Genomic DNA, 56681 nt, shown 5'->3' with positions numbered 1-56681 from the left:
TTGGAGCGGGCGCTTAATGGGCAGGTGGTCTCCGGCGACCGATGGGAGATCACCCTGGACCGGAAACCCCTGCCGTTGTCCTCCTCGGGCCGGGTGCTGATCAACAAGCACGCGGCGCAGCTGCACGAGCAAGGCGCGTGCGACTTCGTGGTCTACCTGACCGACATCCCGCAATACGTCGAGGGCCGTCCGGTGCGCATGATCGTCAGCGCCAAGTACCGGGTGGCGACCATCGTGGTGCCGATGCTCGGGCTGGCCCGGACCCGGACCGTCGTGCGGTGGGTGCTGCAGGCGGTGAACGAGCTGTTCGCCGGCGAGCAAACCCTCGAACCGTCGGTGCGTTTGCCCCGCAGGTTGCTGTCGTTGACCGGCAGCGTGGTGCACGAGCAGGAGCCGGATGACCGGTTCTCCACGGTGGAGGGACTGACCGGCAGGCTGCTGCTGATGATCGGGCTGGTCCGGGTCAACCGTCCGTGGCGGCTGATCCCCCGGCTGTCCTCGGCCATTGCCGGCGCCGCTGCGACCGGGGCGTTCGGCGTGTTCTACACCAGTATCTGGCAGATGGCCGACTATCTCTCCAATGCCCGTTTGGCGTTGATCAGCCTCACCTCCATTGCGATCCTGACCATGTGGCTGGTGTGGCACAACAACCTCTGGGAACGACCGCGCGGGACCCGGCGCCGCGAAAGACTTGTGCTCTACAACCTGGCGACCTTGATCACCGTGGCGCTGGCGGCCGCCGTCATGTACCTGCTGCTCTTCGTGATCCTGTTCATCGGAGCGGTGGTGGTCATCGACGTGGAATTCCTCTCCGACCAGCTCGGCCATCAGGCCGGGCCCGACGAGTACCTGAACCTGATCTGGCTGGCGGCCTCGCTCGGGACCCTGGGCAGTGCCATCGGCTCCAGTTTCGATGATGAGCAATCGGTACGCCAGGCGACGTTCAGCCAGCGCGAATACGAACGACGGAACCTGAAGGACTGGTCAGCGGAGTCGCGGCATCAGGACGGCTCCTGACTCCGGGGGCAGAAGCAGCCCGGACCACTGCCCCGACCGAGCTCCGCCGACGGACCACTACCCTTCCGCGTTGGTTCCCCCACGCGGGTGATCAAGCCGGCTACGTCCCCGGCTGGCGCGATAGGCCCCGTAAAGCAGCATCAGCAACCCCCACGCGACCGCAATCCACAACGGACTCGGGCTGGTAGTGCCGGAACCCGGCGCGAAGATCAGGAACGCCGCGAATCCGGCGCGAAGATCGCCCCGGCAATCATTAATCCGACCCCTGGTCGTTTTCGGCGTGCTGGCGATGCACCATGGCTTTCGGTCATGGCTACCCTCTTTGCTCCTAGAGAACCGGCCCTGCCGGTTTGGTGTCCCGTTCAGCAGGCCAGGTCAGCCGGCGTCAAAGCGCTGCTCGTCCTCCTCCGGGTCGTCAACCGCTTCCGGGCGAGCGGAGGCTTCCCGGTTCTTGCGGATCGCCTCGCGTCGTTCCTCGATCCGCCGGGACGCCTCCTGTTCGGTGTCCCGAACCCTGGCCGTGTCCTGGTTGCCCGGATCTTCCGGTGGTCTGCGTCCCTTCGTCATCCCTGCCTCTTTCCTCTGGTCCCTACGAATTGCGCAGGGCGTTGACCAGTTCCTTCTTGCGCATCTTGGAGCGGCCCTCGATGCCGATCTCGGCCGCGCGTTTTTTCAGCTCGTCCACGGTCCAGTCCTCATAGCTGCCCGCTTCGCCGCCCCGTTGCCCGACCCTCGAGCGTCCGTCACGGGCGGCGGCATTGGCGATACGCGCGGATTTCTGTTTCGAATTGCCCTCCTCGCGCAGCTCCTCGTAGAGTTCTTCGTCCTTGATCCGGCTGGAGTTCTTCTTTGCCATGTTCCCTCCGTAGATTGCCTGGCGATACGGCCAGGCACGGCTGGTTATCCTGGGCGGGCGGCGGCGGATGTTCGTGTGTTGGGCGACCTGCCCGGCTTGGCCCTCACGATAACGCGCACATCGGGCAGGGGGTAGGGCCGGTTACGGGCTTTGCGGTAAATCCCAGCTAACACCCAGGGGCGGTGGTCGGACTCCGGTGACAGTACCGTTCCTTTGTTCCCTCCGGACGAAGTCTGAACCTTTCCCGTGAATGGGCGTGCGGGGCTTCACCTTCCCGGTAGGACTGCAAGACTGGTTGAGGATTCAGAGGTACGGTAGCGGACGAGTTCCGTTCCGGGCCGAATCATCTACCGCAGGAGGAATTCATGTCTGGCGATCAGCAGAAGAACCATCCGGATCACACCGAACCGGTGGGTACTCCCAATGATGAGAGCAGGGCCCATGCCTCCACCCACGGAGAGCACAACGAACCGGTCGGCACTGGTGGAGGTGGCAACGGAGAGCCGGGATTGCACCGCAGCCATCGCGCAGGTCGCGAACGCATCAGCCCGCCCGAGCAGCGACAGCCCGAACCCGGGCTGGACAGTGAGCTCATCCCCCTGGCCGACCATGGCGAGCACAGCTATACCGGCCGTGGGCGCCTGATCGGCAAACGTGCCCTGGTCACAGGCGGGGACTCCGGCATCGGGGCGGCGGTGGCGATCGCCTTTGCGCGTGAGGGGGCCGACGTGGCCCTGGCCTACCTTCCTTCCGAGCAAAGCGACGCCTATACGATTGCCCAGGTGCTGGATGAGGCGGGGGTCCAGGTCCACCATTTTCCCGGTGACCTCCGGGATCGGAGCTACCGTGACTCCTTGGTGCAGCATGCCGCCCAGGCGTTGGGCGGGCTGGATATCCTGGTGAACAATGCCGGCAAGCAAATCAGTGTGGAATCCATTAAACAGCTCAGCGATGCCCAGGTCGAAGCCACCTTCGATGTGAACATCCTTGCCATGTTCGCGCTCAGCCGTGACGCGCTGGAGTACATCCCGCACGGGGGTTCGATCATCAACACGACATCGATCCAGGCCTTCGATCCGTCGTCCCACCTGCTGGACTATGCCGCAACCAAGGGTGCGATCAGCAATTTCACCAAGGGGCTGGCCGCCCAGGCGGCTGAACAGGGGGTGCGCGTCAACGCCGTGGCGCCGGGACCCATCTGGACCCCGTTGCAACCCTCCGATGGGCAACCGATCGAGGCCCTTCCGAGCTTTGGCCACGACACGTGGCTGGGGCGGGCAGGCCAACCGGTTGAGGTGGCACCGGCCTACGTGTTCCTGGCGTCGGATGAGGCCTCCTACATCGTGGGCAGCACGATCCACGTCAACGGCGGCAAGAACCAACCCTGAGCGGAGGAACGGCCCTGTACCGGTGCGCGGCCATCTTCCCGTCCAGCCAACCAATGGCATCTGCTTGCGGCCGGCCTGCCACGCCTAGGCGTGCTGCGGGATTCCCCACGGGGGCAGCTGCTGCCGTAGTGCCGCGTCCACGTGGGCAACCAGGATGGATTGCAGACGGGGTTCCCGTGGCTGGTGCCCCGTGGCTGCACCGGTGCGTAGGAGCCGGAGCGCAGGGAATAGACGGCAACGCACAACGCCGATCGGATGTGGAGAAGTCGGTTCGGCTGCATCACGATACGCCAAAGGAACAGGACTTGGCGGACTGGTTGGCATGCACGGGATCAGCTTTCTGCTCCCATCCTGTGGTTCGCGGATTCCCCGGTGCTGCCACTCAGCGTCGCAGCACCGGCAAACGCGGGGCCGGTGGGGAAAACCCCGAAGTTTACGCTACGGGGTAATTCCCGAACTGCCTAGTGTCCTTCCTCACACGTGGCACTCAGGTGCGTCCGGGTCGGCATCCATGGGCATCGGGTATGCGCGGGTGCACTTAACATGGGAATTCACCCAAGGTACTTCCGTCCCCTGGCACACCCGCTTAGTGTCATTGCACCCTCGTCGGACGGCATCGCCGGGAGGGATGCACACACGCAACAGGCAACGGAAGCGGGATGGACTCCTGGATGAGAACTTTTGTGATTGAAGAAGAATTTGTCCTGCTCGATCAGGAAACGGGGATGCCTGCGGTACCTGCCGACAGCGGGTTTCAGACTCTGCATGCCCTGCCCACCCAGGGAGATATCCAAGACGAATGGCTGGCCTGCCAGATAGAGTTCGCCACGAATGTGTGCGAGCACCGCTCCCAGGCGCTGGACCGATTGCGCGGATTCCGTTCGCAGCTCTCCGGTGCGGCAGCCGCGGAGTCGTTGCTGGCCGTCAGCATGGGCGCATTGCCGGTCATCCCGGCCGAGTCGGCGGAGATCACCCAGTCCGTCCGGTACCAGCAGATCGCCCGGTATATGCCCGCCGTTGCCTCGGAACACTACCTGTGCGGCCTGCTGCACATCCATGTGGGTATCGAATCACGGGATGAGGGCGTACTGGCCATGAACGCCTTGCGACCCTGGCTGCCCGTGCTGGTGGGACTTGCCGCGAATTCCCCCTTTTGGCGGGCCGCGGAGACCGGATTCGCGTCCTGGCGCACGATTCAATACCGTCGGTGGTCCGTCCAGGGGATCCCGCCGCTGTTTCGCGACGCTGCCGACTACGATCAACGGTTGGCGAGCATACTGGACAGCGACGCGGTGCTGGATCCCGGACATGTCTCATGGGCCGCCCGGCTGTCGAAAAACCAGCCAACCATCGAAGTCCGGATGGCCGATGCACAACTTCGTGCCGAGGACTCCGTGCTCCTGGCACTGCTGGTGCGGGCCTTGGTGGACGCCACCGTGCACCAGCCGATACGGCACCAGCAGTTCGCCCCGGAGTACCTCGACCTGGCGTTCTGGCAGGGAGCCAAGGCAGGACTGGACGGCCCCTGGCTCAACCCATGGACACAGCGCTCCACCAGCGCGCGAAACCTGCTCACCTTCCTCATGGACCATCTGGAACCAGCTTTGCGACGCAACGGCGACCTGGAACCTGTCCGGCAGCGTCTGCATGAGATCCAGGCTCATGGGAACGGGGCGGCGCGGCAACGCGTGGCGTTCGCCGACGGTGCGCTCAGCGGCCTGATCCGGTTGGCGGGCCGAGAGCTGGTGATGTAGCAGTACGAGAACCGCACCGGCACGACCCTGCCTTCCAGCTGCACAACCGGCTCATTCGCTGGATGGACACCGACCCCTGGCATGAACTACCCGAGGGTGCCGCGGCCGGGGATCGGGCACCGGGACCGTTGCCATTCCTGCACCGGCACGAAATCGGGCAGTTCCCTTACCTGTGTGTGCAACTGGGGCAGTTGCAGGTCCATGCCCAGGAGATCGCCTGGTACGACGGCCGGGTCCTGATCCGCTATCCGCTGAGCGTTACCGACCAGCGGCACTTCTCCCGACCACTGATCAGCTGGATCAACCGGGTGCAGACCACCAGGATCCGGCGGGAGGATGCCTGCTGGAATCATCCCGAGGACGACATCGACTGGCATGAGATTGAAGATGAGGCCATCCCGGCGGCTACCCCTGGCGCCTTCGGTCCCGGACAGCGGTGAAACCCACCCTGTTCGCAGCCGAAATCTACGTTTTGCACCGTCTTTTGTGGCAATGTTGACTTGAAATGTCCAAAGCTTCGCATCGCCGGTTGACGGCTTCCAGAATCCTCGCGCGCCTGCTGGTCATCCTTGCGAGCCTTGCCTTGGCCGCGCTGATGGTCTTCCACCAACAGGTCCCGGATGTTGCCGGATTGGGCTTGGTCGTGGACAATCTTGCGCCATGGCTGGGGCTGGGCATCGTTGCGCTGTTCTTGTTTGCCCTGGCTGCCGGTGGCCGCGGCACCTTTCTGATGTTGCTGCTTCCGGCCTTGGCATGGTCGTTGAGCTTCGGAGGCCAGGTGCTTCCCACGGCGCAACGTGTAACCGTTGACGGACTGAGTATCGCCACCCAAAACGTCCATGGCCGAAGTGACATCGATTCGGCGCTGGCCCTGGCCGATACCGGGGCCTCGGTGATTGCCTTGCAGGAAATCGAGCAGGGCCGGGATGTGGAGGTCACTGCCGCCCTGGCCCAGACACATCCGTATTTCTACTCGGTGGGCACGGTGGGTGTGTGGAGCAGCTATCCGCTGGCCAATGCCGAGTCCCTGGATCTGGGGCTCGACTGGTCCCGTGCCCTGCGGCTGGATGTGCAAACCGCATCCGGACCGGTCCGTTTCTATACCGTTCATGCCGCCTCGGCCCGCCCCACGGGGCACGCCGACCGGGACATGATGCTATCCAATCTCGCCCGGTACATTGCCCGGGATCCCGCCGAACGCATCATCGCGGCCGGGGATTTTAATGCCACCGCCACGGACCGACATTTCGCTCCGGTGGCCCGTGAGCTGGAACAGATGCGGTACAACGGCTGGGGATTGGCCTTGACCTGGCCACGCACCCCCTTCGCGATGTTGGGAATCGACCACGTGATGACCCGGGGTGTGCAACATGCCTCGCTGCAGCGGATTGATGCCGGGAATTCGGATCATTTCGCCTTGGTCGCCGAACTGGAGTTGGCCGACGACGCCTAGCGCAGCCCGGTCTGGCGCAGGGTGATGTTGATCCGCCCGCTACCCAGACCGCATCCCGGCGGTGCGGAGTGCGGATGAATACGCGTGACCCCGTGGTACGCGAAACGGGCCGGTCCCTCGAAGACGATCAGGTCCCCGGAGGCCAGGTACACATCCTGGTAGGGCTTGTTGCGGTTTTCGCTGTTGCCCAGCCGGAACGTGGCCCCGTCCCCGATGGACAGGGACACCACAGGGGCATTGATCGCCTCCTCACGGTCCTGGTGCATGCCCATGCTTGCGTGGATATCGTAGTAGTTCACCAGAGCGGCATCCGGCAGATAGGCTGCGGCCTTGTCGGGGTCCCCGGTGGTTTCGCGCACGGCCCGCTTCCCCAGGTCCACCAGCCAGGACGGGACGCGTGGAACCACGGCACCGTTGACGTCGTCGGCCGTGCGCGAGTACCGGTTGGGCGACCAGTGCCAGCCCAGACACACGGTTTTCACCCGCATTGGGTGACCGGCAACCATGGTCGAATGCGGCGGCACCGGTCCCCGGCCCCATTCCCGGAAGCGTTCGGTGATCCAGTGTTGCGTCTCCAGGGACAGCCATCCGGGCAGATGGTAGGCCCCAGGGCGCAGCTTGGCCGGCGTTCTGGACATGACGCTGTCGTCGAAGAGTGCATCCATGACTTCCACTTTGCCGGTCAGCGCATGTGCCAGGCAAATGCATCGAAGGATCGGTTCGCGTATCCGCTCACTGGATTTTGCGATCCGCTTCCGGATGCCGGTGTCAGCCGATCGTTGCCTGTCGGTAGCGGTGGACAACCAGTTGTGCCAGTTCGTGGGGTATCGGATAGTTCTCGCTGAGGATCGGATCGGTCAGGATATCCGGCTGGGTCTTCCCGGCCAGCGACCAGAAGAAACCCGGTGCCAGCAGATAGCTGGATACCACGATCCGCCGCCCGCGGTGGGCTTGGCGGGCCTCGGTGACGACCCTACTCAGTTCTGGAACGGATGCTGAGACGAAGGCGCAACGCACCATGGTCTCCAACCGTTGCTCCAGCAGCCGGGCCATCTGGTGGCAGTCCTCCAGTCCGCCCGGATCGCGGGTTCCGGCGCAGCCCAGGATCACCGGCTCACCGCGCTGCCATCCGGCCTGTACCAGACGCCGTTCCAGCACCAGTGCGAGTACCGGGTCCGGTCCCAGCGCTCGGGCCACTTTTACCCCGGAGTTCCGGGCGGCTGCTGCGGCCAGATCGTCGTTCACATGGACGCCCCGCGAAAGCAGCAACGGAACCAGGCAGGGCGCTTGGGTATCGGATGCATGGCGCAGCACCAGCTCCCCGGCCTGGGGTTGTTGCACATCCACGAATCCGGGTTGCACCGTGACATCGGGTAGCAAGGGTTGCACGGCGGCGACCAGTGCGCCCACCAGACGTTGGCCGACCGGATGGTCGGTACCATGGGATATGGCCAGCAGGGCCGGAGCATCAATCCGGTTTTCCGCGGCACGGTCCCGTTCAAGGCTATGCACACTCATGTCCTGACTCCTGTCATCGAGCGGCACACGTGTAGTTTGATCCGGCCATCCGGCACGGTGTTCCCATGCCGCCAGGACAACGCCCAACCGGTTACGGCGCGGGAACCGGACACCGCGTTCCCCGTGATGCCGCCGATGTTCCAGGCGGGATCCACGACGATGCCGTGGGAGGTTTGCCCATCGTGAATGATGTTCATTTAATTTCCCTTTCAGCAGGTGATCCGGCAGGTTCTCCCGTGCCGTAATCCAAGATTAGAACAGCAACGTTTCAGCTACCTGCGCTGAATTGTTGCGGGGATGTAAAACCGATCCAGTTGCGTACAAAGGGGCTTGAAGTGGGCGTTTTCCTCGTATGACATGGATTCAAAGCCCAGTATCCGTCGCAGGGAGCACTTATTTATTCCACCGGAAACAAATGCGAAATTTCGGGGCAAACCGGGACTTCTAGACTTCAATTCATCCCTTATTCACGAATGAAAGTCGGCAGATTCCGATGACAACAAGTTCAGGCGAACACAGCATAGTACCCCTCGATGCCCTGTTGCAGGCACTGCTTTTGCCCGAGGTGTCGGACCGATGATCGCCCCAATGCTCCACCTTGCCGGGTGCACGGTGTTGCTGGCCGGTGAACGGGTCGCTGCCCGGCACGCAGGCCGCCAGCTGGAAGCCGAGAGCGCGGTGGTGCACCGCGTGAGCAATGATTGGGAGGGGCTGGCCCGGTTGCGGCACGCCGGATTGCTGGTCATCTGCGATAAGGACCCTGCACGTTTCGCCCTGCTGACTGCTGCGGCCCACAGTCGCGGGATCCCGGTCAGTATCAGGGAACCGAGCCCCCTGGCCGGGTCGTTGACATTGGTCGGCGGCGGTCCCGGGGCCTTGGATCTGCTCACGCTGAGAGCCGTCACGGCACTGCAACGGGCGGATGTTGTCTTCCACGACCGGCTCGGTCCCGGGCAGCACCTGCACGAGCTGGCACCGCAGGCCCAGCTGGTGGACGTGGGCAAGCAGCCCGGCCACCACAAGGTCACGCAACGCCAGATCGAGGAGCAGATGATCGCCGCCGCGCTGAAAGGGCAGCAGGTGGCCAGGCTCAAGGGCGGGGACCCGTTCGTCTTCGGCCGGGGATTCGAGGAGGTTGCCGCGGCCACCGCAGCCGGGATCAGCGTCCACGTGGTTCCAGGGCTCTCCAGCGCCATATCGGTTCCGGCCGCAGCCGGGATCCCGGTGACCAGCCGGTCGATTGCCCGGGGATTCACGGTGATCTCCGGTCACGATCCGTTCAGCGACGGCGAGCTGGACCACTTGGCCGGGCTCGGGGCAAGTATCGTGATCCTCATGGGCATGGGGACCTTGGAACATACCGTGGCCGGGCTGCTGCGCAGGATGCCCGCGCAGACCGCGTGCGCCATTGTGGAGCAGGGCACCACTGCACGGCAGAAGACCACCCACGCCACATTGTCCACGCTGACCGCCAGGGCCCGCGAGGAGCACTGCGCCAACCCCGCCGTGATTGTGATCGGTGAGGTCGCCCGGCTGCCCCTGACCCTGGGACAGTTCACCGAAAGTCGAGCAAAGGCCACCGCATGAGTTCACCAATTACGCCCCTGGACGGTTTCAGGATCGCGGTGACCAGCGACCGCCGTTCGAACGAGCTGATCGAGGCTTTTACCCGCCGCGGTGCCGAGGTCGAGCATGTCCCGCTGCTCAAACTCGCTCCGTTGGATGACGAGGCCGCTCTGGTGGAACAAACCCTGCGGATGATCACGTTGCGTCCGCAGTTCCTGGTCATCTGTACCGCCTACGGCCTGCGCCGCTGGTTCGACACGGCCGAGGCAGCCGGATTGGGTCCCCGGCTCAGCGAGGTCATCAGCCAGTGCCGGCTGTTTGTCCGTGGCGCCAAGGCACACGGTGCGGTACGGGCGCTGGGTTTCCATGCCGAGGCGGTCGCCGCCGATGGCATCGCCGCGTCGGTGTTGCCGCACCTGGAAGGGCAGGTTGCGGGGGCGACAGTGGCCATCCAGTTGCAAGGGGACCAGGATCTGGGATTGATCGCAGGCCTGCGTGGCATGGGAGCCGGCAGCATCGTGCGGATCGAACCCTACCGTTGGATGGATTCGGCCATGGATCCGCAAGTGGGCAAGCTGGTGGACGGCTTGTGCGCCGCCCACTTCGATGCGGTGACCTTCACCAGTGCCCCCAGCGTCCATGCCCTGCTCGCCGCGGCACGCCACCGCAACCGGACCCCCGCGCTGATCCGTTCCCTGGAGGAACGCGTCGCGGTGGCCACGGTCGGCCCGGTCACCGCCAGCCCGTTGCACCAGGCGGGTATCATCTCCGTGCTCGTGCCCGAACGCCACCGGATGGGCGCCATGATCGGTCAGCTGGTTGACCATCTGTCCTCGCTAGGCACGCTGACCCGCCAGACGGTCTACGGTCCGTGCACCCTGCGCGGACGGACGCTGAGTATCGAGGGTCAGCAGTGCGAGCTCTCCCCCGCCCAGGCCGAGATCATGCGTTGCCTGATGGAATCCAACGGCGCGGTGGTCTCGCGCGACGAGCTGGGGGCCATGTTGCCGAATCTGACCTCACGCCATGTGCTGGATATGTCGTTGAGCCGGCTACGCCGCGGCCTTCCGCACTCGGATCTGATCGTCACGGTGATCAAGCGCGGCTACCGGTTGAACGTCTAACCCGTTGTCATCGCAGGGGCTACTGCTCCTGGCCTTCAAGCTGTGCGGCCAGTGCACGCTGGATGGCGGCCTGCTCCGGCTTGTGCAGGGCCTCCAGCGAATCGGCCAGCCGCAGGCGCAGGGTCCGTTCGACCAGCCGGTCCTCGATCGGCAGGTGCAACGACTGTTCAAAAAGCAGTACGGCCTCGTCATGTCGCCCATCCAATGCCAGGTAGCTGGCCGCGGCGCCGATCCCCTGGGCGGCATTGGACTGCTGCTCCAGGGTCTCGAACAAGTGGGCTGCCTGCAACATCAGGCTGACCGCCAGGCCCAGGTCCTGGTCCGCGGATCCGGCCCATTGCGCGTGCTTGACCATGATCTGTGCCTGCAACTGGATCTGCCCGTACTCGGCAGCCAATTCGGTGGCTGCGGTGAAGCTCTGCGCCGCGTCCCCTTCTCCGGTGCTTTCCTGCACGGTGGCCAGCAGCATCAGCGCGTTCAGCTCCGGTTGGATGCCGTGTTCCTCCCGTAGCGACTCGCCCAACGGCACCAGCCGTTCGGCGAGGGTTTGGGCCTGGGCAAATGACCCGGTCAGCAAGTGGACGTTGACCAGTTTTTCCGCGCATTGCATCTGCCGGAAGGCCTGACCCGCCACGGCGAACTGGGCGGTGGCTTGTTCCCAGTGCGTTGCCGCGTCCTGGAACCGCTCGCTCAATCCGTGCGCTTCGCCCATCAGGTCGTGGATTTCCGCCTGCTCGGCGACGCTGAGTAGGTCTCCGGCCTCCTGCTGTGCCCTGGTCAGGTAATCCAGTGCCTCATGGGGTTCCCCGCCATCCAGATGCAGCTGGGCCAGCCGGAAGAGCAGGGCCAGCCGTTGGTCGCTCTCGGCCAGTTCCGCCTGGTGCAGCCCGAAACGCAGCCGTTCCTTCGCCCGGTCCGGCTGCCCGGATTCCAGCAACAGGGTCGCGCTGAAATCCGCGGCGAGAATCGCCCGATGGCGGTCATTGTAGCCGTTGAAAACCGCCAGCGCCCGGGTGGCGTAGTCCAGCGCCGTCTCGCTATCCGCGGCTTCGCCGGCCAGCTGCGCCAGGAAGTAATGCACCTGGGCCAGCGAATTGTCCGTCGGGTTGTACCTGCGCCAGGCGCGCACCAGTGGCTCGATCTGCCCTACGCTGCCGTGGCCCGAGGCCTGGATGATCCGGATGGAATACAGGTTGTGCAGTAGCGAGTCGCGCACATCGTCGCCGGCCCGGGACCGGATCAGTTCCAGGGCGCGCAGTTGGGTTCCCTCGGTGCAGACCTGGGCCAGGTCGAACTGGTCGTGGCGCATCCGGGCATGGGACAGCCAGGTGCCGATATAGACCAGGGTCGTCGTGTCCCGGTGCCCTGCACCCTGGGCATGCAACAACGCGGAGAGCTGTTCCTGTGTCCCGTCACGATGGATGGACAGGCCGTAGGTTCCCAACATGTCGGCCAGCGGCCGGTAGCCGGCCTTCGTCAACGCCCGGAGGTAGTCCTCCAGCTGCTGTTCGGCCTGCTCTTCACGACCGGCGCCCAGCTCCAGGATCATGGCCAGCTGGTGCAGACCTGCTGCCACATCCGCGGACGGCCGGCGGTCCAGTCCTGCAAGGGCATCGGCCAAAGCCGCGGCGGTATCACCGCAAGCGGTACGCTCCCGGGCACGACGCAAGAAGTCCACCGCATGCTGCGGGGTGCCGACTGGCTGATGCAGAGGCAGCCAGATATCGGTCTCCCATTCCACATCCCACTGCCCGGATACCAGTGCGGCCACACTGTGGACTTGCCCGGTGGTCCAGCCGTTTCCATTCCGGGAATCGAACCGGGACGCCAGGTCGTAGGCGGCGTCCCAGGCCAGCGCGCCAAGGCGGGTCATCGGCACCGGCTCGTCGTGGGGTCCGAAGAATTCGGCCAGCCCCGGCAGCTCGCTGCCACGCACCGCGACCTCGCCCAAGCCCAGATCCGTGGCTGTCCGGCATAACAGTCCCAGGGAACTGAGGAAGGCCAGGTGTTCACGCTGGGCCATGGGGTCATGGGCGAGCCACGGAAGGTGGCGTTCGACCACGGCCAGCGCCCGCCCCAGGTTTCCGGTCACCACCAGGTACTTCAGGTGGTGCGCTACCAGGCCCAGGTTGTCCGGGTCCTTGCGTGCGGCCTCGTAGCTGCGCACATGCAGGGCCTTGGTCTCTTCGATCCGGCCCGCCCGCAGGAGCGGGACCAGGGCCACTGCGATCGCGTTGGCTGGTTCCTGCCCGCAATTGAGATCGTTGGCCAGCAGCTCATCAAGCAACTCCAGGGCCTGGTCCGGTTTGCCGGTGGCCAGCAGGTAGGACATGTTCAGTGAGCGGATACAGGCATCGCAATGCGAATACTCGTCGCCACGATCCTGTTGCAGCAGGGCGTGGATCTCGGCGGCCTGTTCCATCCAGCCGTTGGCGAAAGCCACCTCAAACCGGGCAGTGAGCACCGCCGAGTCGCCGATCCCGGCCCGCTGGTAGTGCCTGTGCATTTCCTCCAACAGGCCGTGGATGTCCTCCGCGGGGATCTGCGGGTCCGCGCTGAGCACCGCGGTCATCCATTTGTACTGCCAGAGCAGGTCCGCACCATCGCCCGGATCCGAAGGGTAGGTGTGCGGATCCTGGTCGTAGTGGTCAAGGCACCAACGGAAGTTCCCGAGCAAACCGGTGCTATCCCCGGTCATGGCGCAGGCATCGGCTTGGAGCAACCGGACACGGTATTCGGCCCGCACGTCCTGCGCTTCCTCAGCCAACTGGAGGGCCTGGTCCAGCAACTCGTTCAGCTGTGCCCCGTAGGGCAGGCTGGCGCAACGCTGCAGCAGTTCGTTGATATCGTGGTCGGTCAATGTGTTGCCCCTTCCGTGATCCAGGCTGACGGGGTGTTGTGCCCCAGCCTATGGGGATTTCGCCGCCCCGGGGTAGAGCGCCACGGCACCACCGGGAGTATTTCCCGGGAACCGTGGCAGGTTCCCCCGCCCGGCATTGCCGCATAGGATGCAGACATGGCTCGTATTTCTGTAATTGGCGAATCCCTGGTCGATGTGGTCAACCGGCAGCCCTTTCCCGGTGGCTCACCGCTGAACGTTGCCGTGGGGCTCTCCCGCCTGGGGCACCAGGTCATGTTCCACACCGAATTCGGCTTGGACGAACATGGGGCGATGATCGCCGGACACCTGCGCGAAGCCGGGGTGCAGTTGGCCGATGGCACCCAACGCTTGGTGGCCACCAACCAGGCCCAGGTGAAACTGGATGGGGACGGACGGGCCAGCTACCGTTTCAACATCACCTGGGACCTTCCCGATGACGTGGTGGCCCCGGGAACCGTTCTGCTGCATGCCGGGTCCATTGGCTCCTGGCTGGAACCGGGTGGTTCCAAGGTCTTGGCGGCGTTCAGGAACTCGCCGCCCTCCCAAATCCGCAGCTACGACCCGAATATCCGTGCCGAGCTGGCGGTGGACCACGATGCTGTGCTCGAACGTGTTGAGACGATGATGCGATTGGCCCACGTGGTCAAGCTCAGCGAATCCGATGCCTGCTGGCTGTACCCCGCCATGGATCCCGCTGCCGTGCTGGAGCATGTCCTGGATCTGGGGCCACAACTGGTGGTGCTCACCCGCGGAGCCCTGGGCTGCATGGCCCGCACCGCCGGCCAGTCCTTCACCCAGGCGGCCTGGGTCACCCAGATCGATGACACGGTCGGGGCCGGGGCTGCGTTCATGTCCGGTTTGCTGCACGGGATCCTGGATTCCCCGGTCGCACGGGCGCTGTGCGGAGAGGGTCCTTCCATCCTGGAATCCACGGCGGTGCAAAAGGCGCTGCGATGCGCCACGGCGAGCGCCGCAGTGACCGTATCCCGGGCCGGAGCCAATCCGCCGGACACCGGCGAACTAGCCGCGCTGCTGGCCGGGGACCGGTAGTGGTGGGGTCGAGATGGCAAGGAGGGGCGCGTGGCTAGCAAGACTCCGGCGGCGCGCAACACCCTGCGCGTGCTCAAGCTCCTGGCCAGCCGGAAGTCCCCCACCCCCGCGGCCATGATCGCCACCCTGCTGGATTTGCCGCGCTCCAGTGTCTACCAGTTGTTGACCGAGATGGTGGAGCAGGGATTCGCCACCCATTACCCGGAAGAGCAGGCCTACGGTTTGGGGCTTTCGGCCTTCGAACTGTCCAGCGCGTATACCCGCCAGGAACCGCTGGCCCGACTGGGTGCGCCGTTGGTGGCCCAGCTGGTGGACCGGTTGGGTGAAAGCGCACATCTGGCCGTCCTGCACGGTGCCGATGTGTTGTATATCGTCGAGGAGCGTGCCAAGTCGCGTCCCTCACTGGTCACCGATGTGGGTGTCCGCCTGCCCTCACACCTGACCGCATCGGGTCGGGCGATCCTGTCCAAGCTACCCAAGTCCCAGGTTCGAGCCCTGTATCCGCGGGCTTCCGATTTCATCAGCCGTGGACCGGCCCATGGGGCAATTACCGACTACGCATCACTGCGCCGCGAACTGCTACTGACTGAAGAACGCGGCTATGCCATCGAGCAGGGCGATGTCACCGCGGATTTCCATTCCCTGGCAGTGGCCATCGTGGACAACTCCAATTGGCCGGTGGCAGCACTGGCCGTCACGTTCCTGGCCGACCGAGTGCCTGTTGATGACCACGAGAAGATCCTGGCCCCGTTGCGGCACACCGCAGGGCAATTGGTCGAACGCTTCCACGGCCGGCGGCGTACCGGCTGAGTTCCGGTGCCGGTTTCCCTGCGGTAGCGGAACGGTGGGAAAGTGCTGACGGTTTCGCGTCCCGTCCACTCGTTGGCCGCGTGGTCTGTCAGACTTGTCAGATGGATCACTCCCACGACCAGTCGGCGCCAGAGCAGTCCGACCACGGTCATTTCCGATATGTCCAACTGGAAATCGATGGCCAGTTGGTTGACGCGCAGGTGATCGCCCGGGAGGCAGGCCGCGTGCTGGTCACCTACCCGCAACCTGACAATGACCAGACCGACACCCGGATGCAGAGCCTGTGGATCGATGAGGGTTCCACGCTACGCATCCGGCGCGAGGACTCCTCCTGGAACAACGAGGAGGACGATCTGGACTGGCATGAGACCCAGGACGGCTACTGACCGTTGTTACGGGTACCGAAGTGCAACCAGGCCCCGAAGAACTGCTGGTCCTGTCAGCCCGGCTTAAACGACGCCACGCGCCCTCCTGAACAAGGAGGGCGCGTGGTCTTTCATCGGGTCCTGAACGATCAGGGGTGACGGGTTTCGGCGCTGATGAACCAGGCCTGCTGTTCCAGCTGGGCGATGTAACCATGGAGGATATCGGCCGAGGTCGGGTCGGCTTCATCCACGGCATCATGAACCCGCCGCATCACCCCGACGGTAGCCTGTACGGCCTTGACCATCAGGTCCACGGCGTTGGTTGTCAGGATCTCACCGGTGGTCGGCTGTTCGATCTCGGTGTACTTCCCGACGGTTCCCACCAGCCCGTCCGGGGTAGCGTGCAGTGCCCGCATTCGCTCGGCAACCTCGTCCGACCCCTGCCGGGCGATGTTGACCACTTCATCCAGGTTCAGATGCAGGTCGCGGAAATTGGGGCCCACAATATTCCAGTGCGCCTGCTTGGCCACCAGTTGTAAGTCAATCAGGTTGACCAGTACCGATTGCAGTGCGTCACGCAGCTCGGCTGTCGCCACAAAACCGTTCTCGACATTTTCCCTTGCGGTTTTTCCTGCCGGGGTCTTCTCTACGGAATCAGACAAGGTTCGTTCCTTCCCTCTGTGGTTCGCATTCACGCGATATTCCTCCCCGCGCGCCGCATGGCCAGCGGGGTTCATTTCGCACTCTACGCCGAAGAACGGTGACTATGAACCACCGGCTTCAACTCCCATGCTCTTCCAAGATTCACCGGCCCGGCATGGTCTTCCCCGTCGAATGGCTGGGTACCGGGCGGGACCTAGCTGGCAATTTCCTTGGAACCGACGCCAGCCGTTCAGCCTGAGGTGATCAGTCGGTAGCGTGGCACACGAGCCGAGAACGGTGACACCAGCCGGTACCGCCGGCAGGACAAGGAGGAATATCGTGGACAACCGACATCCCACCGAACCACCGACCACTCCGGATGATCCGACGGGGCCAGGGGCCCCACCCAGTGACCCGACGGCTCCGCCGGGTCCGGTCACCGACCCGACAGCGCCGAGCCAGCCGCCGTTGGATCCGACCGCCCCACCGCTCCCGCCCGACCCAGGCACCGAGCCCGAACGCTAGGTGCCAGGTCTTTGTCCGCCAACGGCCAACCGACAGAAAGTGAGCAGCTAACCATGGGTGAAAAACATATTCCCGAAAACGCCGAACAGTCCAAGGCCAAGGACCACGTCTCGGATCCCAAACTCTCCGATGACACCGGGCATGATTGGACCGACGAGGGCGGGGCGACCGAGGATGGTGCGGCCATCTCCGGTGACGATGGCTAAGGCAACGGGCTAATCCGCAGGGGAGGGTAGGGACCGGCAGACCGGTTCCCACCCTCCCCACGGTTTTGTCCCGGCCGCTACGCGACAGCTTGTCGCAGGATTGAGACAGCTCTGGAACAGGTCAGCGACCACTGGCCGTTGAGGAACCCCTAGGCTCGGTAGTAGCAAGTCCAGTTCGGCGGATTCTCCGCCCGGTGTACAGAAGGAGCCTTCCCATGGAAAACAAGACATTGCGCAGTGCCGGACTCAGCCTGGCGGTTGTACTGCTGGCCTCGGTCGGCCTGAGCGGTTGTGTCACGGTCCAGCCCGAAAACGACGTTCCGACCTCCAGCGCCCCGATCACCAGCCCTTCCGCTGAAATGACCGGGGACAGCGCTCCTGCCGGGGATACCAGCGCCGCACCCACCACCGCCTCCGATCCGGCTGCGCAGCAGACCGGGCCAACGGACTTCGATTCGCTGTTCAACAGCATCGTGCAGGCGGCCGATACGCAACTCGAGTGCCTCGACGACGATGCGTCGGGCCGGGATGATGCCGATGACCTGACGGTCTCGGACAGCGACAGCATCATCAGCATTACCGGGGATTGCGATGACGTGATCGTAACCGGAAACAACCTGACCATCTCCATAGTGGAGGTCGACGACTTGCGCATCCGCGGCAACAACAACATTATTGCCGTCCAGGATCTGGATGACGTGCAGGTCCACGGCTCGGAGAACGTGGTCGGCTGGAACCCGGTCCACGAAGACGATCCGGATATCGTCGACCGCGGATCGGATAACGTACTGCGACACGATGCCCTGGGCACGACGGACCTGTCCTTCTAGCGCAGGAACCCAAGCAGTTCACGCCGGAGCCGGAACGCCGTTGGTGGCGTCCCGGCTCCGGCACCGGTTGAAGGACAATGGAGACATGAATACCACTTCCGCAGCTTCGGTCCTGCTGGTCGATGACGAACAGGATATCCTGGCCACCTTGGGCGGTTACCTGCGGCGTAGCGGGTTGGAGGTACTGACCGCTGGCAACGGGGTCGAGGCCCTGCAGGTGATGGACAGGCATCCGGTCCAGGTAATCGTGTCCGACGTGATGATGCCCTTCCTGGATGGGCGGTCCCTACTGCGCACCTTGCGCCAACGCGAGGACTGGACACCGGTGATCCTGCTGACCGTGGTCGGCGAAGCCGATGAACGCTCCGCCGCCTTGGATGAGGGCGCCGACGACTACCTGAACAAGCCCTTTGCTCCCCAGGAACTGCTCTCCCGTATCCGCGCGGTATTGCGCCGGCTCCAAACATCAACCCACGCCCTGGGAAATGCCCAGATCCTGGTGGCTGACCACGGGACCGGCACCCTGAAGCTGGACCGTTTGGCACGGCGCGTCTGGAACGAGGACACGGAGATCATGTTGACGCCCAAGGCCCTGACCCTGCTGGAGTACCTGATGACGCGCCCGGATGAGGTCCACAGCCGGGAACGTCTGCTTGAGTCCCTGTGGGGATTCGAATTCGCGGTGTCCACCCGGGCCGTGGATCACAGGATCGCCGAAATCCGCAAGGCCTTCGGTGATGACGCCGCGGCACCGACCCTGGTGCAAACCGTTGCGGGCCAGGGCTACCGTTTCGCCGGGGAGGTGCGACGTGGCTGACACGCCTCGCCGGTCCGATCGCGGATTGCGCCTGGGATTGTGGCTTGTCCCCCTGCTTGCCATCGGCGGTTGCGTGCTGGCTGTGATGGTGGCCAGCGACCTGAACCTGTCAATCCTGATCCCGTTCTGGCTGGCTCCTTTGCTTCTGGGCGCAGTGGCGACCGCAGGCTGCGCGGTGGCCCTGCGGCAACGCCAACGGCTGCGGCGGAAGCTGGATGACCTCGGCGTCCGGATCCAGCAGGAGGGCGATCAGGCCCGTCGCCGCCTGCTGCAACGGCTGGACCATGAACTGAAGAATCCATTGACGGTACTGCAGACGGTCGTCAGCGGCAGTGAACACGGTGTACCGGATGCGGAGAGCTGGGCAAGCGTGGCCACTCAAACCAGGCGGCTTTCACGACTGGTGGGTGACCTTCGCGGACTGGCCGAATTGGAAGTGGCCCAGCTGGAACGAATCGACGTGGACCTCGAATCCCTGTTGCGCGACGTATTGGATGACACCGCCGAAGGCACGCAGGGTACCGACGCCGAAAAACGCAAGATCTCCCTGCACCTGCCCAGGGCACCGTGGCCACTGCCACTGCTCAAGGGAGATCCGGATCTGCTGCGCCTGAGCCTGCAGAACCTGCTCAGCAATGCCATCAAGTACTCCCAACCCGGGGACAGCATCGAGATCACCGCCCAGGAGCTCGATGGCTGGGTCATCATCGATATCGCCGACACCGGCCGGGGCATACCGGATCATGAGCAGGAACTGGTTCTGGAGGAACTCGCCCGGGGATCCAATGCGCGCGACATGCCCGGTTCGGGTATCGGCCTGGCCTTGGTCAAGGTGATTGTGGCGCGTCACGGAGGTGCGCTGATCCTGCGCTCACGCGACGGGCACGGGACCTCGGTGTCGGTCCGTTTGCCGTTGCACTGAGCAGGAAGCCCGCAGCTCCTGCACCCTGTCCGGTGCGGGGGCTGCGGGCTTTGCGGTATCCGCTACTTCCGGCGGTCCGTGGCTTCCAGTTCGGCCACCGCTTCCGAGGTGAACACCTGGTAACCGTAGTCGCGGTGGTAGCCGTGGATCTCCCGGGTATCTAGCATGTCCATGTAGTCCAGGATCTCGGTGGTGATCACCTGTCCGGGGACCAGCACCGGGAAACCCGGCGGGTACGGGGTCACGAAGGCCGCGGAGACCACTTCCTGGCCGGCCGCGATGCGTTCACGGATCCCGTCCGAGAGGTGAAAGGTCGTCGCGGGGTCCCGGTACGTCAGGTAGTAGGCCCTGCGCATGTCACCACTTTGCGCACCGCCGTCAAAGGCGCGGGCGAAGTAGCTGAAGTTCGGCAGCGGGACCTTCAAGGCCGCCGAGGCCTTCAGGTCTTCCGCGGATCGACCATCGAGCCGACGCCGGTGTTCCAGATCGGTGGCGATCTTGATCAGCACCTCGATCAGGTAGGACACCGCGCTGCGGTTTGTACCGATATTGGTCATCAGCAACACACTGGTGCGACTGGTCTTGTTGACCTGGATCGCATGGCCGTCCATCAGATAAGTGTGCTTGAAGGTGTCTCCGTCCACCCCGGTCCGGCTGATGTCCAAGGTCAGGCGACTGGGGTCGACAACAAATTCGTCTGTCTCCCAGGCGTCGTCCCATGAGGCCAATCCATCACGCACCGGATTGGCATTGCCCGATACCCGGTATTCCTGGGGAATCAGGTCACGGCTGTCCAGGATGCTGAAGTACTTGCGCAACAGCTTGTGGCGGGCAATGGCCTTGGACACCGACAGCGCGAGATCGACCTGGCGTTGCACCAGCGCGTAGCCTTCCAGCTCCGCCTGCCGCCGCCCGATATCCAATGAAGCCAGAATCTGGTAGTTCGGCGAGGTGGAGGTATGGGTCATGTACGCTTCGCGGAACGAGTTGGAGTTACGGATTACGTAATCCTGGTCGTATACATGGATCATCGATCCCTGCCGCAGCGAGGTCAGGGTCTTGTGCGTGGACTGGGTCGAGTAGATGCGCAGACGGGTCTTCTCGGGATCGGGGATCAACCGGGTGTTCAGCCAAGCGTCATCATTGGCCGGGTTGTCCTTGGTTCCCGGTTCCGGGAGCCGTTGGACCTGCTGCTTGTAGCGACGACGGTACTCAGCGGTGCCCATGGAGCTTTCCAGGGTACGTGCAGCGGACATGCCGGTGCGCTTGCGGTAGATCGGGTGGAAGCCGGCGAAGGCGAACCAGGCTTCGTCCCAGAGGAACACCAGATCCGGCTTGATCGCCAGGCATTCTTCCATGACCCTGCGCGGGTCGTAGATGATTCCGTCAAAGGTGCAGTTGGTCAGGGTGATCATCTTGACCTTGTGCAGCATGCCCTCGCGTCGCAGATGCAGCAGCGTCGATTTGATCTCGCTCAACGGCACCGCGCCGTACATGGAATGCTCCTGCAGTGGATATGCCTCCAGGTATTTCACATGGGCGCCGGCGAGCACCAGCGAGTAGTGGTGGGACTTGTGGCAGTTCCGGTCGACCAGGACGATATCCCCCGGGGCCAGGATCGATTGGTGCACGATCTTGTTCGCCGTGGATGTCCCATTGGTGACGAAATACGTCAGGTGCGAACCGAAAGCACGTGAAGCCAGCTCATGCGCTTCACGGATCGATCCGTGCGGGTCCAATAGCGAGTCCAGTCCCCCCGACGTGGCCGAGGTTTCAGCCAGCAACAGGTTGATTCCATAGAAATCCACCAGGTCCCGGGCCCACGGCGAGTTCTGGACCGAGCCGGCCCGGGAAATCGGCATGGCATGGAAGACCCCCGCAGGACGGCGTGCGTAGTGCTGCAATGCCGTGAAGAACGGCGTCTCATAGCGAGAAAGGATCTCGTTGATGATCGACAGGTGCAGATCCATGCCGTCGTTGCGGGAAAAGATACGCTGGAATCGACCGGTCATCTCCCGAGCCAGGGATTCCAACGCCACCCCGGCCACCAGGTAGACCGCGACCTCGGGTCGCAGTCTGGCGATAGTGCTTTCCAGATCAATCAGCAGACCCATCGGCTTCCTGCTGCTGAACCGTCCCGCGGTTTGGCGCTGGATGTAGCCGTGCAGGGCGCTGCTGAGCTTGCGTTTGGTATTGATCTCGAATCGCGGGGTCAGGACACAGGTCTGGATGGTCGGGTTGATCACCAGCGCAACAAGGGCATCCTCGACACTGGGCACCACGACGAAGTTGTAGTTGAATTTGTCCGTGCTCCGGCGCTGGTCAAGCATTTCCTGCTTGAAACCCTCGATTTCCTCGGCACGACCGTTGTCGACCAACAGCACTTCGACCACCGGCGCGAAACGCTCATTGGATTCGGCCTTCAAGCTGTTCTTTTCTTCGTCTTCGACCTCGTGGCCATTGTTTTCCGGCTCGATGTATTGGGTCTGCGAACGGAAGGTCTTATTGACCAGGTACACCTTTTCCAGCGCAGTGGAATAGTCGTCGGACTCCAGGGCCTTGACCATATCGTTGAAATAGCTGATCCCCGGTGTGGCCCAATAGGGTTCGATCGCCGCGATCAGGCCGATCAGTTGCCTGGCTTCGTTGACCAGCGTGCCAGAATCCGTTTTTTCACCCAAATGCCGAACCACTTCGCTTAGGATGTAGCCCAAGTGCTCCCACGCGTCCTTGCGTCGGCGCCATGCGCTTTCAGGTGTCCCCGTTGCGCTTGCGGTGTGGTTGACTATCCCAGTATCCACGGTCGTCGGTCTTTCTCTCGTTATTTACTGCTCGTTTACCGCACTGTTCCTGTACCAGCTGTCGCCTTTGACCACTGGTGTACGAAGACTATGCGATCTTCCTCCAGGTTGGGCTATTGGCGCGCTAAGTTACCGCAGAACGTCCAACGATGTCGGCAGGGATGCCCCACCGCCCCCGCAACGACCTCGAATGTGAATATCGGGTTAACGCCCCCATGCCTACCCATCCTTCTCGCCGGGCCGCCCATGGTGTCCGAAATACCGGACAGAGTGTCTCCAATTGGCGACCCTTATTTACCAAAGTATCCAATGATGAGGGTTAAGTCCTTATAGAAGTCTTAGCAACGGGAATGGAAAATGGATACGACTCTCATGAATACCGTAGTGACCTTGGGTTTAACAGGAATTTCGGCCGACGACGTGGTTAAGGTTGCGCGTCACAATGCACAGGTGGAGGTTTCCACCGAGGTCCTTGACGAGCTCGCCCGGGTGCGGTTGCAGATCGATGCCCTGGCGGCCAGCGATACCCCGGTTTACGGCGTCTCGACCGGTTTCGGCGCCCTGGCCACTCGCCATATCCCGTCCGCCGATCGGGCCAAGCTGCAACGGTCGCTGATCCGGTCCCATGCCGCGGGCATGGGCCAGCCGGTGGAACACGAGGTGGTTCGGGCCTTGATGTTCCTGCGGGCCAAGACCCTGGCCAGCGGACGCACCGGCATACGCCCGGTGGTTCTGCAAACCCTGGTCGGGCTGTTGAACCACGGGATCACCCCGGTGGTCCGCGAATACGGTTCGTTGGGTTGCTCCGGGGATCTGGCCCCGTTGTCCCACTGCGCGTTGGTACTGATGGGCGAGGGTGAAGCCACCGACCGGCAGGGCAACCTCCGCCCGGTACCGGAACTCCTGGCCGAAGCCGGGCTGGCGCCGGTGGAGCTGGCCGAGAAGGAGGGCCTGGCCCTGATCAACGGGACCGATGGCATGTTGGGCATGCTGCTCATGGCGCTGGAAGACCTGTCCGATCTGGTCGACATCGCCGATGTCAGCGCGGCCATGAGCGTGGAGGCCCAGCTGGGAACAGATCAGGTCTTCCGGCCGGAGCTGCATGCTCCGCTGCGGCCTCATCCGGGTCAGCGGACCAGCGCCGCGAACATGTTCGCGGCGCTGGCAGGCTCCCCGATCGTGGCCTCGCACCGTGAAAACGATGGACGGGTGCAGGATGCCTATTCCCTGCGCTGTTCACCCCAGGTGACCGGGGCGATGCGCGACACCCTGGACCATGCAGGACGCGTTGCCGGTCGCGAACTGGCCGCGGCCATTGACAACCCGGTCGTGTTGCCTGATGGCCAGGTCAGTTCGAACGGGAACTTCCATGGTGCACCGGTGGCCTACGTGCTGGATTTCCTGGCCATCGCCGTGGCGGATCTGGGATCGATCGCCGAACGCCGCACGGACCGGATGCTTGACCCGGCCCGATCGCGCGATCTTCCGCCGTTCCTGGCAGACGACCCCGGCGTCGATTCGGGAATGATGATCGCCCAGTACACCCAGGCCGGGTTGGTCGCCGAAAACAAGCGCCTGGCCGTACCTGCCAGCGTTGATTCCATTCCGTCCTCGGCAATGCAGGAAGACCATGTGTCCCTGGGCTGGCATGCCGCACGGAAGCTGCGCACAGCGGTGGACAACCTGCGCCGCATCCTGGCCATCGAGATCGTGGTTGCCGCCCGTGCCCTGGATTTGCGCCGCCCGCTGACCCCGGCCCGGGTCACCGGTGCGGTCCTTGACCTGTTGCGCAGCACCGTTGACGGGCCGGGACCGGATCGGTTCCTCTCCGCGGATCTCGAAGCCGCGTACCGGTTGCTGGACAGCGGCGAGCTGACCCGGGTGCTGAAGGCGGTTATGGGCTAAATCCCCGGGCTCGCGCCGGATGTCGGCCGCACCGCCGCTGGCAGTGTGGTTCTGGCATCCGGCGGCCGCTGAAGGCCGACCGTGATATTCCTTAATGCCAGGCAGTTCAAAACAACGTAAACTTGGGGGAGCAAGATTTCCGTTTCCCCCTTGTTTTGGAAGTGTTCCTTGATGCAACGCACCATGTTTAAGTCCAAGATCCACCGCGCCACCGTAACCCAGGCCGACCTGCACTATGTCGGTTCGGTGACGATCGATGCGGACCTGTTGGAAGCCTCGGACATCCTGCCCGGTGAACTGGTGAGCATTGTGGACGTGACCAATGGGTCCCGGCTGGAGACCTACACCATCGCCGGGAAACCCGGCAGCGGGGTCATCGGCATCAATGGCGCCGCGGCCCATCTGGTGCATCCCGGGGACACTGTCATCATCATCAGCTACGCGCAGATGGAGGATGCCGAGGCCCGGACGTACTCCCCTGCCGTAGTCCACGTCAACGAGCAGAACCGGATCATCCATCTGGGTGACGACCCCGCGGTAGCGGTGGCCGAAGGTGTGCAGACCCCGCCTTTTGCCCAGGTCACCGGGGTCTAGCTCCCCCATTCCCGATGGCTCCCACCCGCCGCGGGTTCATGGAGCCGCACACCGCGCGGTGCTGGCAATCGGCTAATCGGTTCCTGGGCAAACCGCAGCGGACGCGACCCGGCCGCCGAGGCTGATATAGGATTCAGGTCACCATATACCAGGAAGGTGGCCTGATGATCGCAGACCGACAGCCGGATGACAGCCCGCAGGCACCGCACCGGCAGTGGAACGAGTTATTGCAGGAAATGCGGGTCATGCAGACCGGCATCCAGATCCTGGCGGCCTTCCTGATCATCCTGCCCTTCCAGGCCAGGTTCGAGATCGTCGAGCCACGCGAACAGGTCTTTTACCTGCTGTTGCTGGTTGTCGCAGTCCTGCTGATCGTCCTGCTGGTGATTCCCGTGGCCGTGCACCGGCATTTCTTCGGCCAAAGGGTCAAGGCCACCACGGTGCATTTGGGGCATATTGTTGCCAAGGTGGTCGCCGTCGGTGTCGGTGTGCTCGTCAGCGGTTGTGTCTGGTTCGTGCTCCAGGTGCTTTTGGGATGGCAGATGGGATTGTTCATCGGTGGCCCACTGATGCTGGTCACGTTGTTCCTGCTGGTGGTCCTGCCGCGCATCATCACGCCACGTGACACCCTGCCCGGGGATTTTCCGCCCGGCGAATCACGTCATAGCAAATGACCGGGTGCCGTCTCAGCCCAAGGCACCGCGATCGACCCTGCGCAATGAGTACCTCTTGGGAGCGTGGCGGACGTAGTGCGGCAGCAACCGGTTCCCCCAACGGGCCAGCCTGATCACCAGGCGGGCCCGCCGCCGGACCGTGGCGGTCAGTTCATAACCGTAGAGCCCGCGCACCTCTTCCGGGAGCAACGCAATGGTCAGGTCGCGGGCCAACGGCAGGAAGATCCGGACCGGCCAGGGCAGGTGGCGCCCGAGAAACAGCTGCTCGGCGGCTTCCCGCACTTCCGGTCCCACCTGCAGGGTTCCCAGAGTGTCCTGGAAGTATCGGCGGAATTCTTCCCGGTCGCCGGGCCAGTAGTCGGCCGGCATCTGTAGCGCTTGTCCCAGGCAGATGTATTCCCGGTACAGCTGTTCCTCGGCGGCGTCGTCCAAGGCAGGGAGCGTGTGCCGGGAGATCACAGCGGCCGAATCATAGAGTGTGGCGGCCACCCACAGTTGCAGCTTGGGATCTCGGGCCGAATAGGCCGGGGTGCCGGTGGCCGGGTCCCGCGGCGCATGTACCGGGGCGTGGGCGGCGTTGACGAACCTGATCACCGTTTCGCGCTGGGCAGGGGTGCCCACACCCAGCGCGTACACGTAGGACAGGGTGTTGTGCAGCCGGGACAACGGGTTCTCCACGAAATCCGAATGGCGAACCACGGCCGTCCCGATCCGCGGATCGGCAAGTTGCAACAGGATGGCCCGGCCGGCACCCAGCAGCAAGGATGCTTCCGGTGCGATCCGTGCCAGGATGCCGTGGTGTTCTCCTGCCGTTGATGTCATATGTCCAAGAATATGGCAGCAGCCTCAACAGGCGGTGTGTGGGCCGGACGGTCTGGCGAACCCCGAGCCGACAGCCCTGGGGTTCATCCAGCGGATGACGGGTTGGGTTGTTTCCCGTCCTTGTTCCGTCATGACAGTATTCTGAGATCAGGCAGGCCGCAGTCGGCGACAACCACGGTGGCAGCATGCCCCAGCGTGGCCGGTGCTGCCAGCAGCGGGGGGTGTGGATCGGGGTTTTCAGCCTGACGGATCATTCCTGGGTCCGGGCGGACCCGGTCTCCTGGGGCTGCGACAGGTCCCGCGGGTAGGAGGCCTGAGCGCCCGGGTGCTGTACGGTGTAGGCGGCGAATCGGGTGGCGAAGGTGGCCGCCTGGGCCAGGTTCTTCCCGTTGGCCAGCTGCGCGGCCAGCGCCCCGGTGAACGCATCGCCGGCACCGGTGGTGTCCACGGCATCGACCCTCGGGGCCGGTACCTTCTCCAGCCGGACTGATCCGCTGCCATCGCGTTGCGCGACGAGGCACCCGGCTCCACCCAGGGTGATCACCACCGATGCGATGCCCTGTTCCAGCAATGCGTGGGCCAGGTGGTCATAGTGCCCCTCAAGTCCGGTGGCCGCCCGGGCGTCCAGCTGTTCAAGGACCTCGAATGCCTCGTGTTCATTGACCACCAGGGGGTCGGCCCGCACCAGGTCCTTGGGTTCCAGCTTGATCACCGGGGCCAGGTTCAGCACGATCCGCTCGGTGCCGGCGGCGATGGCGGCAGATATCCCGGAGGCGGGGATTTCCCCCTGCAGGACCACCACGCCATGCAACGGCCCGGCAGCGCGGACTGCGGTGCCGTCAACCGTGGAGTTGGCCCCGGAGATCACGGCGATGCTGTTTTCGCCCTGCGCATCGACCGAGATGATCGCCACCCCGGTGGGCTCGCTGCTGCGGATCACCCGATCCAGGAGCACCCCGGCCTGCCGCAACTGCGCCAAGGCGATCGCCGAATGCTCGTCCTGTCCCAGCGCACCAACGAATTCGGTCCGGGCCCCGGCCAGCTGGGCGGCCAGGGCCTGGTTGGCGCCCTTGCCGCCCGGGGTCAGCCGATAGGAGTCGGCCAGCACGGTTTCCCCCGGGCCGGGCAGGCGGTCCATCCGGGCGGTGATGTCCACGTTGCTCGAGCCTACGACGGTGACCTGGACTCGCTTCTCTTCAGCCATGTTCATTGTCCTTGTTCGATGGTGCGGTATGCGGCGCGGTGGCCACCGAGGCGCGCGGGGTGTAGCGGTTCTCGAGGTGAACCTTGGCGGGTTCGGCTGCCTGCATCAGGTCGGCCAGGGCAGTGACCGCGGCCTGCCCCATCCGTTCCAGGTCGTGGCTGATCGTGGCGATCGGGGGAACATGCAGCAGCAGGGCATCGACCTCGTCGAAACTGAATAACCGAGAAATCCTGCCCGATCCGTGCGCCGGCCTCGTGCCAGAAGGTCAGGGCACCCAGGGCCATGGGCGCGTCGGCGATGACCACCGCGGTCGGCGACAGGTCGTGCTCGCTGAACCAGCGGGCTGCGGCCCGCCCGGAAATGCGTCGAAAGTCCCCTGCAAAGTGCAGCGTTTCATCCACAACCAGGCCGTTCGACCGCAAGGCGGAGTCAAAGGCCCTGCGCCGTTCCTCGGCGGTGGAGGCATGTTTCGGGCCGCCCAGGAAGGCGATGCGTTCATGCCCCCGGGCCTTGAGGTCGGCCACGGCCTGCCCCAGGGCGCGTCGGCTGCCGGCGGTGATACTGGGGATGCCGGCTCCGGCCACGGTACGGTCGACGAAGACCGTGGGGATGGGGCTGTCAATCACGCGTTGCAGCATGGCGCTGGGGATATTGCTGCCTTCACCCAACCCTTGGGGGACGATCAGCAACCCGTCCACCCGCCGGGAGAGCATGGCGGCCAGGAACCCATCCTGCTGGCCGGTGTCCTCGTTGGCATTGCCGATAAAGGTGACCAGCCCCGCGGCGCGGGCATGGCGTTCCACCGCGTGGGCGAGGTCCGAGAAGTAGGGATTGCGCACATCGGATATCAACAGGGCAATGGAATCGGTCTTGGTGGAGCGAAGTGAGCGGGCCTGGGCGTTGGGAAGGAAACCGAGTTCGGTTGCTGCGGCCTCGACCCTGGCACGGGCGGCGGCGGAGGTGGCCGGTGATACCCCGGCGGCACGTGCCGCGTCCTCGATCGTGATTGCCTGCATAACGCGATAAGCCCCTGTGCCCATTTGTAAAATCGATTCCATGGAATCGATTTCACAGCTTGCCGCATCGGTTCCGCGGAGTCAAGAAACCTGCCGGTCCACGCATCGGGGACACCGCCGGACCTGGCCCCCTCCACCGCTGCCAGCCATATTCGGGGTTGGTTGACTATGATGGATTCGTGTCGGTCAACCAGCTTTCGGATAGTGCGCAGAATTACCTGAAGATCATTTTCAGCCTCAAGGAGTGGTCCGATGAACCGGTCACGCCCAGTTTCGTGGCCGAACGTGCCGGGGTGAAGCTGTCCACGGTGTCCGGTGCGCTGGCCAAATTACGGCAGCTGAACCTGCTGGATCATGCCCCCTACGGGGAAATCACGCTCACGGATACCGGGCGGGCCTACGCGCTGGCCATGGTGCGACGGCACCGGCTGATCGAGACCTTCCTGGTGCAGATGCTCGGCTACCGCTGGGACCAGGTCCACGATGAGGCGGAGAACCTGGAGCACGCGGTCTCGGATTTCATGATCGAACGCATCGACGAGCTGCTGGGCCATCCCACACGCGACCCGCATGGGGACCCTATTCCCAGCGCCGCCGGTCAGATCTCGATGCCCACGGCCCACCCGTTGGGCCAGGCGGTTCCCGGCAGCACGGTGGTCGTGGAACGGATTTCCGATGCCGACTCGCAGTTGCTGCAGTACTTTTCCGAAAACGGGATCGTGCTCGGCGCCAGACTCAGCGTCTTTGACGGGGACCCCTACTCGGACACCGTGGAAATCACCGCGGAACCGGGCTCCCCGCGCGTGGTCCTCGGCGCAAGGGCGGCCGACGCCGTCTGGGTTTCCGGCACCGAGCAGTAATCAGCGCGTCGCGGCGATGGCCTTTTGCCGCGCGCGGAAGCGCACCGCCTTGGCCACCAGCCCCTGTTGCGGGCTGAAGAGGTACACCAGCAGGAACAGCACACCCTGGGCCAGGACCACCATGCCACCGGTGGAGGCATCCAGGTAGTAGCTGACGTAGACGCCCATGATCCCGGCGCCTGCGGCCAGTGCCGGCGCGTAGACCAGCATGCGGCCAAAGCGGTCGGTCAGCAGGTACGCGGTCGCACCGGGGATGATCAGCATGGCGACCACCAGGATCACCCCCACGGCCTGCAGGGCCACCACCGAGGTCATGGCCAGCAGGCCCAGCAACACCGCGCCGATCAGCCGGGGGTTCATGCCCAGGGCGTGGGCGTGCGTGGGGTCGAAGGCGTACAGCGTGAAGTCCTTGCGCTTGAGCACCAGAATAACGAAGGTCACCGCGCCCAGGGCCAGCACCTGCCAGAGATCGGCAGCCGAGACACCCAACAGGTTGCCGAAAAGGATATGGTTCAGGTCCAGGTGGCTCGGGGTCACGGAAATCAGTACCAGGCCGAAGGCGAACAGCGTAGTGAACACGATCCCGATCGCCGCGTCCTCCTTGACCCGGCTGGTATCACGCAATCCGCCGATCAACGCCACGGCCAGCAGCCCGAAGACAATGGCTCCGAGCGCAAACGGTGCCCCGAAGATGTAGGCCAGCACCACGCCCGGCAGCACGGCATGGGAGACCGCGTCTCCCATCAGCGACCAGCCGATGAGCACCAGCCAACAGGAGAGCACCGCGCAGAGCACGGCGGCGATGACGGTGACCGCCAGGGCACGGACCATGAAGGTGTAGCCCAACGGTTCGGCAATCAGCTCGATCAGGTTCATTTTCCGCCTCGCTTCATCGGATCCAGGCCGAAGGCCAGGGCCAGGTTCTCCGGTCGCAACACCGTTTCGGGTTTCCCGTGCATCAGCACCCTGGTCATCAACAGGATCGCTTCATCGGCCAGGTCGGGAAGGGCATGCAGGTCATGGGTGGAGATCAGCACGCTTCCACCCTCGGCGGCGACCTCCCGCAGCAGCGTGGTAATCGTTCCCTCGCTGCGCTTGTCCACCCCGGCAAACGGCTCGTCCAGCAGCATGATGTTCGTTTTCTGGGCCAGGCACCGTGCAACGAAGGTGCGTTTCTTCTGGCCTCCGGAGAGCTGCCCGATCTGCCGTTCGGCATGGCTTGTCAGGCCCACCCGTTCCAATGCGGCATCCACCGCCGCATGATCGACCTTGCGGGCACGACGCATCCATCCCATGGAGCCGTACCGGCCGGTCATCACCACATCCCGCACCGAAATCGGGAAGTTCCAGTCCACTGCCTCGTTTTGCGGGACGTAGCCGATCGCCGCCTGGCGGCGGGCCAGCTGCGGGTCCAGCCCGTTGACCTTCACGGTCCCGGTATCGGGTTTGATCAGCCCCATGATGGTCTTGAAGAGTGTGGATTTGCCCGACCCGTTCATTCCGACCAGGGCGCAGACCGTACCGCGGTTCAATGTCAGGCTGGCCCGGTCCAGGGCCTGCACCGCTCCGTAGTGGACGGTGGCGTTGTCTACTTCGATGGCCGGGGTCATTGGACCTCTCCATTCAAGGCGTCGGTGATGGTGCGGGTGTCGTGGGTGATCATCTCCAGGTAGGTCGGCACCGGCCCATCCGGTGCGGAGAGCGAATCCACATACAGCGAGCCGCCGAAGCGGGTATCGGTGGATTCGACAACGCGTTGCATGGCCGCATCGGAGACCGTGGACTCGCAGAAGACCGCCGGTACCTGGTGTTCACGCACGTAGTCGATCACCGCGGCCACCTTGCGTGGCGTGGCTTCGGTTTCCGAGTTCACCGCCCACAGGTACCGTTCCTGCAGTCCCGCATCGTGGGCCAGATAGGAAAAGGCCCCTTCGCAGGTGATCAGTACCCGTTTGGCTTCGGGCACCCCGGCCAGGTCCGCAACAAGATCGTCATGGATGCGCTGCAATTGCTCCTGGTAGCGTGCGGCATTCGCCTGGTACTCCGCGGCATGCCCGGGGTCCAGTTCGGCAAAGGCGCGCGCCATGTTCTCGGCGTAGATCTTCACGTTCAGCGGGCTCATCCAGGCATGCGGGTTCGGATGGCCGCTGGCCTCGCCCTCGGCGATGGGGATCGGGCTGACCCCTTGGCTGACATTGACATGCGGAGCATGCACATCGGTCACGAATTGCTCGAACCATGCTTCGAGGTTCAGCCCGTTGTCCAGTACCAGGTCGGCATTCGAGGCCCGCCGCAGGTCGTCCGGGGTCGGCTCGTAACCGTGGATTTCGGCACCGTACTTGGTAATGGATTCAACGCGCAGGTGCTCGCCGGCCACGTTCTGCGCGATATCGGCCAGCACGGTGAAGGTGGTCAGCACCACGGGCCGTTCATCCCCGACGGCATCACGTGCGGTCGGTTCGGCAGTGGCTGTGCAGCCGCCCAGTAGCAACAGCGCCACGCCGGAGAATATTCCACCCAGCAGCTGGCGCACAGCTGTCATCCTTGACAGTCCGCTCATGACATATGACCCCGGTCCCGATAGTCCGCCACCGGGCGCAGCCGGTCGCGGGAACAACTTTCAGCGGTCCTGTGGACCACAAATTCAGGATAATGTTTGTGGGGTCAAACATTCAAATTTTGCTACCCTAATCCGCCCCGCCGTGCCGCCAGTCGCGGACCGGGCAGGCGATCAGCCGCGCTGCGGGCGGGATGCTGGCCGCTATCGGGCGCCGGGTTGTTGGCCAGGAGCTGCCCACGGCGGTGTTCGGCTCGGGGAGCGCCATGGCGCCCCTGTCAGCGGGAAGCCGGACGGTCCTTCCTGAGTCATGGCAGCGGCTTCCGGTGTACCATCCCTCCAGCACGGCACCGGGCGGGATGGGAGGGGCGCATTGGTGCCCGACACCCCGGATCAGCAGCGGGGTCAGTGGAGGAAAATCAGCAGTATCCGCGCTGGTTCCACCGCGGTGACCGCATGGTCCACCCCGGCCTTCAGATGCAGCAGGGCCCCGGCCTGGAACCGGAGGGTCCCCCCGCCGACTTCGACATCAATGGTTCCGCTAACCACCTGCACGATGACCGTATGAGGCGAGGAATGCTCGCTGAGCACCACCCCATCGTCGAAGGCCAGTTCGGTGACCCGGAAATCCTCGGCCTTGTAGCGTGCCCGGGGTGAAACACGTCCGGGCTTGAACGGGTGATCGCTGGCCAACTGGTCGGCCCCGAGGCTTATCACGCCGTCGGGCAAGCTATGGTCCAGGGGATGTTCCATGCCGCAGTGCTCCTTCGCCGGTAGGTAAGGCCACCATGCCACAGGACTCCCCTGGTGCGCCAGAGCTATCCGGTGTACACGACGTAGGCGGTGGCCGAACCCGGTTCGATTTCCGTGCGTCCCGCGTCCCGGATGACCGGTCCAACCGCATCCTGGATCCCGCGTTCGAAACCCTGGCGATCCATATGCCGGATACCGAGGGTCGCGCCCTCCTCGATCCAGTCCTGCACGGTTTCCGGAGCGGCCTGGATCAGCCACGCGAACAGGGCATGGGCCGCCTGGGCGCAGGCCTTGCCCGTGGACATGCCCAGGGATCCATCCAGGACAACCTGGACCTGTCCGGTGAAAACCTGCCCGGATTCTGGCAGCTCGGTCCCGGAGACCTGGAGCTTGGCCAGCCGTTTGGGCAACGCATTGGCCGGAAGTGGCACCAGACCCGCGGCCTGCGCAGCCCCGACCTCGATCAGCGCGTGCTCTTCGAACTCTTCAAGCACCTTGGCGAACATCTTGGGGTTGGCCCGCCGCACCGACTTGGCAAAAGCCCCGGCCGCCCAGGGCCCCCACGCAGGGTTCTCCGGATTCTGGAGGAACGCGGCCACCGAGGCCAACGCCGCGGCGGCAATACCCTCGTCCTGGCCGCAGGGATCTTCCTTGTCGATTCGCAGGATGATGGGCTGGACCAGTTCGCCCGGCTCGGACTTTGCCTCGGCTGCGGACTCGGACTCGGTGAATTCACTCATGTACCCGATCTTAGACAAGGTCCAGCCACGGACCGGACACGGCAGGCTCAGTCGATGCTGATAACGACCTTGCCTGCCAGGGCCCCGTCGATCATGGCCTGGAAACCCTCATGGATCCGCTCCAGCGGCAGGACCCGGTCGATTCGCGGTCGCAGTCCGTGGCGTTCCACCATTTCCAGCATGGCCTGGGTCTCCTGCCGGGTCGAACCGGTCGAGCCGATGACACGCAGTTGCTGGTAGAAGATCCGCCCCAGGTCCGCGTCGGGTGCGGTGCCACTGGTGGCCCCGGCGATGACAATGGCCCCGCCGGGTTTCAGGCAGCGTAGCGAATGGCCCCAGGTGGCCTCCCCCACGGTCTCGATGACCACATCAACCCGTTCGGGCAGGCGCTCGCCGGACTGGAAGGCGGCAGTGGCCCCCAGTTCCAGGGCCAGCTGGCGGTTGGATTCACTGCGGCTGGTCGCATAGACGGTCGCCCCGGCCGCCGTGGCCAGGCAGATCGCGGCACTGGCTACACCTCCACCGGCCCCCTGGACCAGGACCTTCTGCCCGGGCTGCAGGCCGGCGCGGGTAAAGAGCATCCGGTAGGCGGTGGACCAGGCCACCGGCAGGCAGGCCGCCTGCTCGAAACTCAACGAGGCCGGCTTGTCCAGCACGCACCTGTCCGGAACCAGGATGTACTGGGCGAATCCACCGTCATGCCGTTCGGAGAGCAGCGCCCGATTCGGGTCCAGGGTCTCATCCCCGCCACCGGCATCGGCATCGCCGATCACCGGATGCACCACGACCTCCCGACCGTCTTCGGTCACCCCGGCCACATCGCAGCCCAGGATGACCGGGATGTTCCTCGGGTCATGACCCACGCCGCGTAGCGTCCACAGATCATGCATGTTCACCGAGGAGGCCTTGACCTTGACCACCGTCCAGCCTTTGCGCGGCTCGGGCCGGGGAACGTCCCGCACGTCAAGGCCCGACAACGGATCTTCGGGGTTCTGGGAAACGGCGACCGCTGCGCGCATCGGGTGCTCTCCTTGGGTTCCATGTAGTACTTTTCGTTGTTCCCGAACACTCGGGAACAACGCCTCCCACCAGTCTTTTGCCAGTTGCCGCGGGAAGTCGACCCGGTGTTCCGCACACCGGCATGATCTCTTCAGGTGCTCCCTGCCCCGGACTAGGCTCAAACGGATAAACCCCGCCGACCACACCCCAGGAGAGAGCCGTGCTCGACACCAAGGACACCATCTGGCATGGACAGACCGACGCCAGTGAGCTCAATGAGAAGGCCGCCGGTTGCCTGAACGCCAACCTCGGTATCGAGATCACCGAGATCACCGCCACCTCCTTGCGCGGGCGCATGCCCGTGGATGAGCGGACCATCCAGCCGGCAGGGGTCCTGCACGGAGGCGCCTCGGTCGCCTTCGCAGAGACCCTGGCCTCGTGGGCCGCCTACCTGGCCGTGGATCGTACCCGTTTCCATGTGGTCGGACAGGAGATCAACGCCAACCACCTGCGCCCGGGCATCCGGGGCCAGTACGTCTACGGTGAGGCCACGGCCCTCATGATCGGACGCCGCTCCCATGTCTGGATGATCAACATCCGCAATGACCAGGGCAAGCTGGTCTGCGTGTCACGGTGCACCATGGCCGTCATTGATATCCCCGGACAGTACACCACCGCGGATCAACGCACCGGCAGCTAACAGCCGCCAGGAGATGTTCAGGATTCCTGGCCGGCAGGCGTGAACTGGGCGATCTGCGGGGCGGTGGTGGTCACGTGCAGCAAAACCTCCGGGTCCCGGGTGAAGTAGGAATGTTCAACGTCACCGGGGAAACGGAAAAAGTCCCCGGGCTGCAACTCGACGCTGTCGAATTCGCCGCTGATGCGTACGCTGCCTGCAATGACGTACACCTGGTGCAGGGTTCCCCGGGAATGCGGGGCGATGTCCTCGGGCACGTTGGCAGCGATCCGGATCAGACTGGTTTCCACATATCCGGTGCCATAGATCTTGTCCAGGGACCGGGTGCTGCCGATCGCATGCGCCCGCCACGGTGCGACCTCGACGCGCTGCAGCTTCACATTTGAGCCGTAGGCGGCCAATATGGCCCCGAGGTTCACGCCCAGGCCCTGCCCGATGGACTCCAGGGTCCCCACTGTGGGGTTGCCTTGTCCTGCCTCGATTTTCGACAGGGTCTGCTTGGAGATCCCGGTGCGCTTGGCCAGGTCCCCCAAGGATAATTCGCGCTCCCGCCGAAATCGACGGATATTCGTGGCAACCAGATGATTACTATCCATACAAAAAGTGTCACTTATACTGGACAATTTGTCATGTTTGACTATCGTACTGGTCGCGGGAACAATGGAAGCAAAGCTTCTTCAGGCAGGGTTGCGCGCCTCCCGGCCTGACCACACCTCGCATTAGGAGCCCTTCGTGACCCGTTCAAGCACCCCGCCAAGAGATAACCGAACCGCCGTGGATAAGGCCATGGACCTGCTCAAGGCCTTCGGTGAAGAGGCCACCACGGGGGTTGGCGTCAGCGAACTGGCCCGGCGGGCGGATCTGTCCAAATCCACCGCATTCCGGGTATTGGCGTCGCTTCAGGCCAATGGTGCAGTGCAACGTGCCGGCAACGCCTACCGCCTGGGCAAGATGATCCAGGACCTGGGCATGACCCAGGAATCGGATCTCCATGCGCGACTGCGTGATGCCTTGACCCCCTACCTGGTGAACCTCTACGAGTTGACCCGGCAAACCGTTCACCTGGCCGTGTTGCAGGGCACCGACGTGGTGTACCTGAACAAGCTCTACGGCCAACTGGCGGTACGCAGCCCCTCACGGATTGGCGGACGCGCACCCTCCTACTGCACGGCTGTGGGCAAGGTCCTGTTGGCGCACACACCCGCGGCGGCCTCCGCAGTCATGAACCAGGAGCTATTCGCCTGGACTGAGAACACGATCACCGACCCCGACCACCTGGCCAGGGAGCTGTCCCAAGTCCGCCAGGCGAATCTGGGCTATGACAGGGAGGAGATCCTCATGGGGTTGAACTGCGTGGGCGCTGCGGTCTTCAATGCCAGCGGCCAGGCGGTGGCGGCGCTGTCCATTTCCGGTCCTGCGGGAAAGTTCGTTCCCGAAAGCCAGACATCGGTGCTGCGCAAGGTCTGTTACGAGGCTTCTCGGGCCGCAGCCGCGGTATCCGCCGCCGCCGGCAGGACTGGCTAGTTCCAGGTGCCGCGGCCCCTGGGCGGTTTCCGGCATCACCGCCGCCGGCAGAGCCCGCCGTGCACCGATCGCCCAAGGCTAGACGCAGATAGACGGATTCCATAGCGCCTGGCCGCTGCACGTAAACTGAGCGGATGGAAACGGACACACTTCTTGGAGTTGCCGCGGGACTGGCGGTCGGCATCCTGTTGGTCGTTCTCGGATGGCTGTTCACCAGACTGGCCGGTGCCCGCCGCGGTCGGCGGGCGATCAAGGCCGAGGCCCCGAAGTGGGAAGAACACCACCGGCCGGTCTACGCTCACAACCCGGAGCAATTCGGCCACCATCCCCTGGGGTTGGCGCTGGCAGTCTCCGCCGGGTTCACCCTGTGCCGCAATGAGCCGCTGGACGAGTTCGGCTACCGGGATGCGACCGGCGAACAAGAACTGCTGGCCCGGCACTGGTCCATCCACAACCGCAGTGACGTGCTGGAACAGATCTGGTGGCTCTTGACCCAAGGTCACCGCACCGAATGGGAAACACTGCGCGCCATGGTGGTTTCCGGGGACCCGCAGTTACAGGCCTTGCGCCGCGGGCTATCGCGGCAATACCAAACCAGTGCCGATGCCCGGGAGCAGCTTCTGCGCATCCGCCGGATGCAACGCAATGAACGCGACGTGCAGCGAGTCAATCTCAGCGCCTGGGACCTGAGCCGGGCGGTGATGCTGGCCCGTTCCGGCATGGCTGCCGGTTATCTGGAGCGGGAGCTGGCCGAGGATATCACGTTGCAGGCAGCCGGGTATGTGCAGCAGGAATACGGATCCTGGCAGCAGTTTTCCACGGCCATGCTCACGGCACGCTGGTTCTGGAACAGCAAGCGCGGGGTCGAGGACCAGGTCGACACCGCCCACGACCAACATAACCAAGCTGTGCTACTCTCCGCTGACGGCCCCTACCAACTGGTGGATTTCACCTCACGCGGGAGATCAAGCCGGAACCTTCTGCTGGCCAGCGACCCGCCACATTGGGCGATGCTCGCCGCGCACGTACCCGGTGATCTGGGACGCGGATGGCACCGCGAACTGCTGATGAACGCGCGTGCGGGAACCGGCAATCACCCGGATGCGAGCACCCACAAGGGCTAGGGTCCGGTACCGGCGGCCCGGGCGCCGGTCACCGGGTGGGCACCTCGTCGATGCGACGCGATTCCTCCAACACCCAATCCGGTTCGGCGGTCATCAGGCTCACCGCCCGATCCCACAGGTCGACATCCACCACGTAGCGGTAGCCACCGGCTTCGGCACGGGCGATCGCCTGGACATCCCCTTCATCCGGAGCGATCACCAACCTGCGGCACTGCGGGTCGCGGCGCATCAGTTCCTCAGAGACCAACTGGATCGTCCCCGGGGCGGCCGACCCGGAAACTTCAAGCAACTGGTCGTGACCGGAGACCGGGTAGGCATCCTTGATCTCACTGTGCGCGCATAGGACGGTGTCGCACCGGCCACGGGGTTCATCGGACTCGAAGACCTCGAACGCCAGGGAGTATCCCGGGCGCGCGGCGACCTCGGCCAGATGCCAGGTTCCCGGCAAAGGTCCGGGCCATTTGAGCAGGTCCACCTCATCATCATGGTCATGGGACATCAGTTTCTCACCTCGTACTTACTAGGGATCGGATCGCTACCTTGTCCAGCTTCCCGGCGCCGTTTCGCGGCACATCCTCGGTCACCACGATTTCCTTGGGCAGCTTGTAGCGGGCCAGATGGGACTCCGCGTAGGCGCGGATCTCCTCCACGGAAGGATTCATCCCGGGCTTGCAGCTGATCACCGCCACCACGCGTTCGCCCCATTTCTCATCGGGCACACCCACCACGGCGATATCGGTCAACCCGGGAAACCCGGTCAGTGCCCGTTCGACCTCGGCCGGGTAGATGTTCTCGCCGCCGGAAATGATCATGTCCTTCAAACGGTCCACGATGTACAGGTATCCGTCCGCATCCTTGTAGCCGATATCCCCTGAACGGAACCAGCCCTCGTGGAATGCGGCCCGTGTGGCTTCCTGGTCTTCCCAGTACCCGCTGGTCACGTTCGGGCCCTTGACCCACATTTCACCGGTCTGGCCATCCTCGGCAACTTCCTCCAGGCTGACCGGATCAACGATCCTGACCTCGGTGTAGGGCATCGGCATACCGCAGGAGCCGGGCTTGGCGTGGGTCAGTTCGCGCGGCAGATAGGTGGCGAACGGCGCGGTTTCGGTCAGCCCCCAGGCTTGCTGCACATCCACGCCCTTGTGCTGGTACTGGGACAGCAGGATCGGCGGTACCGGTGCCCCGGCACAGATCAATGCGCGCAGCGAGGAGATCTCGTACTGCTCGAACTCATCGGTCTGCTGCATGGCACCGAGCATCGCCGGGACCAGGAACGCCTGGTTGACTTGGTACTGCTCGATATCCCGCAGGACCTGCCGGGGATCGAAGTTACGCCGGATCACGGTGCGACCGCCGCGCACCAGACTGCGGATGGTTAGCGCGTTCAACCCGCCGATGTGGAACAGCGGGGCGACGGCCAGGTTGGTGTCCCCGCGGCGGGTGTCCACCAGCGAATCCACATTGACCGAGTTCCACCACACATTGCCATGGGTCAGCTGCACACCCTTGGGGCTTCCGGTGGTTCCCGAGGTGAACATCAGCATGGCCAGATCAGCCTCATGCCGTTCAAGCGCTTCACCCAGTTCGGTATCCTGTGCCGCGGCACGCAGGGGGCCCAGCAACTGGTAGTGCTCCGGCAGCCCGCCGTTCAACGGGACCTGCGGGTCATCGTCGATCATCACCATGGTGGTGGCGGTGGCCAACTGGTCGAGGTCCGCCATGGCGTCGATGACATCCTGGTGAGTCGGTTCCACCAGCAGCACCTTGGGGGCCGAACGGGTCAGCAGCCCGGCCACCTCACCGGGAGCCAGCCGGAAGTTCAACGGCACGTACACCGCACCAATCCACCAACTGGCCAGCATTCCTTCAAGGAAGGTGAAGCTGTTCAAGCCCAGGTAGGCGACCCGGTCGTTCTCCTTCACCCCCTGGGCAAGCAGCAGCCGGGCCATCGAGCGCACCGAATCGGCCAGCTGGGCATAGCTGTAGGTTTTCTCCCCGTAGATGATGGCTTCCTGGTCGGGAAAGAAGAACGCCTGGCGGGCCACTCCGGTGGCGGCATTGATATTGGTCTTTTGCTGGGTATCGTTCACAGCGCATCTCCTCCTGCTGCCTTGTCCCCGAAGCCGCGGATCGCTATACCGCCATCAGCCTGGATGATCTGTCCGGTGATATTGCCGGAATTGCGTCGTGAGGCGAAAAGGACGTACGAACCGGTGAAATCCGTCGGGTCAACCGACGCGTCGTGTAGGGGGATCAACGGGTTGTTCCCGGTGATCGTGGAGCGCGCGAAGGAGTCGGCAATCGAGCGCCCGGACAACCCGATGGACTCGGGTCCACGCAAATCGGTGTTCATCCCGCCGACCGCGACCCCGTTGACCCGCACCTTGGGGGCCAATTCATAGGCCAGCTGGTTGACCAGTCCGCGGGCGGCGAACTTGCTGGCCGTGTACACCGGCCCGCCGCCTGCGGTATGGAACGAGGCGTTGGACAGTGTCATCACCACATTGCCGCGGCTCTTGACCAGTTCGGGCCAGGCCGCCTGCACGGTCAACAGGTAACCCTTGACATTGATCGAGAACAACTCATCGAAGCTGTCGGATAACTCCTGGGCGCTCAACCGTGTGATCGAACGGTTGAAGTCCCAGATCCCGGCATTGGGCACCAGGGTATCGAGTTTGCCGAAGTGCTCGACGGTCCGGCCCACCGCATGCTGCAGGGCTTCGCTGTCGCGCACATCGGCGGCAATGCCGAGCATGTTCTGCGCAGCCGGCGATCCGGCGATGACTTCATCGAGTTTGTCCTGGTCCCGGCCCAGAATGACGACCTTGGCGCCTTCGGCCAGGTAGCGCAGCGCCACGGCCTTGCCGATGCCGGATCCACCGCCGGTGACCAGTGCGACATCGCCTTCCAGCCAGCCGGCGGTTTGCGGGAGTGTGCTCATCAGTTCTCTCCACGTGTGGTGATAAAAGGGTGTGTTGAGCCACCGGCCCATCATCCTGGAACGACCCCGGGGTGATGGACCGGTGTGACTCGCCTGCGGGCTAGAAGAAGGTGCTGAGGTTCTTGGCCTGCAGGACGTTGATGTCGAACAGGATCTCGCGGCGTGCGATCCCGAAGCCGCCATCCTCGCGCAGCCGCACGATATCGGTGCGTCCACCGGAGTACAGGTCCGTTTCGGTCTGCAGGCGGTTGCGGTACACCAGGAAGGCCGAACGGACCCGCAGCTCGGTCGGGCCCTGCCAGCGGGCGGTGATGTTCGAGATCAGGTGGCGGGTGCGGCTGGGCGGATCCTCGGCCCAGGCCATGCCCGAGTCGTAACGGCGGATGCGCCAGGCCAGCGATTCCTTGGTCTCGTCGAAGTAGGCGGCTTCACCTTCGCGACCGATCGACAGGGCCGCCTGACGGCGCAACCGGTTGGTGCGCAGCGGCGCGAAGTAGAACAGGTCCTCTTCGAAGATCTCCAGCCAGTCGGCAAATCTTCCGTCGTCCAGCAGTTCGGCCTCGGTGAAGTAGAACTGCTGCACCTTGTAGGCCATGTCCGAATCGACGAGCTGGCCGTGCAGTTCGAACTGCTCATCGGCCGGTGTGGTGGCTTGCTCAGTCATGGTTTTCCTTTTCACTCTCTCCCGGCTAGCGGGCAAGTTTCTTCAGGTCGACGTCCGGATCCGCCAGTTGCTCACCGGTGACCGGTTTTTTCCTGTCGATGATGCGGCGGGCCGCGCGAACCAGCATGCCGCCGTCGATGGCGGCGCACCCGGCCAACAGGCCCTGCTCATCGATCCGGAAGGCGGCGACCGGAATGCCGTCGCGTTCGCGGATGACCTGGGAGCCGGCACCGAGCATCGAACCGACACCTTCCACATGTACCCCGTGGCGGTCGGACCAGAACCAGGACGCCCCGTGCTCGGGCAGGTCTTGCCCCAGCAGTGCGGCCGCAGCGGTCACCCCGGTGTTCATGGCGTGTTCCCAGTGCTCGGCGCGCCGTAGCAGGGTCCCGTCCGGAAGCCGGGTACGGGCGGTGTCACCGATGGCGTAGATATCCGGGTGGCTGGTGCGCTGGCTGGGATCAACCAGGATCCCGTTATCCGTCTCCAGCCCCGCGGTGGAGGCCAGCCCGGTATCGGCCACGATGCCGATCCCCACCAACACCACGTCGGCAAGCACCGAAGTCCCATCGGCCAGTTCCACGGTGTGCACGCCGTCGTTGTCCACCGAAATACCGGTCGGTACCCCGGTGATCACCGTGATGCCCTTCTGCGCATGCATACGGTGCAGGCGATGGGCCAGCACCTCGCCCACGGCCGGGATCAATGGCGGATCGACCGGGTCGATCAGCGTGACCTCCGCACCGAAGGACAGGGCGGAGGAAGCCACTTCGGCACCGATCAGCCCGGCACCCACAATGGCCAGCCGGGTCCCCTCACGAAGTACCGAACGCAGGTGGTCCGCGTCCTTGCGGGTGCGCAACTCCAGCACGGTGGGCAGCTGCCCACCGGGGATCGGCAAACGCCTGGCGGTGCCGCCGGTGGCCAGCACTATCTTGTCCGCTGTGTGAACGCTGCCGTCGGCCAGGGTCACCGCAGGGGCTGCGGTATCCAGGCCCACCACCGTGGAGGTGATGATCTCGATATCGTTCTGTTCGAACCATTCGGCCTCGATCAAACGGATCTGCGCGGCATCCCGGGTCCCAAGCAGGTAGTCCTTGCTCAACGGGGGCCTGTCGTAGGGAACCCCTTCGGGATCCACGATGCTGATGCGCCCGGTGAATCCCCGCGAACGCAGTTCCTTGGCGCAGGTGAACCCGGCCATGCCGCCTCCGGCAATGATCACTGATTCCAGTGCCATGATTGTCCTCTAATCCTTGTATGCGGCGGTGTTTAGGCGTCGACCACGGCCGGGACGTTCGGGTAGAGCAGCAGATCGTCCCCGGAGACCTCAATCTTGTGGGTGCGGGCATCCACGGTGGCCGGCATGCACAGGGCTGTGCCCTTCTTCAGACAGAACTTGGCCGAGTGGATAGGGCATTCGACCTCGGTGCCCTCGATCCAGCCATCGGCGAGCGAAGCGGTTTCATGGGTGCAGTTATCGTTCAGCGCGTAGAAGTTGCCGTCCTCGGCATGGAAGACCGCGATGTCCTCCCCGGTGCCGGTTTCGGCCGCGGGGATGACCTTGGCTTCGCCCTCGTCGATTTCGTCGATGCTTCCGATGTTGATTGCTTCGCTCATGGCTGTTCATTCCTTTCGTGCCAGGCCGGGGTGCTCATCAGGGACTTCCAGTGCTTGTAGAACGCGCGGCCTGCCGCATCCGAGTACAGCTCGCTGGTTTTGCCCGGGTAGGTCCCGTCTTCCTTCTCCGAGCCGATGCCCATCTGGAAGTTCAGCGGAACGTTGTTGGTGACAAAACCGTGGGAGATCGCCTGGATCTCACTCCAGTTTTCACCATCGTCGGCCTCGAAGATACCCGACGGGCCAAAAGTCCGCAGATTGTACAACCGCTGGGCGTCCTTGACTTCCTGGGGCATTGATTTATCCACCAGGACCCAGGCCCAGACTTCCATCTTGTCCGGCCCCTTGGGATGCCAGACACGGATCGAGCCGTTGACCGGCAGGTAGGAGAAGTTCGGGAACACGGTGGCATGGCCGGTGGTCATCGGGCCCTCCACCGCGGCATCGCCCAGGCGTTCACGCAGGAAGTCGTAGTCGTAGTACTCGTGGACCGGGCGCGCATCGAAACGCGACTTCGGGTGGGTGGGGAACCCTGCCCCGTGGCCGTTCTCGGAGCCGAACTGGCGTCCCGGGGTGGCAGCGATCTCCGCCTTGGGTCCCCGGCCGGTGGGCGAGAGCACCATCAGGGCCGAGGCGTGGGACATGTTCACGTGGTACCAGTCGGTGGCGAACTGCTCGGCGGCCAGTTTCCAGTTGCCTTCCAGGGTCCATTTCATGACCCCACCCATGACCTCGGTGCCTTCCGGGTCACGGTCCAGCATGGCATCCAGGTAGTAGCGCATGTCGCCGAGGTTCTCCTCCAGCGATTCGGCATCCTTGTCCCAGTTGCCGAAGATCAGGCCCTTGTAGACCTGTACGTTCGGAACCTCGATCAGGCTCCAGTTCTTCTTGTCGAAGTCCTCGGGGTAGGCCTGTTCGTTGGGCACCGACTGCAGGGCGCCGGCCAGGTCGAAGGACCAGCCGTGATAGGTACAGGTGAACATCTTGGTGGCCCCGGCGTCGGCGCGGCACAGGCGCACGCCGCGGTGGCGGCAGGAGTTCAGGTAGGCGCGGATGCTCTTGGTCTTGTCCATGGTGACAATGACCGGGTCCTCGCCCATGAAGGTGGTGAAGAAATCCCCGGGCTTCTTGAACTGGGTTTCGTGGGCCAGGAAGAGCCAGCTGCGGGCAAAGATGCGGCGCTGTTCCTGGGCGTAGATCGCGTCGGCAGTGTAGATCGACCGGTCGATCAACCCACCGTCGGTATCCACCAACGTTGACACATCGATGTTCTGGGTCAGCGCTGCGGGGCGCTCCATCCGTCCGATCGAGGCATTGGCCCCGGGCTGCGAGGAACAACTATCAGCGGTGCTCATCTGCCTACCGTCCTTGCTTTGGTCTGTTGTGGTGTCGCCACGGCATCGGCGACCTTGCTCGAACACCATTCATCCATGGATGTGACCCACTACGCTAGCGGACGTTCCAAACCACAACACACCAGGGATTGTCAAGTACAAGAATTCCCTGTTCAGGACCCCTGCCGGTAAACCGGCCTGTCGAGTGCAACTGCGGCCATACGGGGCGGGCCCATGACTCCATTGGTGCCGCGGTCGCAACCGGGCCCCGCCCAGGGATTTCACGCAAATCCGACGCCGGGAACGTCGTGCCCAAAAACGGATGGTTCAGCGCCAGTGCGGAAAACCCTGCACTACGGAACACCCCAGGTGCTGGACTCCAGCGAAGCCCGGGAGCGGACGAACCAGGCCGGCCGTTGCATTTCCCCCGCGTCTGGCGCCGGTTGCCGGGGCCATGCTCTGAGGGTACGCCTCTCCGGTCCTGTCCCCGGTATCGAACCGGATGATGAACGGCCAGGCGATCCGGTCGGACGGCGCCACCGATGTTCCGTGGTGCGGAACACATTTTGTTTTTTTGGGGGTTAGGTGTCTCACACTGATTCAAGCACGCTGGCGGCAGGCACCGCCGATCGTCATTACCCGATTCAAACTCTTTGGAGCTCGCAATGGATCAGACATCCGCACAGGCACCGCAGCCTAAATCCAGTAAGGAAACCCGCCGGGCACTGGTTTCTAGTTTCCTGGGTTCAACCGTTGAATACTACGACTTCCTGCTCTACGGTGCAGCTGCCGGCCTGGTATTCCCCTACTTGTTCTTCTCGGAAGACATGGACCCGACCCTGGGGATGGCCTTGTCCTTCGTGATCCTGTTGGCCGGCTACATCTCCCGGCCGATCGGCGGTATCCTCTTCGGGCATTTCGGCGACAAGTTCGGGCGTAAGAACATGTTGTTCATTACCCTGATGATGATGGGTGTCGTCTCCATTGCCATTGGCCTGATGCCGACCTACTCGACCATCGGTGTGGCTGCACCGATCATCCTGGTCCTGCTGCGTGTGGTCCAGGGACTGGCCGTCGGCGGCGAATGGGCCGGTGCCACGCTGATGGCTGCCGAGCACGTCAGCGAGGACAAGCGCGGTTTCGCCGCCTCGATCGCCGTCACCGGCGGTCCCACCGGTTCGGTGCTCGCGACCCTGATCCTCGGCTTGTTCGCCGGGCTTCCGGAAGAGGCCTTCCTCTCCTGGGGTTGGCGCATTCCGTTCCTGCTTTCCGCTGCACTGGTGATCATCGGCCTCTACCTGCGCTACCGTGTCACCGAGTCCCCCGATTTCGTCGAAGCCCAGGCCAAGGGCGAGGTGCACACCGGCGTGCCGATCATGCGCGTCCTGCGCAAGTACAAGATGTCCAGCATCTACGGCATCCTGGCCGGTGCCGGTCCACTGTTCATGCAGGCCCTGTTGGCGGTGTTCATGGTTCCCTACGTGGTGTCCACCGGTGCTGTTGACCGCCAAACCGCGCTGATGATGTTGACCGCCTCGTCCTTCGTCCATATCTTCGCCATCCCGTTCTTCGCCTCCCTGTCGGACAAGTTCGGCCGCCGTCCGGTCATGCTCGCCGGCGCCGCGATCTCGATCACATTGGTCTTCCCGATGTTCGCCCTGTTCAATTCCGGCAGCTTCTGGCTGATCGCGCTGGCCTTCATGGTCGGTAACCCGATCATCCAGGCATCGATGTACGGTCCGATCGGCGCCTTCCTGGCCGAGAAGTTCGAAACCCAGGACCGCTACACCGGTGTCTCGCTGACCTTCCAGCTCGGCTCGGTGCTGGGCGCCGGTACCGCACCGTTGATGGCCACCTGGCTGGTAGCCCTGGACAACGGCTGGGGAACCACGAATATCGCGATCTTCTTCATCTTCATGATCGTGCTCGCTGCCATTTCGGTCATCCTGTCCAAGGAAACCCGTGGACGTAAGGAACGCACCGAATTCCGTGCCAAGGAAATCATCGACGACCACGTCAGCAACTAAGCTGCTGACGATCTGTCACCTACCGGTGGCCTGTGCGGCCTTTCAACGCCGCATGGGCCACCATTGGCTATAGGCAGGCCTTGTCCCATGCACTGCGTGTTCCAAGGCCAATACAATCCCCCCCTTTCATAACCCAGAGGAGCAATAGTGGCCATCCCCGCAAAACCGCAGGAACTGCAGGCCTATATCGGCAAGTTCCTGGACCGCCTTGGTTTCGACGACATCGTCACCACCTTGGGTTTGGTAGCCCACGATGCCGATGGCGAATCGATCAGCCTGCGCATGGATCTTCGCGAACCCATTGCCCAGGCCAACGGCATGTTCTCGGCCGCGGCCCTCTTCGGCGCTGCCGACATCACCGGCACCTTCCTGGCAATGGCCGCCTACGCCGAATCCGGGCAGTTCCCCCTTGCCGTGCAGTCCAACCAGAACTTCATGTCCAACTCGAAGACCGAGTACGCCGTGGCCACCGCCCGCATCCTGCGCGGAGGCGGGTCCGTGGCCGTCGCCGAGGTCTCGGTGGCCGATGCCGAAGGCAAGGCGCTGATGCATTCAACATTCACCTACGTCATCAAGGAACGCACCTTGGGCAAGTAAACACGACCGCGCAAGTCGTGGCTGTTCCACCCTGCGGAACGGCCACGGGCGGTCCCGGCCAACACTTCCTAGTGTGGTCACCAGATCCCCTCGACGTAGGCCATCTGGCCGCTCATCCCGACCCCGAGCACAACTGACATAAGGAGCGTGGCAATGACCAGCGTATCCACTCCCGCATACACCACCGACAAGTTCTTCGGCCTGGAAGACAAGTGGTTGGAAACATCCGAAGGCGAGCTGACCCATTATCATGAGCTGGGTGAAGGCACCCCGATCCTGTTCCTGCATGGCTCGGGAACCGGTGTGACGGCCGCGGCCAACTGGTGGCTGAACCTGCCGGAGCTGAGCCGGCACGGCCGCTGCATCGCCATCGACTCGGTCGGCTACGGACAGACCGTGGCTGCCGAGGGAATCCAATACGGCATCAAGGAATGGGTCCGCCATGCTGTACGCACCCTGGATGCCCTGGGCATCGAGAAGACCTGGATCGTAGGCAACTCCCTGGGTGGCTGGCTGGCCTTCCAATTCGCCATCGATTTCCCCGAACGCCTGCTGGGCATCGTCTCCATGGGGACCGGCGGTGCGAAGCTGACCGGTGCACTCAAGGGCCATTCCAACCCGGTCCTGACCGAAGAGGGCATCCGCAATACCCTGGAGATGTTCGTGGTGGACAAGTCGCTGGTCACCGACGAACTGGTCTCCCTGCGTTACCAGTCGGCGTTGAATGACACCGCCAGCGACCGCCTGGCCGATGTGGTCGCCGCACGCGACCGCGACCGTATCGAACTGCCCCTGGACTTCGAGGTGCTCGCCAAGCTGGAGATCCCGGTCCTGCTGATTCATGGCGTGCAGGATGTGGTCATTCCGGTGTCCCGCACCTGGGATCTGTTGAACACCATTCCGACGGCCGACGCGCACATCTTCAACCAGTGCGGCCATTGGTCGCAGGTGGAAAAGGCCGCTGAGTTCAACGAGGTCATTGGCGCCTACCTGAACCGCCACATGGCCTAGGCAACGGTTATACCCCCCCACGGCCCCGGCCTACCCAATGCGTAGACCGGGGCCGTGGTTCGTCCTGGCTGCGGCCAGTCACGGCATGCAGAGGGTCTACCCAACCGTGGCCGGGGCAGTGAATGGCCCTGCATCAGTCCCCTGTCAGGATGTCCCCGTCATCGGCAAGGCCCCGGGGTGAGCGCTTCGTACCGTCAGATGGAACACGAGCTGGATCACTTCCCACCCAATGCAGTGCAATGGATACCAAGCCACGACTCATGAATTCACCTTCCGTCTTCGAAGGAGCACCCCATGCCCCAGGCACTACTTTGCATGTCCCACAGCCCGCTGCTGGAACACACCAACCCACCAGCAGAGGTCAAAGCCGCCGTCGACTCGGCTTTCGACCAGGCCCGTGCCTTCGTGAAGGACTTCGACCCGGATCTGGTCATCAACTTCGGACCGGATCACTACAACGGTTTCTTCTACGACCTGATGCCTGCCTTCTGCATCGGTTACGAGGCCTTGGGCACCGGAGACTACGATTCCTGGGACGGCCCGATCAACGTCCCCACCGCCATCTCCGAGCAGCTGGCCCAGTACGTCATTGATCAGGACATCGACACCGCCATCTCCCGCAAGATGGAGGTGGACCACGGTGCGGTGCAGCCGATGGAGATCATCTACGGCAACCTGAAGGACAAGCCGATGATCCCGATCTTCATCAACTCCGTGGCCCGCCCCTTCACCAAGGTCTCCCGGGTACGCAAGTTCGGCCAGGCCGTCGGAGAATTCTTCAAGAACAGTGACAAGAAGGTGCTGTTCATCGGCTCCGGCGGACTATCCCATGATCCGCCGGTGCCGCAGATCGCCACCGCCACCGAGGAACAACGCAAGTTCCTCACCGAAGGCCGCCACCCCACCGCCGAGGCCCGCGCCGCACGCCAGCAGCGCACCATCGACACCGCGCTGGCCTTTGCCAAGGGCGAGGCGGAGATCATGGATCTGAACCCGGAATGGGACAAGAAGTTCATCGAGGTGTGCAAATCCGGCAGGGTCGAGGATTTTGATGCCTACACCGCCGATGACATGGATGCCCAGGCCGGGCATTCCTCGCACGAGGTGCGCACCTGGGTCGCCGCCTATTCGGCGCTCAAGGCCTGCGGCGACTACGAGGTCAGCTACGAGTTCTACAAGCCCATCAAGGAATACATCGCCGGATTCGGCGTCACGACAGCGGTGATCAAGTAATGACACAGGCAGCACAAGCGGGCGCAGCGGACTGGGCCAGCAACCACTCGGACCAGGCTCCACGCGGGGAACTGCTCAAGCGGCTGGCCGACGAACTGATCAAGGCCGGCACCGAACTCACCGTCGTTCCTCCGTTGCGCGACCGGGTGCTGGACATGGGTCTGGATGACGCGTACCGCGTCCAGGAGTTGCAGCTGCAGCACCATCTGGCCAACGGCCGGGTGCTGGCCGGCCGCAAAGTCGGACTGACTTCACTGGCCATGCAGCAGCAGCTGGGTGTTGATTCACCGGACTTCGGCTACTTCTTCACCGACATGGTGCACCACGAGGATGCCGCCATCCCCGCGGACTCGTTCATCTCCCCGAAGGTCGAACCGGAATTCGGTTTCGTGCTCAAGGAAACGCTCACCGGTCCGGGAGTCACCCGCGAGCAGGCCGCGGCAGCCATCGGCGAGGTATACGCCGCCATCGAGATCATCGACTCGCGCATCGAGGACTGGGACATCAAGTTGCTGGACACCGTGGCGGACAACGCCTCCTGCGGTGCCATCGCCGTGGGTACCACCCCACTGGAGGTGCGCATCGAGGACCTAGCGAAGGTGTCCTGTTCCCTACTGATCGATGGCCACCGGGTGGCCACCGGCCAGGGCAGCGCCGTCATGGGCGACCCGGTCGCCCCGTTGGCCTGGTTGGCCAACGTCCTGGGTGAACAGGGTGTCAGCCTGGAGGCAGGGCAGCTCATCCTGCCCGGCTCTTTCACCTCGGCCATGCCCGTGGTCGCGGATTCAACCGCCACCGCCGATTTCGGTGAACTGGGCCAGCTGACCATCAATTTCACCTAGACGCCGGTCTCCCCGGCTCCCCACCTACCTGTATCTCTCTTTAAGGATTTCGCTCCCATGGCAAAGAAAACCGCCGCCATCGTAGGCTCTGGCAATATCGGCACCGACCTGATGTTCAAGATCATGCGCCGTTCCAGGAACGTCGAGGTCAAGTACATGATCGGCATCGACCCGAACTCGGACGGTTTGGCGCGCGCCAAGAAACTGGGTGTGACGGTTTCGGCCGAGGGAGTGGACTGGCTCCTGGCCCAGGATGACAAGCCGGACTTCGTCTTCGAGTGCACCAGTGCCAAGGCCCACGCCGCCAACGCCCCCCGCTACAAGGATGCCGGCATCCACGCCATCGACCTGACCCCGGCCGCCGTGGGCCCGTACCTGGCACCGGTGGTTAACCTGGATGAGTTGACCGACACCATGAACGTCAACATGATCACCTGCGCCGGGCAAGCGACCACCCCGATCGTTGCCGCCGTGTCCTCCGTGGTCCCGGTGGACTACGCCGAGATTGTCGCCTCGATCGCCTCGAAGTCCGCCGGTCCGGGTACCCGCGCCAATGTGGACGAGTTCACCGAGACCACCGCCAAGGCCCTGGAAGTCGTTGGCGGGGCCAAGCGCGGCAAGGCGATCATTATCATCAACCCGGTGGAACCGCCGATGATCATGCGCAACACCATCTACTGCGCCATCCCTGCCGAAGCCGCCGAGCCCGGCCCTACCCAGGAGAAGATCCGCGCCGCCATCAACGAGGCCTGCGCAAAAATCCGCGACTACGTGCCCGGCTACGAGCTGCGCGTCGAGCCACAGTTCGACGCCGCCCGGGATGACTGGGGCGGCAATGGCCGGGTCGGCATCTGGGTCCAGGTCAAGGGAGCGGCCGACTACCTGCCCGAATACGCCGGCAACCTGGATATCATCACCGCCGCAGCGACCCGCACCGCCGATCTGCTCTCCGAGAAGATCGACGCCAAGCTCACCGCGGGCGCCTAAAGACCTCGCCCGGATAAGGACTCTGAAGACAATGAATGCACCACTGGATACAACCTTCGATATCCGCCTGACCGACACCACCCTGCGCGATGGTTCACATGCAATGAGCCACAAGTTCACCGAGCGGCACGTGCGCGACGTGGTCCGTGCCCTGGATGACTCCCGCGTGGAGGTCATCGAGGTCACCCACGGTGACGGGCTGGGCGGTTCTTCCTTCAACTACGGTTTCTCCCTGACCCCCGAACTGGACCTGATCCGCGCGGCGGTAGACGAGGCCAAGCAGGCCAAGATCGCCGTGCTGATGCTCCCGGGGCTGGGAACCATCCACGATTTGGACCAGGCCCATGACGCCGGCGCATCGGTGGCCCGCATCGCCACCCATTGCACCGAGGCGGATATCTCGATCCAGCATTTCCAGCACGCCCGCAAGCTGGGTATGGAAACCGTGGGATTCCTGATGCTCAGCCACCGCACCAGCCCCCAGGACCTGGCCAAACAGGCCCGCATCATGGCCGATGCCGGCTGCCAGTGCGTGTATGTGGTCGACTCGGCCGGCGCCTTGATCCTGGAGGATGTCTCTGACCGGGTCTCGGCGCTGGTGTCCGAACTGGGTGACGACGCCCAGGTGGGCTTCCACGGCCACCAGAACATGAGCTTCGGTGTGGCCAATTCGGTGTACGCCGTGCGGGCCGGCGCCAAGCAGATCGACGGTACCCTGCTGGCTCTGGGGGCCGGGGCGGGCAATTCCCCCACCGAGGTGCTCGCTGCCGCATTCGACCGGCTGGATGTCAAGACCGGCGTGGATGTGCAGGGGCTGATGGGTGCCGCCGAGGATATCGTCAAGCCGTTCATCACCCGTATGCCGATCATGGACCGGGCCTCGATCATGCAGGGCTACGCCGGGGTGTACTCCTCGTTCCTGATCCATGCAGAACGTGCCGCCGAACGCTACGGTGTTCCAGCCTACAAGATCCTCGAAGAGGTCGGCAAGGCAGGTTACGTGGGAGGCCAGGAGGACATGATCGTGGACGTCGCCGTGCAGTTGGCTACCGCCACGTAGGGTTCACCTTTTTCGAAGGGCTTGTTCAGTTCCACCCCGGGGTGGAACTGAACAAGCCCTTTCGGATTATCCACGCTGACAGTACCCGTTGGTTCGCTTTGCGGCCTGTCGCCAGGCCGGGCCCGTGAACCAGCGACCGCCGCAGGGCTAATCGGGGATGCCGGTAGCTAGCACCCGGCCTTCCGCGTCCAGTGCCTGAATGCCAACATACTGCGCATTGCCGGGCACCGTGAAGGCTGTTTCAAAGGTCTCCGCCTCGACCCTGGCCTGCGGGATGGCAGTTGCCTCATCGGCCCCAGCGATCAGACGCCATTGCGCGACGTGGGTGGCACCGTTCCAGGATACGTAGGCGACCTGCTCGTCTTCCGTCTGGTTGACGACTACCCGAGGTGGGCCGCTGGGCTGGCCTTGCCAGTGCGCCTTGTATGCCCTGTAGCTGGTGCCTCTGCCGTGGACATTATCCGGGTAGCAGGACTCGCCGTGGCAGACGTCGTAGATCACTTCTCCGCCCGGTTCATGTTCCGAGTAATGGGATTGGGAGCCCCAGCCGATCAGCATGTTTCCATTGGCCAACTCCTGCGCATTGGCCATGCTGCCCGAGGAGCGTTCCCGAAGTGGATGGTACTCGGTGACCACCGAAGCCGTCATGGCCTGCTCGTCGAGCGCCAGCCGCAGCGCCCTCGAAGCCCCCTGGTCATCGGTTCCTCTGGCGTGGTTGTCCAACAGCGTCAAGGTCCCATCCGGCGCCCGTTGGGCATCATGCTGCCAAGCGAAAACAGCATCCTCGTCGAGGTCGAAGTCACTGGCGGATCCACCCAGGGTCCAGATCACCTCCCCGGTCACGCGATCCAGCCGATACACCGCGGAGGTATGCCGCGCCGAGACGAGAATCGTCCCTTCGTGGTCTTCGGTCATCGAATTGATGTGGAAGTAGTCAAAGGGCTTGCCTTCGGTTCCCAGCTCCTCTTCGTCATCCGTCTGCGCGTTCCGTTCAACGTCAAAATCCAACAGCGTCTGCGTCAACGGTATGTGCTCCGTTGCGCTCCATTCGAAGATCACCTCACCGGTGGCAATGTCGATTTCCTGAATCACCGCGTCCTTGATCATTCCCTCCTCGGGCCCACCCAGGGCCGAGAGATCGGCAGGGACAGGCGCGTACGAGGCGATCAACATGGTGTCATCGGCGGTGATGGTCGAGTCATGGAAATCGGCTTTGTCCGGTCCCAAGGAACCGGCGGTGGTGACGCTGGCAACCGGTTCATAGGATTGGTCAAGGATGAGAATCTCACCGTTGCCCCGTCCTCCGGATCTGGTGCCCCGATAGACTGTCAACACGTCTTCGCCCCGGTATTGCTGGACTCGAAGGTCGAAATAGTTATCGGTGGGGTCCGCTGGATCGGACGGTACCATCCAGACCAGCTCTCCGCGGGAGTCAAAGATCATCGCCCCGGATGAGGGGGTGTCGGTCTCGAAAATCGGAGTCAGGAAGAGAAGATCGGTCGATTCTTCGTAGTCCGGTCTCCAAGCCGGTCCCGGGGTAATGTCCATCGGGGGCGGAGCGAAATCCGGATGGCTGACGAAGCTGTGGTGTGGAACAGCCTGCTTGGCCGGCTCCCCCTGCCCAGGACCGCAACCGGAGAGCGCCACGGTAAGTAGCGCCGCAAAAATTCCGACGAAATACTGCTTCTGGCGGTATCGCTTCCGTGTGGTTCGCTCACCCATATCCAAGGGTTTCATGGCTGTGCCGACGAAACAAGGCAAGCTCCGGGGTGCCGGAGGGAGAATCCTCCCTCCCGGTCGCTGAGTTGCCCCGCCGAAGTCGGCATCCCGGGACAAGTCCCGGGAGCGGCAGGGAACAAGATCACCACAAGCGTTACCGAGCGCCCAAGCATGAAGCACAGCGGTCAGAGACTATTTAAGCACACCTAGGTCCAGGGCGCGGTTGGTTGCCGCAGAACCATAGACCTCCACGTGGATATGGTCCATGTGCCTGGTGGTGTCGGTCCAGTTGCCGGTGAATTGTGCCCCGTATTTTCCAGAGGTCGAGTACTCGGTCCACCCGGTGTGGGGTAACCAGATCTTGTCCTGCCAGATCAGATAGTAGATCCCCAACTGGGTCCGGTTGGCCAGGAGGAATTGGGCCAGACGGTCTCCCTTGGCAACGCCGGCCGCCGACTTGTAGTTCTTGATCATCAGGTCAACCGCCTTGCCACTGCTGTGGCCGGTGGAGCCGCTGCGGATGGTGTGCATATTCGTGATGGTGTCGTCGAAGCGGCCACTGACCGCATTGATCACCTTTTGCGCATCCGGTTGCAGCGAGGCGGGTTCCCGGGTACCCAGGTAGCTTTCACTGATCCAGCCACCACCGCGTGAGGTGGTTACGTTGGCCCACCCGTTGGCGGACTTGAGGTAGCTGACCTTCTCACCAACTGGCACGACGCCCTTGGAAACGTATGAGGTGCCCGCCCCTGCGCGCAGGTTCACGTTGGCGGTGGTCCACCGGTGGGTGGTGTCATTGGGCCTCGTCGATTCGGGTTGGGTGGCCTGCGGCCGGGAGGTACCCAGATAGCTGGTGGACACCCACCCGGTGCCCTTGCTGGTTTTGACCCGGGTGAATCCATTGGAGGTTCCCAGCGCGATCACCTTTTCTGCTTTCGGGACAACACCCAGTGATTTCGTCGCGACGGAGTTGCCCGCGCGCAGGTTCACGTTGCTGGTGCTCCAACGAGACACCGAGGACAGCGGCGTGTAGGCGCTGGTGACCAACGCCGAGGTGGGCACCCAACCGGTTCCCCGGGAAGTCTTGGCCTTCGACCAGGAACCACTCACCGAGTAGAGACTGAGCTTCTCCCCCGCCGGAATCGACCCCATGGATTTGCCGGTCGAAGCCGCCGTGGCCCGCACCGTGGTCTTATCCAGAACCCAGCGCGAACCGATGACCTTGTCCACCACCGGCGCGGTGGTGGACAAATAGCTGCTCGCAATCCACCCCGTGCCCCGGGAGGTCTTGACACGGGTCCATCCGCCAGCCGCGCCGAGCGCAGTGACCTTCTGCCCCTTGGGCACGGTGCCCTGCGACGCACCGGAGGAGGCATTGGTCACCCGTTGGTTTACGTCACTGGTTGTCCAGTGGGTTTTCGAAGTAGTCGTGTAGGCGCTGGTGACCAACGCCGAGGTGGGCACCCAACCGGTTCCCCGGGAAGTCTTGGCCTTCGACCAGGAACCACTCACCGAGTAGAGACTGAGCTTCTCCCCCGCCGGAATCGACCCCATGGATTTGCCGGTCGAAGCCGCCGTGGCCCGCACCGTGGTCTTATCCAGAACCCAGCGCGAACCGATGACCTTGTCCACCACCGGCGCCTTGGTTCCCAGTTTGGAGGACTGGATCCACCCGTAGCTGCCGGAGGCCAGGACGTAGCTCCAACTGCCTGACGTGCGCAACCATTCGACCTTCGTGCCCGAGGCCAACGTCTTGGCCGGGATGCCCTTGGTGGAGGCGGTCTTGTAGATAGCCTGCTTGGACTGGGAATAGCGGTAGACCGCTGCCGGTTGCCCGGTGGCCAACTGGCTGGTGGGCACGAAACCGGTCTTGCCGCCGGCCTTCACCTTGGTCCAGGAACCGGTCGCCCCCAACCTCTCGATCTTGGTCTTGCGTTGCAGCCCGGCCAGTGATTTCGAACTGCTCGAAGCATTCTGGCGCAGCACCTGGTAGGAGGAAAGATACCGGTAGGTTTTGGCCTTCTGGCCGGCGGGGCCCAGATACCTGGTCGAAACCCAGCCGGTTTTCTTCGCGTAGGTCACCTGGGACCATCCGTTGCCGGTGCGGTTGACCTTCAACTTCGTGTGTTTCGGAATCACCAGCAGCGACTTCGAGCTGGCCGAAGCCGACTGGCGCAGGTTGAGGTTGGCGGTGGTCTGCCAAGTGGTCGTGGCCGCGGCGGGGAGGATGACTGCCTGGGGACGGGCGGGAACCTCGACGGCTGTGGCCGGGAGCGCGGTGCCCAATCCCAGCGAAAGGGTCGCGGCCAGGCTGAGCACACGGGCAGTACGGGACATGGGGCTGCTTTCTCTCAAGGTCGGGCCACACTACTGGCCTGTGACCATGCAAGGCGGTCAGCCCTTGCCGGTCCCATCCGCCCGCCAATCGCGGGGAGCCACCACCTGATGCATGGCCCGCCAAGGAAGAATACTAGTCCATTTCCGGGGCCACGAAAACCCGCTCTGACAGGCGGTGAATGCCCGATCCGGCGCTCGCGCGGGCGCGGATCCGCATCGAGCATCCAGTGTTAGGTAAGATACGGCGCAAACGCACGAAACGGGGCCCACGGCGTCAGGATGCAGCGGGCCCCGTTTCGTACCGGATTCAGG

At 63.8% G+C, this 56681-nt stretch carries 55 protein-coding genes and 1 pseudogene (1 of these 56 only partly in view); 28 read left to right on the top strand and 28 right to left on the bottom strand.

Translation table 11 applies throughout. The features are described from left to right. On the top strand, positions 1-1017 hold the 3' portion of the coding sequence (locus OK351_RS09625; RefSeq protein WP_265158341.1) for a hypothetical protein. It extends 90 nt beyond the left edge of the window; only the last 1017 of its 1107 coding nucleotides appear in the window; the start codon falls outside the window, past its left edge; it ends in the stop codon at positions 1015-1017. Positions 1018-1392: 375 nt separating this feature from the next. Here OK351_RS09625 and OK351_RS09620 read toward each other — a convergent pair whose 3' ends face one another. Both OK351_RS09620 and OK351_RS09615 read right to left on the bottom strand, forming a co-directional pair. Further along, positions 1393-1584 (bottom strand): hypothetical protein, encoded by a 192-nt coding sequence (locus OK351_RS09620; RefSeq protein ID WP_265158340.1) that lies wholly within the window; start codon positions 1582-1584, stop codon positions 1393-1395. Positions 1585-1606: 22 nt separating this feature from the next. Further along, positions 1607-1873, bottom strand: a complete 267-nt coding sequence (locus OK351_RS09615; protein WP_265158338.1) for a DUF7218 family protein — start codon at positions 1871-1873, stop codon at positions 1607-1609. Positions 1874-2238: 365 nt separating this feature from the next. On the opposite strand from OK351_RS09615, the gene OK351_RS09610 reads away from it, so the two are divergent. The 4 genes from OK351_RS09610 (at position 2239) to OK351_RS09595 (ending at position 6468) form a co-directional block, all read left to right on the top strand. Beyond that, on the top strand, positions 2239-3261 hold the full coding sequence (locus tag OK351_RS09610) for an SDR family oxidoreductase (protein ID WP_265158336.1): 1023 nt from the start codon (positions 2239-2241) through the stop codon (positions 3259-3261). Between the two features lie 671 nt (positions 3262-3932). Continuing rightward, entirely contained in the window at positions 3933-5015 is a 1083-nt protein-coding gene (locus tag OK351_RS09605) for a carboxylate-amine ligase (RefSeq protein WP_265158334.1), read from the top strand. A 62-nt stretch (positions 5016-5077) separates the two neighbouring features. Continuing rightward, positions 5078-5455 carry a hypothetical protein gene (locus OK351_RS09600; protein WP_265158332.1) on the top strand — a complete coding sequence of 126 codons (378 nt, stop codon included), beginning with the start codon at positions 5078-5080 and terminating at the stop codon, positions 5453-5455. A gap of 89 nt (positions 5456-5544) precedes the next feature. After that, positions 5545-6468 carry an endonuclease/exonuclease/phosphatase family protein gene (locus OK351_RS09595; protein ID WP_265158330.1) on the top strand — a complete coding sequence of 308 codons (924 nt, stop codon included), beginning with the start codon at positions 5545-5547 and terminating at the stop codon, positions 6466-6468. Here the strand turns inward: OK351_RS09595 and OK351_RS09590 are convergent. From OK351_RS09590 to OK351_RS09580, 3 genes are all read right to left on the bottom strand, one after another. After that, positions 6465-7133, bottom strand: a complete 669-nt coding sequence (locus tag OK351_RS09590; RefSeq protein ID WP_265158328.1) for an alpha-ketoglutarate-dependent dioxygenase AlkB family protein — start codon at positions 7131-7133, stop codon at positions 6465-6467. The two genes, OK351_RS09595 and OK351_RS09590, sit on opposite strands and share 4 nt — an antisense overlap. 103 nt (positions 7134-7236) lie before the next feature. Beyond that, a complete protein-coding gene (locus tag OK351_RS09585) occupies positions 7237-7986 on the bottom strand; it encodes a sirohydrochlorin chelatase (protein ID WP_265158326.1) in 750 nt (249 codons plus the stop codon). Beyond that, positions 7983-8183: a hypothetical protein gene (locus tag OK351_RS09580; protein ID WP_265158324.1), complete on the bottom strand. Its 201-nt coding sequence runs from the start codon at positions 8181-8183 to the stop codon at positions 7983-7985. Before OK351_RS09580 ends, OK351_RS09585 begins: the two co-directional genes overlap by 4 nt. A 391-nt stretch (positions 8184-8574) precedes the next feature. Between OK351_RS09580 and cobA the strand changes: the two genes are divergently transcribed. Beyond that, positions 8575-9573, top strand: a complete 999-nt coding sequence (gene cobA, locus OK351_RS09575; protein ID WP_265158322.1) for a uroporphyrinogen-III C-methyltransferase — start codon at positions 8575-8577, stop codon at positions 9571-9573. Continuing rightward, the gene (locus OK351_RS09570) at positions 9570-10676 is read left to right on the top strand and encodes a uroporphyrinogen-III synthase (protein ID WP_265158320.1); all 1107 of its coding nucleotides are present in this window, start codon (positions 9570-9572) and stop codon (positions 10674-10676) included. Before cobA ends, OK351_RS09570 begins: the two co-directional genes overlap by 4 nt. 19 nt (positions 10677-10695) lie before the next feature. On the opposite strand, the gene OK351_RS09565 is transcribed toward OK351_RS09570, so the two are convergent. After that, positions 10696-13536, bottom strand: coding sequence for a hypothetical protein (locus tag OK351_RS09565; RefSeq protein WP_265158318.1), 2841 nt, complete (start codon positions 13534-13536; stop codon positions 10696-10698). A gap of 156 nt (positions 13537-13692) precedes the next feature. Here OK351_RS09565 and OK351_RS09560 point away from each other — a divergent pair, with 156 nt between their 5' ends. From OK351_RS09560 to OK351_RS09550, 3 genes are all read left to right on the top strand, one after another. Continuing rightward, entirely contained in the window at positions 13693-14607 is a 915-nt protein-coding gene (locus tag OK351_RS09560; protein WP_265158316.1) for a PfkB family carbohydrate kinase, read from the top strand. Between the two features lie 30 nt (positions 14608-14637). Next, on the top strand, positions 14638-15417 hold the full coding sequence (locus tag OK351_RS09555; RefSeq protein WP_265158314.1) for an IclR family transcriptional regulator: 780 nt from the start codon (positions 14638-14640) through the stop codon (positions 15415-15417). A gap of 101 nt (positions 15418-15518) precedes the next feature. After that, positions 15519-15803 (top strand): hypothetical protein, encoded by a 285-nt coding sequence (locus OK351_RS09550; protein WP_265158312.1) that lies wholly within the window; start codon positions 15519-15521, stop codon positions 15801-15803. 128 nt (positions 15804-15931) lie between these two features. On the opposite strand, the gene OK351_RS09545 is transcribed toward OK351_RS09550, so the two are convergent. Further along, positions 15932-16444, bottom strand: a complete 513-nt coding sequence (locus OK351_RS09545) for a Dps family protein (protein WP_265158310.1) — start codon at positions 16442-16444, stop codon at positions 15932-15934. Between the two features lie 558 nt (positions 16445-17002). Between OK351_RS09545 and OK351_RS09540 the strand changes: the two genes are divergently transcribed. The 4 genes from OK351_RS09540 to OK351_RS09525 all read left to right on the top strand — a co-directional run bounded on the left by OK351_RS09540 (position 17003) and on the right by OK351_RS09525 (position 19724). Then, complete coding sequence (locus OK351_RS09540; RefSeq protein WP_265158308.1) at positions 17003-17155, top strand: hypothetical protein; 153 nt, start codon at positions 17003-17005, stop codon at positions 17153-17155. Positions 17156-17370: 215 nt separating this feature from the next. Beyond that, complete coding sequence (locus OK351_RS09535) at positions 17371-17985, top strand: DUF3060 domain-containing protein (RefSeq protein WP_265158306.1); 615 nt, start codon at positions 17371-17373, stop codon at positions 17983-17985. Between the two features lie 85 nt (positions 17986-18070). Next, on the top strand, positions 18071-18802 hold the full coding sequence (locus OK351_RS09530) for a response regulator transcription factor (RefSeq protein ID WP_265158304.1): 732 nt from the start codon (positions 18071-18073) through the stop codon (positions 18800-18802). Continuing rightward, positions 18795-19724, top strand: coding sequence for a sensor histidine kinase (locus tag OK351_RS09525; protein ID WP_265158302.1), 930 nt, complete (start codon positions 18795-18797; stop codon positions 19722-19724). Before OK351_RS09530 ends, OK351_RS09525 begins: the two co-directional genes overlap by 8 nt. 62 nt (positions 19725-19786) lie before the next feature. Here OK351_RS09525 and OK351_RS09520 read toward each other — a convergent pair whose 3' ends face one another. Next, complete coding sequence (locus OK351_RS09520) at positions 19787-22405, bottom strand: aminotransferase class I/II-fold pyridoxal phosphate-dependent enzyme (protein ID WP_265158300.1); 2619 nt, start codon at positions 22403-22405, stop codon at positions 19787-19789. A gap of 492 nt (positions 22406-22897) precedes the next feature. Between OK351_RS09520 and hutH the strand changes: the two genes are divergently transcribed. From hutH to OK351_RS09505, 3 genes are all read left to right on the top strand, one after another. Beyond that, positions 22898-24430, top strand: a complete 1533-nt coding sequence (hutH, locus tag OK351_RS09515; protein WP_265158298.1) for a histidine ammonia-lyase — start codon at positions 22898-22900, stop codon at positions 24428-24430. Between the two features lie 171 nt (positions 24431-24601). Beyond that, positions 24602-25024 carry an aspartate 1-decarboxylase gene (panD, locus tag OK351_RS09510; protein WP_265158296.1) on the top strand — a complete coding sequence of 141 codons (423 nt, stop codon included), beginning with the start codon at positions 24602-24604 and terminating at the stop codon, positions 25022-25024. A 164-nt stretch (positions 25025-25188) separates the two neighbouring features. Beyond that, positions 25189-25698, top strand: a complete 510-nt coding sequence (locus OK351_RS09505) for a DUF6328 family protein (protein WP_265158294.1) — start codon at positions 25189-25191, stop codon at positions 25696-25698. Positions 25699-25710: 12 nt separating this feature from the next. On the opposite strand, the gene OK351_RS09500 is transcribed toward OK351_RS09505, so the two are convergent. From OK351_RS09500 to OK351_RS09490, 4 genes and pseudogenes are all read right to left on the bottom strand, one after another. Continuing rightward, positions 25711-26520, bottom strand: a complete 810-nt coding sequence (locus OK351_RS09500) for an oxygenase MpaB family protein (protein ID WP_265158292.1) — start codon at positions 26518-26520, stop codon at positions 25711-25713. A 250-nt stretch (positions 26521-26770) separates the two neighbouring features. Beyond that, the gene (locus OK351_RS09495) at positions 26771-27724 is read right to left on the bottom strand and encodes a ribokinase (protein ID WP_371931408.1); all 954 of its coding nucleotides are present in this window, start codon (positions 27722-27724) and stop codon (positions 26771-26773) included. Next, complete coding sequence (locus OK351_RS17945) at positions 27717-27887, bottom strand: hypothetical protein (protein ID WP_371931412.1); 171 nt, start codon at positions 27885-27887, stop codon at positions 27717-27719. The genes OK351_RS09495 and OK351_RS17945 overlap by 8 nt, the downstream gene beginning before the upstream one ends. Before the next feature lie 70 nt (positions 27888-27957). Beyond that, positions 27958-28740: pseudogene (locus OK351_RS09490) on the bottom strand (LacI family DNA-binding transcriptional regulator); the annotation flags it as partial. Positions 28741-28919: 179 nt separating this feature from the next. On the opposite strand from OK351_RS09490, the gene OK351_RS09485 reads away from it, so the two are divergent. Next, entirely contained in the window at positions 28920-29600 is a 681-nt protein-coding gene (locus tag OK351_RS09485) for a metal-dependent transcriptional regulator (protein WP_265158286.1), read from the top strand. On the opposite strand, the gene OK351_RS09480 is transcribed toward OK351_RS09485, so the two are convergent. From OK351_RS09480 to OK351_RS09455, 6 genes are all read right to left on the bottom strand, one after another. Next, a complete protein-coding gene (locus OK351_RS09480; RefSeq protein WP_265158284.1) occupies positions 29601-30476 on the bottom strand; it encodes a metal ABC transporter permease in 876 nt (291 codons plus the stop codon). It lies immediately after the preceding gene. Further along, positions 30473-31210, bottom strand: a complete 738-nt coding sequence (locus tag OK351_RS09475) for a metal ABC transporter ATP-binding protein (RefSeq protein ID WP_265158282.1) — start codon at positions 31208-31210, stop codon at positions 30473-30475. Before OK351_RS09475 ends, OK351_RS09480 begins: the two co-directional genes overlap by 4 nt. Further along, complete coding sequence (locus OK351_RS09470; RefSeq protein WP_265158280.1) at positions 31207-32160, bottom strand: metal ABC transporter substrate-binding protein; 954 nt, start codon at positions 32158-32160, stop codon at positions 31207-31209. The genes OK351_RS09475 and OK351_RS09470 overlap by 4 nt, the downstream gene beginning before the upstream one ends. A 402-nt stretch (positions 32161-32562) precedes the next feature. Then, complete coding sequence (locus tag OK351_RS09465) at positions 32563-32910, bottom strand: cupin domain-containing protein (protein ID WP_265158278.1); 348 nt, start codon at positions 32908-32910, stop codon at positions 32563-32565. A gap of 65 nt (positions 32911-32975) precedes the next feature. After that, a complete protein-coding gene (locus tag OK351_RS09460; RefSeq protein WP_265158276.1) occupies positions 32976-33650 on the bottom strand; it encodes a peptidyl-tRNA hydrolase in 675 nt (224 codons plus the stop codon). A 47-nt stretch (positions 33651-33697) separates the two neighbouring features. Continuing rightward, complete coding sequence (locus OK351_RS09455) at positions 33698-34669, bottom strand: zinc-binding dehydrogenase (protein ID WP_265158274.1); 972 nt, start codon at positions 34667-34669, stop codon at positions 33698-33700. 200 nt (positions 34670-34869) lie between these two features. Between OK351_RS09455 and OK351_RS09450 the strand changes: the two genes are divergently transcribed. Further along, a complete protein-coding gene (locus tag OK351_RS09450) occupies positions 34870-35349 on the top strand; it encodes a PaaI family thioesterase (protein ID WP_265158272.1) in 480 nt (159 codons plus the stop codon). Between the two features lie 17 nt (positions 35350-35366). Here OK351_RS09450 and OK351_RS09445 read toward each other — a convergent pair whose 3' ends face one another. Continuing rightward, positions 35367-35942 carry a helix-turn-helix domain-containing protein gene (locus OK351_RS09445; protein ID WP_265158270.1) on the bottom strand — a complete coding sequence of 192 codons (576 nt, stop codon included), beginning with the start codon at positions 35940-35942 and terminating at the stop codon, positions 35367-35369. Between the two features lie 136 nt (positions 35943-36078). Between OK351_RS09445 and OK351_RS09440 the strand changes: the two genes are divergently transcribed. Then, positions 36079-36870, top strand: coding sequence for an IclR family transcriptional regulator (locus OK351_RS09440; protein WP_265158268.1), 792 nt, complete (start codon positions 36079-36081; stop codon positions 36868-36870). A 134-nt stretch (positions 36871-37004) separates the two neighbouring features. Then, a complete protein-coding gene (locus OK351_RS09435) occupies positions 37005-37994 on the top strand; it encodes a DUF1266 domain-containing protein (protein WP_265158266.1) in 990 nt (329 codons plus the stop codon). Positions 37995-38022: 28 nt separating this feature from the next. On the opposite strand, the gene OK351_RS09430 is transcribed toward OK351_RS09435, so the two are convergent. The 7 genes from OK351_RS09430 to OK351_RS09400 all read right to left on the bottom strand — a co-directional run bounded on the left by OK351_RS09430 (position 38023) and on the right by OK351_RS09400 (position 44577). Continuing rightward, on the bottom strand, positions 38023-38493 hold the full coding sequence (locus OK351_RS09430; protein ID WP_265158264.1) for a hypothetical protein: 471 nt from the start codon (positions 38491-38493) through the stop codon (positions 38023-38025). Positions 38494-38500: 7 nt separating this feature from the next. After that, a complete protein-coding gene (gene menE / locus OK351_RS09425; RefSeq protein WP_265158262.1) occupies positions 38501-40087 on the bottom strand; it encodes an o-succinylbenzoate--CoA ligase in 1587 nt (528 codons plus the stop codon). Next, entirely contained in the window at positions 40084-40938 is an 855-nt protein-coding gene (locus OK351_RS09420; protein ID WP_265158260.1) for an SDR family NAD(P)-dependent oxidoreductase, read from the bottom strand. The genes menE and OK351_RS09420 overlap by 4 nt, the downstream gene beginning before the upstream one ends. Before the next feature lie 100 nt (positions 40939-41038). Further along, positions 41039-41602, bottom strand: a complete 564-nt coding sequence (locus OK351_RS09415; RefSeq protein WP_265158258.1) for an aromatic-ring-hydroxylating dioxygenase subunit beta — start codon at positions 41600-41602, stop codon at positions 41039-41041. Positions 41603-41627: 25 nt separating this feature from the next. Continuing rightward, positions 41628-42842 carry an NAD(P)/FAD-dependent oxidoreductase gene (locus tag OK351_RS09410; protein ID WP_265158256.1) on the bottom strand — a complete coding sequence of 405 codons (1215 nt, stop codon included), beginning with the start codon at positions 42840-42842 and terminating at the stop codon, positions 41628-41630. 32 nt (positions 42843-42874) lie between these two features. After that, complete coding sequence (locus tag OK351_RS09405; protein WP_265158254.1) at positions 42875-43222, bottom strand: non-heme iron oxygenase ferredoxin subunit; 348 nt, start codon at positions 43220-43222, stop codon at positions 42875-42877. Next, positions 43219-44577: an aromatic ring-hydroxylating oxygenase subunit alpha gene (locus tag OK351_RS09400; protein WP_265158252.1), complete on the bottom strand. Its 1359-nt coding sequence runs from the start codon at positions 44575-44577 to the stop codon at positions 43219-43221. The genes OK351_RS09405 and OK351_RS09400 overlap by 4 nt, the downstream gene beginning before the upstream one ends. Before the next feature lie 644 nt (positions 44578-45221). On the opposite strand from OK351_RS09400, the gene OK351_RS09395 reads away from it, so the two are divergent. The 7 genes from OK351_RS09395 (at position 45222) to dmpG (ending at position 52313) form a co-directional block, all read left to right on the top strand. Beyond that, positions 45222-46583: an MFS transporter gene (locus tag OK351_RS09395; RefSeq protein WP_265158250.1), complete on the top strand. Its 1362-nt coding sequence runs from the start codon at positions 45222-45224 to the stop codon at positions 46581-46583. 147 nt (positions 46584-46730) lie between these two features. Beyond that, entirely contained in the window at positions 46731-47180 is a 450-nt protein-coding gene (locus tag OK351_RS09390; RefSeq protein ID WP_265158248.1) for a PaaI family thioesterase, read from the top strand. Positions 47181-47333: 153 nt separating this feature from the next. Then, the gene (locus OK351_RS09385) at positions 47334-48191 is read left to right on the top strand and encodes an alpha/beta fold hydrolase (protein ID WP_265158246.1); all 858 of its coding nucleotides are present in this window, start codon (positions 47334-47336) and stop codon (positions 48189-48191) included. Positions 48192-48485: 294 nt separating this feature from the next. After that, complete coding sequence (locus OK351_RS09380; RefSeq protein ID WP_265158244.1) at positions 48486-49424, top strand: 3-carboxyethylcatechol 2,3-dioxygenase; 939 nt, start codon at positions 48486-48488, stop codon at positions 49422-49424. Beyond that, on the top strand, positions 49424-50266 hold the full coding sequence (locus OK351_RS09375) for a 2-keto-4-pentenoate hydratase (RefSeq protein ID WP_265158241.1): 843 nt from the start codon (positions 49424-49426) through the stop codon (positions 50264-50266). Before OK351_RS09380 ends, OK351_RS09375 begins: the two co-directional genes overlap by 1 nt. Positions 50267-50323: 57 nt before the next feature. Beyond that, positions 50324-51253 carry an acetaldehyde dehydrogenase (acetylating) gene (locus OK351_RS09370; protein WP_265158239.1) on the top strand — a complete coding sequence of 310 codons (930 nt, stop codon included), beginning with the start codon at positions 50324-50326 and terminating at the stop codon, positions 51251-51253. Between the two features lie 31 nt (positions 51254-51284). Then, the gene (dmpG, locus tag OK351_RS09365) at positions 51285-52313 is read left to right on the top strand and encodes a 4-hydroxy-2-oxovalerate aldolase (RefSeq protein ID WP_265158237.1); all 1029 of its coding nucleotides are present in this window, start codon (positions 51285-51287) and stop codon (positions 52311-52313) included. Between the two features lie 147 nt (positions 52314-52460). Here the strand turns inward: dmpG and OK351_RS09360 are convergent, their stop codons facing one another. Then, on the bottom strand, positions 52461-54035 hold the full coding sequence (locus OK351_RS09360) for an arylsulfotransferase family protein (protein WP_265158235.1): 1575 nt from the start codon (positions 54033-54035) through the stop codon (positions 52461-52463). A gap of 189 nt (positions 54036-54224) precedes the next feature. Further along, positions 54225-56369 carry an SH3 domain-containing protein gene (locus OK351_RS09355; RefSeq protein WP_265158233.1) on the bottom strand — a complete coding sequence of 715 codons (2145 nt, stop codon included), beginning with the start codon at positions 56367-56369 and terminating at the stop codon, positions 54225-54227. Between the last annotated feature and the right edge of the window lie 312 nt (positions 56370-56681).

The organism is Glutamicibacter sp. MNS18 (assembly GCF_026107515.2).
In the GTDB taxonomy this organism is placed as follows: domain Bacteria; phylum Actinomycetota; class Actinomycetes; order Actinomycetales; family Micrococcaceae; genus Glutamicibacter.
This window is presented reverse-complemented; position numbering and strand designations above follow the sequence as displayed.

Coding starts and splice junctions, on each gene's coding strand:
- OK351_RS09620 (WP_265158340.1), bottom strand. CDS start 1,584: ATGACGAAGGGACGCAGACCACCGGAAGATCCGGGCAACCAGGACACG.
- OK351_RS09615 (WP_265158338.1), bottom strand. CDS start 1,873: ATGGCAAAGAAGAACTCCAGCCGGATCAAGGACGAAGAACTCTACGAG.
- OK351_RS09610 (WP_265158336.1), top strand. CDS start 2,239: ATGTCTGGCGATCAGCAGAAGAACCATCCGGATCACACCGAACCGGTG.
- OK351_RS09605 (WP_265158334.1), top strand. CDS start 3,933: ATGAGAACTTTTGTGATTGAAGAAGAATTTGTCCTGCTCGATCAGGAA.
- OK351_RS09600 (WP_265158332.1), top strand. CDS start 5,078: ATGGACACCGACCCCTGGCATGAACTACCCGAGGGTGCCGCGGCCGGG.
- OK351_RS09590 (WP_265158328.1), bottom strand. CDS start 7,133: ATGGATGCACTCTTCGACGACAGCGTCATGTCCAGAACGCCGGCCAAG.
- OK351_RS09585 (WP_265158326.1), bottom strand. CDS start 7,986: ATGAGTGTGCATAGCCTTGAACGGGACCGTGCCGCGGAAAACCGGATT.
- OK351_RS09580 (WP_265158324.1), bottom strand. CDS start 8,183: ATGAACATCATTCACGATGGGCAAACCTCCCACGGCATCGTCGTGGAT.
- cobA (WP_265158322.1), top strand. CDS start 8,575: ATGCTCCACCTTGCCGGGTGCACGGTGTTGCTGGCCGGTGAACGGGTC.
- OK351_RS09570 (WP_265158320.1), top strand. CDS start 9,570: ATGAGTTCACCAATTACGCCCCTGGACGGTTTCAGGATCGCGGTGACC.
- OK351_RS09560 (WP_265158316.1), top strand. CDS start 13,693: ATGGCTCGTATTTCTGTAATTGGCGAATCCCTGGTCGATGTGGTCAAC.
- OK351_RS09550 (WP_265158312.1), top strand. CDS start 15,519: ATGGATCACTCCCACGACCAGTCGGCGCCAGAGCAGTCCGACCACGGT.
- OK351_RS09540 (WP_265158308.1), top strand. CDS start 17,003: ATGGGTGAAAAACATATTCCCGAAAACGCCGAACAGTCCAAGGCCAAG.
- OK351_RS09535 (WP_265158306.1), top strand. CDS start 17,371: ATGGAAAACAAGACATTGCGCAGTGCCGGACTCAGCCTGGCGGTTGTA.
- OK351_RS09530 (WP_265158304.1), top strand. CDS start 18,071: ATGAATACCACTTCCGCAGCTTCGGTCCTGCTGGTCGATGACGAACAG.
- hutH (WP_265158298.1), top strand. CDS start 22,898: ATGAATACCGTAGTGACCTTGGGTTTAACAGGAATTTCGGCCGACGAC.
- panD (WP_265158296.1), top strand. CDS start 24,602: ATGCAACGCACCATGTTTAAGTCCAAGATCCACCGCGCCACCGTAACC.
- OK351_RS09505 (WP_265158294.1), top strand. CDS start 25,189: ATGATCGCAGACCGACAGCCGGATGACAGCCCGCAGGCACCGCACCGG.
- OK351_RS09500 (WP_265158292.1), bottom strand. CDS start 26,520: ATGACATCAACGGCAGGAGAACACCACGGCATCCTGGCACGGATCGCA.
- OK351_RS09495 (WP_371931408.1), bottom strand. CDS start 27,724: ATGGCTGAAGAGAAGCGAGTCCAGGTCACCGTCGTAGGCTCGAGCAAC.
- OK351_RS09480 (WP_265158284.1), bottom strand. CDS start 30,476: ATGAACCTGATCGAGCTGATTGCCGAACCGTTGGGCTACACCTTCATG.
- OK351_RS09475 (WP_265158282.1), bottom strand. CDS start 31,210: ATGACCCCGGCCATCGAAGTAGACAACGCCACCGTCCACTACGGAGCG.
- OK351_RS09470 (WP_265158280.1), bottom strand. CDS start 32,160: ATGAGCGGACTGTCAAGGATGACAGCTGTGCGCCAGCTGCTGGGTGGA.
- OK351_RS09465 (WP_265158278.1), bottom strand. CDS start 32,910: ATGGAACATCCCCTGGACCATAGCTTGCCCGACGGCGTGATAAGCCTC.
- OK351_RS09460 (WP_265158276.1), bottom strand. CDS start 33,650: ATGAGTGAATTCACCGAGTCCGAGTCCGCAGCCGAGGCAAAGTCCGAG.
- OK351_RS09455 (WP_265158274.1), bottom strand. CDS start 34,669: ATGCGCGCAGCGGTCGCCGTTTCCCAGAACCCCGAAGATCCGTTGTCG.
- OK351_RS09445 (WP_265158270.1), bottom strand. CDS start 35,942: ATGGATAGTAATCATCTGGTTGCCACGAATATCCGTCGATTTCGGCGG.
- OK351_RS09435 (WP_265158266.1), top strand. CDS start 37,005: ATGGAAACGGACACACTTCTTGGAGTTGCCGCGGGACTGGCGGTCGGC.
- OK351_RS09430 (WP_265158264.1), bottom strand. CDS start 38,493: ATGTCCCATGACCATGATGATGAGGTGGACCTGCTCAAATGGCCCGGA.
- OK351_RS09420 (WP_265158260.1), bottom strand. CDS start 40,938: ATGAGCACACTCCCGCAAACCGCCGGCTGGCTGGAAGGCGATGTCGCA.
- OK351_RS09415 (WP_265158258.1), bottom strand. CDS start 41,602: ATGACTGAGCAAGCCACCACACCGGCCGATGAGCAGTTCGAACTGCAC.
- OK351_RS09410 (WP_265158256.1), bottom strand. CDS start 42,842: ATGGCACTGGAATCAGTGATCATTGCCGGAGGCGGCATGGCCGGGTTC.
- OK351_RS09405 (WP_265158254.1), bottom strand. CDS start 43,222: ATGAGCGAAGCAATCAACATCGGAAGCATCGACGAAATCGACGAGGGC.
- OK351_RS09400 (WP_265158252.1), bottom strand. CDS start 44,577: ATGAGCACCGCTGATAGTTGTTCCTCGCAGCCCGGGGCCAATGCCTCG.
- OK351_RS09395 (WP_265158250.1), top strand. CDS start 45,222: ATGGATCAGACATCCGCACAGGCACCGCAGCCTAAATCCAGTAAGGAA.
- OK351_RS09385 (WP_265158246.1), top strand. CDS start 47,334: ATGACCAGCGTATCCACTCCCGCATACACCACCGACAAGTTCTTCGGC.
- OK351_RS09380 (WP_265158244.1), top strand. CDS start 48,486: ATGCCCCAGGCACTACTTTGCATGTCCCACAGCCCGCTGCTGGAACAC.
- OK351_RS09375 (WP_265158241.1), top strand. CDS start 49,424: ATGACACAGGCAGCACAAGCGGGCGCAGCGGACTGGGCCAGCAACCAC.
- OK351_RS09370 (WP_265158239.1), top strand. CDS start 50,324: ATGGCAAAGAAAACCGCCGCCATCGTAGGCTCTGGCAATATCGGCACC.
- dmpG (WP_265158237.1), top strand. CDS start 51,285: ATGAATGCACCACTGGATACAACCTTCGATATCCGCCTGACCGACACC.
- OK351_RS09360 (WP_265158235.1), bottom strand. CDS start 54,035: ATGGGTGAGCGAACCACACGGAAGCGATACCGCCAGAAGCAGTATTTC.
- OK351_RS09355 (WP_265158233.1), bottom strand. CDS start 56,369: ATGTCCCGTACTGCCCGTGTGCTCAGCCTGGCCGCGACCCTTTCGCTG.